Origin of the sequence: Advenella kashmirensis WT001 (assembly GCF_000219915.2) — a bacterium.
GTDB classification, from domain to species: domain Bacteria; phylum Pseudomonadota; class Gammaproteobacteria; order Burkholderiales; family Burkholderiaceae_B; genus Advenella; species Advenella kashmirensis.
In genome coordinates this window covers 1,325,277-1,382,947 of record NC_017964.1, presented here as the reverse complement: position 1 = coordinate 1,382,947, position 57,671 = coordinate 1,325,277, and the positions used below count along the sequence as shown (strand labels likewise).

54 protein-coding genes and 8 pseudogenes (2 of these 62 cut by a window edge) are annotated in these 57,671 nt (G+C 55.4%); 22 read left to right on the top strand and 40 right to left on the bottom strand.

The features are described 5' to 3' along the window. Positions 1-4,838 (top strand): annotated as a pseudogene (gene uvrA, locus TKWG_RS06520) (excinuclease ABC subunit UvrA) (it extends 858 nt beyond the left edge of the window). A gap of 156 nt (positions 4,839-4,994) precedes the next feature. Here the strand turns inward: uvrA and TKWG_RS26945 are convergent. After that, positions 4,995-5,683 (bottom strand): annotated as a pseudogene (locus TKWG_RS26945) (DUF2239 family protein). Positions 5,684-5,807: 124 nt separating this feature from the next. Then, positions 5,808-6,608, bottom strand: coding sequence for a tRNA threonylcarbamoyladenosine dehydratase (locus TKWG_RS06505; RefSeq protein ID WP_014750090.1), 801 nt, complete (start codon positions 6,606-6,608; stop codon positions 5,808-5,810). Positions 6,609-6,825: 217 nt separating this feature from the next. Between TKWG_RS06505 and TKWG_RS06500 the strand changes: the two are divergent. The 11 genes and pseudogenes from TKWG_RS06500 to TKWG_RS21245 all read left to right on the top strand — a co-directional run bounded on the left by TKWG_RS06500 (position 6,826) and on the right by TKWG_RS21245 (position 17,777). Continuing rightward, positions 6,826-7,391, top strand: a pseudogene (locus tag TKWG_RS06500) (gamma-glutamylcyclotransferase). A 93-nt stretch (positions 7,392-7,484) separates the two neighbouring features. Then, a pseudogene (gene pdxH, locus TKWG_RS06495) lies at positions 7,485-8,119 on the top strand (pyridoxamine 5'-phosphate oxidase). A 36-nt stretch (positions 8,120-8,155) separates the two neighbouring features. After that, positions 8,156-8,677, top strand: coding sequence for a flavin reductase family protein (locus tag TKWG_RS06490; RefSeq protein WP_014750086.1), 522 nt, complete (start codon positions 8,156-8,158; stop codon positions 8,675-8,677). Beyond that, positions 8,677-9,789 carry an NAD(P)/FAD-dependent oxidoreductase gene (locus TKWG_RS06485; protein ID WP_014750085.1) on the top strand — a complete coding sequence of 371 codons (1,113 nt, stop codon included), beginning with the start codon at positions 8,677-8,679 and terminating at the stop codon, positions 9,787-9,789. Before TKWG_RS06490 ends, TKWG_RS06485 begins: the two co-directional genes overlap by 1 nt. 32 nt (positions 9,790-9,821) lie before the next feature. Beyond that, a complete protein-coding gene (purU, locus tag TKWG_RS06480) occupies positions 9,822-10,673 on the top strand; it encodes a formyltetrahydrofolate deformylase (protein WP_014750084.1) in 852 nt (283 codons plus the stop codon). A gap of 592 nt (positions 10,674-11,265) precedes the next feature. Next, positions 11,266-11,631: a DUF4180 domain-containing protein gene (locus tag TKWG_RS06475; RefSeq protein ID WP_014750083.1), complete on the top strand. Its 366-nt coding sequence runs from the start codon at positions 11,266-11,268 to the stop codon at positions 11,629-11,631. Positions 11,632-12,789: 1,158 nt separating this feature from the next. Further along, on the top strand, positions 12,790-13,317 hold the full coding sequence (locus tag TKWG_RS06470) for a fimbrial protein (RefSeq protein WP_014750082.1): 528 nt from the start codon (positions 12,790-12,792) through the stop codon (positions 13,315-13,317). A 46-nt stretch (positions 13,318-13,363) separates the two neighbouring features. Continuing rightward, positions 13,364-14,083, top strand: coding sequence for a fimbrial biogenesis chaperone (locus TKWG_RS06465; protein ID WP_014750081.1), 720 nt, complete (start codon positions 13,364-13,366; stop codon positions 14,081-14,083). Positions 14,084-14,098: 15 nt separating this feature from the next. Next, positions 14,099-14,617 (top strand): FimD/PapC N-terminal domain-containing protein, encoded by a 519-nt coding sequence (locus TKWG_RS21250; protein ID WP_014750080.1) that lies wholly within the window; start codon positions 14,099-14,101, stop codon positions 14,615-14,617. Next, positions 14,608-16,629, top strand: a complete 2,022-nt coding sequence (locus TKWG_RS06460) for a fimbria/pilus outer membrane usher protein (protein WP_014750079.1) — start codon at positions 14,608-14,610, stop codon at positions 16,627-16,629. The genes TKWG_RS21250 and TKWG_RS06460 overlap by 10 nt, the downstream gene beginning before the upstream one ends. Beyond that, on the top strand, positions 16,620-17,777 hold the full coding sequence (locus TKWG_RS21245) for a fimbrial protein (protein WP_014750078.1): 1,158 nt from the start codon (positions 16,620-16,622) through the stop codon (positions 17,775-17,777). Before TKWG_RS06460 ends, TKWG_RS21245 begins: the two co-directional genes overlap by 10 nt. Positions 17,778-18,237: 460 nt before the next feature. Here the strand turns inward: TKWG_RS21245 and TKWG_RS06450 are convergent. Then, a pseudogene (locus TKWG_RS06450) lies at positions 18,238-19,130 on the bottom strand (LysR substrate-binding domain-containing protein). Between the two features lie 178 nt (positions 19,131-19,308). Between TKWG_RS06450 and TKWG_RS06445 the strand changes: the two are divergent. Then, positions 19,309-20,499, top strand: a pseudogene (locus TKWG_RS06445) (acyl-CoA dehydrogenase). A gap of 143 nt (positions 20,500-20,642) precedes the next feature. Here the strand turns inward: TKWG_RS06445 and TKWG_RS06440 are convergent. From TKWG_RS06440 to TKWG_RS06405, 8 genes and pseudogenes are all read right to left on the bottom strand, one after another. Beyond that, positions 20,643-21,232, bottom strand: a pseudogene (locus tag TKWG_RS06440) (HupE/UreJ family protein). A 114-nt stretch (positions 21,233-21,346) separates the two neighbouring features. Continuing rightward, a complete protein-coding gene (gene ureG, locus TKWG_RS06435) occupies positions 21,347-22,093 on the bottom strand; it encodes an urease accessory protein UreG (RefSeq protein WP_014750076.1) in 747 nt (248 codons plus the stop codon). After that, on the bottom strand, positions 22,077-22,889 hold the full coding sequence (locus TKWG_RS06430) for an urease accessory protein UreD (RefSeq protein ID WP_171815132.1): 813 nt from the start codon (positions 22,887-22,889) through the stop codon (positions 22,077-22,079). The genes ureG and TKWG_RS06430 overlap by 17 nt, the downstream gene beginning before the upstream one ends. 124 nt (positions 22,890-23,013) lie before the next feature. Further along, the gene (locus TKWG_RS06425; protein ID WP_014750074.1) at positions 23,014-23,685 is read right to left on the bottom strand and encodes an urease accessory protein UreF; all 672 of its coding nucleotides are present in this window, start codon (positions 23,683-23,685) and stop codon (positions 23,014-23,016) included. Positions 23,686-23,698: 13 nt separating this feature from the next. Beyond that, a complete protein-coding gene (locus TKWG_RS06420) occupies positions 23,699-25,408 on the bottom strand; it encodes an urease subunit alpha (protein ID WP_014750073.1) in 1,710 nt (569 codons plus the stop codon). After that, positions 25,386-25,877, bottom strand: a complete 492-nt coding sequence (locus TKWG_RS06415; RefSeq protein ID WP_322786605.1) for an urease subunit beta — start codon at positions 25,875-25,877, stop codon at positions 25,386-25,388. The genes TKWG_RS06420 and TKWG_RS06415 overlap by 23 nt, the downstream gene beginning before the upstream one ends. A 63-nt stretch (positions 25,878-25,940) precedes the next feature. Continuing rightward, a complete protein-coding gene (gene ureA, locus TKWG_RS06410) occupies positions 25,941-26,243 on the bottom strand; it encodes an urease subunit gamma (protein WP_014750071.1) in 303 nt (100 codons plus the stop codon). Between the two features lie 358 nt (positions 26,244-26,601). Further along, on the bottom strand, positions 26,602-27,060 hold the full coding sequence (locus TKWG_RS06405; protein WP_014750070.1) for a MaoC family dehydratase: 459 nt from the start codon (positions 27,058-27,060) through the stop codon (positions 26,602-26,604). 185 nt (positions 27,061-27,245) lie between these two features. Between TKWG_RS06405 and TKWG_RS06400 the strand changes: the two genes are divergently transcribed. Further along, positions 27,246-28,046: an alpha/beta fold hydrolase gene (locus TKWG_RS06400; protein WP_014750069.1), complete on the top strand. Its 801-nt coding sequence runs from the start codon at positions 27,246-27,248 to the stop codon at positions 28,044-28,046. Between the two features lie 159 nt (positions 28,047-28,205). Here TKWG_RS06400 and TKWG_RS06395 read toward each other — a convergent pair whose 3' ends face one another. Then, positions 28,206-29,057, bottom strand: a complete 852-nt coding sequence (locus TKWG_RS06395; RefSeq protein WP_014750068.1) for an SDR family oxidoreductase — start codon at positions 29,055-29,057, stop codon at positions 28,206-28,208. A 714-nt stretch (positions 29,058-29,771) separates the two neighbouring features. Here TKWG_RS06395 and TKWG_RS06390 point away from each other — a divergent pair. Beyond that, on the top strand, positions 29,772-30,296 hold the full coding sequence (locus TKWG_RS06390) for a DUF4142 domain-containing protein (protein ID WP_014750067.1): 525 nt from the start codon (positions 29,772-29,774) through the stop codon (positions 30,294-30,296). Between the two features lie 157 nt (positions 30,297-30,453). On the opposite strand, the gene TKWG_RS06385 is transcribed toward TKWG_RS06390, so the two are convergent. Then, complete coding sequence (locus tag TKWG_RS06385; RefSeq protein ID WP_014750066.1) at positions 30,454-31,101, bottom strand: hypothetical protein; 648 nt, start codon at positions 31,099-31,101, stop codon at positions 30,454-30,456. Positions 31,102-31,392: 291 nt separating this feature from the next. Here TKWG_RS06385 and TKWG_RS06375 point away from each other — a divergent pair, with 291 nt between their 5' ends. Next, the gene (locus TKWG_RS06375) at positions 31,393-32,124 is read left to right on the top strand and encodes a PIG-L deacetylase family protein (RefSeq protein WP_014750064.1); all 732 of its coding nucleotides are present in this window, start codon (positions 31,393-31,395) and stop codon (positions 32,122-32,124) included. Then, the gene (locus TKWG_RS06370) at positions 32,121-32,834 is read left to right on the top strand and encodes a glycosyltransferase family 2 protein (RefSeq protein WP_014750063.1); all 714 of its coding nucleotides are present in this window, start codon (positions 32,121-32,123) and stop codon (positions 32,832-32,834) included. Before TKWG_RS06375 ends, TKWG_RS06370 begins: the two co-directional genes overlap by 4 nt. Before the next feature lie 225 nt (positions 32,835-33,059). Here TKWG_RS06370 and TKWG_RS06365 read toward each other — a convergent pair whose 3' ends face one another. The 15 genes and pseudogenes from TKWG_RS06365 to TKWG_RS06310 all read right to left on the bottom strand — a co-directional run bounded on the left by TKWG_RS06365 (position 33,060) and on the right by TKWG_RS06310 (position 45,079). Then, positions 33,060-34,475: a UDP-glucose dehydrogenase family protein gene (locus TKWG_RS06365; RefSeq protein ID WP_014750062.1), complete on the bottom strand. Its 1,416-nt coding sequence runs from the start codon at positions 34,473-34,475 to the stop codon at positions 33,060-33,062. A 10-nt stretch (positions 34,476-34,485) separates the two neighbouring features. After that, complete coding sequence (locus tag TKWG_RS06360) at positions 34,486-35,427, bottom strand: GDP-mannose 4,6-dehydratase (protein ID WP_014750061.1); 942 nt, start codon at positions 35,425-35,427, stop codon at positions 34,486-34,488. A gap of 67 nt (positions 35,428-35,494) precedes the next feature. After that, positions 35,495-36,214, bottom strand: a complete 720-nt coding sequence (locus TKWG_RS06355) for a glycosyltransferase family 4 protein (RefSeq protein WP_322786604.1) — start codon at positions 36,212-36,214, stop codon at positions 35,495-35,497. A 241-nt stretch (positions 36,215-36,455) separates the two neighbouring features. Next, on the bottom strand, positions 36,456-37,109 hold the full coding sequence (locus tag TKWG_RS22955; RefSeq protein ID WP_085946356.1) for a glycosyltransferase family 9 protein: 654 nt from the start codon (positions 37,107-37,109) through the stop codon (positions 36,456-36,458). Next, entirely contained in the window at positions 37,109-37,522 is a 414-nt protein-coding gene (locus TKWG_RS22950; RefSeq protein WP_085946355.1) for a glycosyltransferase family 9 protein, read from the bottom strand. The genes TKWG_RS22955 and TKWG_RS22950 overlap by 1 nt, the downstream gene beginning before the upstream one ends. Continuing rightward, positions 37,519-38,118, bottom strand: coding sequence for a glycosyltransferase family 2 protein (locus tag TKWG_RS26940; RefSeq protein WP_014750060.1), 600 nt, complete (start codon positions 38,116-38,118; stop codon positions 37,519-37,521). Before TKWG_RS26940 ends, TKWG_RS22950 begins: the two co-directional genes overlap by 4 nt. A 14-nt stretch (positions 38,119-38,132) precedes the next feature. Further along, complete coding sequence (locus TKWG_RS26935) at positions 38,133-38,504, bottom strand: glycosyltransferase family 2 protein (protein ID WP_014750059.1); 372 nt, start codon at positions 38,502-38,504, stop codon at positions 38,133-38,135. Continuing rightward, positions 38,501-40,232, bottom strand: a pseudogene (locus tag TKWG_RS06340) (carbamoyltransferase family protein). The gene TKWG_RS26935 and the pseudogene TKWG_RS06340 overlap by 4 nt, the downstream one beginning before the upstream one ends. A 20-nt stretch (positions 40,233-40,252) precedes the next feature. Further along, on the bottom strand, positions 40,253-40,876 hold the full coding sequence (locus TKWG_RS24655) for a glycosyltransferase family 9 protein (RefSeq protein ID WP_238534390.1): 624 nt from the start codon (positions 40,874-40,876) through the stop codon (positions 40,253-40,255). Then, positions 40,846-41,355, bottom strand: a complete 510-nt coding sequence (locus TKWG_RS24650) for a glycosyltransferase family 9 protein (RefSeq protein ID WP_014750056.1) — start codon at positions 41,353-41,355, stop codon at positions 40,846-40,848. The genes TKWG_RS24655 and TKWG_RS24650 overlap by 31 nt, the downstream gene beginning before the upstream one ends. Continuing rightward, entirely contained in the window at positions 41,352-41,939 is a 588-nt protein-coding gene (locus TKWG_RS06330) for a D-glycero-alpha-D-manno-heptose-1,7-bisphosphate 7-phosphatase (protein WP_014750055.1), read from the bottom strand. Before TKWG_RS06330 ends, TKWG_RS24650 begins: the two co-directional genes overlap by 4 nt. Continuing rightward, positions 41,930-42,664 carry an SDR family oxidoreductase gene (locus TKWG_RS06325; RefSeq protein WP_014750054.1) on the bottom strand — a complete coding sequence of 245 codons (735 nt, stop codon included), beginning with the start codon at positions 42,662-42,664 and terminating at the stop codon, positions 41,930-41,932. The genes TKWG_RS06330 and TKWG_RS06325 overlap by 10 nt, the downstream gene beginning before the upstream one ends. A gap of 30 nt (positions 42,665-42,694) precedes the next feature. Beyond that, complete coding sequence (locus TKWG_RS06320) at positions 42,695-43,978, bottom strand: glycosyltransferase (RefSeq protein ID WP_014750053.1); 1,284 nt, start codon at positions 43,976-43,978, stop codon at positions 42,695-42,697. 430 nt (positions 43,979-44,408) lie between these two features. After that, positions 44,409-44,741: a hypothetical protein gene (locus TKWG_RS06315; protein ID WP_171815131.1), complete on the bottom strand. Its 333-nt coding sequence runs from the start codon at positions 44,739-44,741 to the stop codon at positions 44,409-44,411. Positions 44,742-44,839: 98 nt separating this feature from the next. After that, the gene (locus TKWG_RS06310) at positions 44,840-45,079 is read right to left on the bottom strand and encodes a hypothetical protein (RefSeq protein WP_014750051.1); all 240 of its coding nucleotides are present in this window, start codon (positions 45,077-45,079) and stop codon (positions 44,840-44,842) included. A gap of 195 nt (positions 45,080-45,274) precedes the next feature. On the opposite strand from TKWG_RS06310, the gene TKWG_RS06305 reads away from it, so the two are divergent. Then, complete coding sequence (locus TKWG_RS06305) at positions 45,275-45,481, top strand: hypothetical protein (RefSeq protein ID WP_014750050.1); 207 nt, start codon at positions 45,275-45,277, stop codon at positions 45,479-45,481. A gap of 10 nt (positions 45,482-45,491) precedes the next feature. On the opposite strand, the gene TKWG_RS06300 is transcribed toward TKWG_RS06305, so the two are convergent. From TKWG_RS06300 to TKWG_RS06290, 3 genes are read right to left on the bottom strand one after another with little or no spacing between them, the layout of a single operon-like run. Continuing rightward, positions 45,492-46,205, bottom strand: coding sequence for a ferritin-like domain-containing protein (locus tag TKWG_RS06300; RefSeq protein ID WP_014750049.1), 714 nt, complete (start codon positions 46,203-46,205; stop codon positions 45,492-45,494). After that, the gene (locus tag TKWG_RS06295) at positions 46,192-47,388 is read right to left on the bottom strand and encodes a hypothetical protein (RefSeq protein WP_014750048.1); all 1,197 of its coding nucleotides are present in this window, start codon (positions 47,386-47,388) and stop codon (positions 46,192-46,194) included. Before TKWG_RS06295 ends, TKWG_RS06300 begins: the two co-directional genes overlap by 14 nt. Positions 47,389-47,422: 34 nt before the next feature. Then, positions 47,423-48,001 carry a DUF4142 domain-containing protein gene (locus TKWG_RS06290; protein ID WP_014750047.1) on the bottom strand — a complete coding sequence of 193 codons (579 nt, stop codon included), beginning with the start codon at positions 47,999-48,001 and terminating at the stop codon, positions 47,423-47,425. 47 nt (positions 48,002-48,048) lie between these two features. Between TKWG_RS06290 and TKWG_RS23565 the strand changes: the two genes are divergently transcribed. Then, positions 48,049-48,231: a hypothetical protein gene (locus TKWG_RS23565; RefSeq protein WP_171815130.1), complete on the top strand. Its 183-nt coding sequence runs from the start codon at positions 48,049-48,051 to the stop codon at positions 48,229-48,231. A 361-nt stretch (positions 48,232-48,592) separates the two neighbouring features. On the opposite strand, the gene TKWG_RS21240 is transcribed toward TKWG_RS23565, so the two are convergent. From TKWG_RS21240 to TKWG_RS06270, 3 genes are all read right to left on the bottom strand, one after another. Continuing rightward, positions 48,593-49,243, bottom strand: a complete 651-nt coding sequence (locus TKWG_RS21240; RefSeq protein ID WP_148274488.1) for a DMT family transporter — start codon at positions 49,241-49,243, stop codon at positions 48,593-48,595. Positions 49,244-49,548: 305 nt separating this feature from the next. After that, the gene (locus TKWG_RS06275; protein WP_014750043.1) at positions 49,549-50,106 is read right to left on the bottom strand and encodes a hypothetical protein; all 558 of its coding nucleotides are present in this window, start codon (positions 50,104-50,106) and stop codon (positions 49,549-49,551) included. A 220-nt stretch (positions 50,107-50,326) separates the two neighbouring features. Next, positions 50,327-50,581 carry a hypothetical protein gene (locus tag TKWG_RS06270; protein ID WP_014750042.1) on the bottom strand — a complete coding sequence of 85 codons (255 nt, stop codon included), beginning with the start codon at positions 50,579-50,581 and terminating at the stop codon, positions 50,327-50,329. Between the two features lie 310 nt (positions 50,582-50,891). Between TKWG_RS06270 and TKWG_RS06265 the strand changes: the two genes are divergently transcribed. Both TKWG_RS06265 and TKWG_RS06260 read left to right on the top strand, forming a co-directional pair. Beyond that, positions 50,892-51,110 (top strand): hypothetical protein, encoded by a 219-nt coding sequence (locus TKWG_RS06265; RefSeq protein WP_014750041.1) that lies wholly within the window; start codon positions 50,892-50,894, stop codon positions 51,108-51,110. A 235-nt stretch (positions 51,111-51,345) separates the two neighbouring features. Then, a complete protein-coding gene (locus tag TKWG_RS06260; RefSeq protein ID WP_014750040.1) occupies positions 51,346-52,152 on the top strand; it encodes an aspartate dehydrogenase in 807 nt (268 codons plus the stop codon). Positions 52,153-52,395: 243 nt separating this feature from the next. Here TKWG_RS06260 and TKWG_RS06255 read toward each other — a convergent pair whose 3' ends face one another. The 6 genes from TKWG_RS06255 to TKWG_RS06240 form a co-directional block, all read right to left on the bottom strand. After that, entirely contained in the window at positions 52,396-53,412 is a 1,017-nt protein-coding gene (locus TKWG_RS06255) for a Bug family tripartite tricarboxylate transporter substrate binding protein (protein WP_014750039.1), read from the bottom strand. 99 nt (positions 53,413-53,511) lie between these two features. Next, complete coding sequence (locus tag TKWG_RS06250) at positions 53,512-54,894, bottom strand: acyl-CoA carboxylase subunit beta (protein ID WP_014750038.1); 1,383 nt, start codon at positions 54,892-54,894, stop codon at positions 53,512-53,514. 49 nt (positions 54,895-54,943) lie between these two features. Next, positions 54,944-55,072 carry a hypothetical protein gene (locus TKWG_RS25855; protein WP_014750037.1) on the bottom strand — a complete coding sequence of 43 codons (129 nt, stop codon included), beginning with the start codon at positions 55,070-55,072 and terminating at the stop codon, positions 54,944-54,946. A gap of 73 nt (positions 55,073-55,145) precedes the next feature. Continuing rightward, on the bottom strand, positions 55,146-56,288 hold the full coding sequence (locus TKWG_RS06245) for a CaiB/BaiF CoA transferase family protein (protein ID WP_238534322.1): 1,143 nt from the start codon (positions 56,286-56,288) through the stop codon (positions 55,146-55,148). Then, a complete protein-coding gene (locus TKWG_RS24645; RefSeq protein WP_014750035.1) occupies positions 56,243-56,446 on the bottom strand; it encodes a hypothetical protein in 204 nt (67 codons plus the stop codon). The genes TKWG_RS06245 and TKWG_RS24645 overlap by 46 nt, the downstream gene beginning before the upstream one ends. Next, entirely contained in the window at positions 56,436-56,648 is a 213-nt protein-coding gene (locus tag TKWG_RS06240; RefSeq protein WP_014750034.1) for an acetyl-CoA carboxylase biotin carboxyl carrier protein subunit, read from the bottom strand. The genes TKWG_RS24645 and TKWG_RS06240 overlap by 11 nt, the downstream gene beginning before the upstream one ends. 202 nt (positions 56,649-56,850) lie before the next feature. Here TKWG_RS06240 and TKWG_RS06235 point away from each other — a divergent pair, with 202 nt between their 5' ends. After that, positions 56,851-57,671, top strand: the 5' portion of a protein-coding gene (locus tag TKWG_RS06235; RefSeq protein ID WP_014750033.1) for an acetyl-CoA carboxylase biotin carboxylase subunit. 490 nt of this gene lie beyond the right edge of the window; the window shows 821 of its 1,311 coding nt (coding positions 1-821); the start codon lies at positions 56,851-56,853; its stop codon lies beyond the right edge, outside the window.

The following is a 57,671-nucleotide window of genomic DNA, read 5'->3' as shown; positions in this document are numbered from 1 at the left end:
TGCGAAACCTGCCGGGGCTTTGGTCGCGCCATGGGCATCGACTTCGGCCTGGTCATCCCGGACGAAACCAAAACACTGCAGGACGGCGCCATCAAGCCCTGGCAGACGCCCAGCTATAGTGAATGCCAGACGGAAATGATGCAATACGCCAAAAAGGCCGGCATCCGCACCGATACGCCATGGAAACAGCTCAATGACGCTGAACAGCACTGGGTGCTGTATGGCGACCCCGAGTGGAAAGGCGGCCCATCGGCCTGGAAGCATCAGTGGTATGGCGTACAGCGTTTTTTTGACTGGCTTGAGACCAAGTCGTACAAGATGCATGTGCGCGTTTTGCTGTCCAAATACCGCAGCTACACCCCCTGCCCGGCCTGCCATGGTTCGCGCCTCAAACCCGACGCCACGCTGTGGCGGCTTGGCGATGCGCCGGTCGGCGACAACATCATGGGCACTTATACCCGTTTCATGCCAGTGCATGCGAAGTGGTCTGTCCCGGCACTTAACGCGCTGGACGGCCTTGGCATTCATGACCTGATGCGCCTGCCTATCACACAGGTGCGGGAATTTTTTGCCACGCTGGCGCTCTCCGTATTCATGGATAGCGCCATGGATCTGGTACTCCAGGAAATCCGCAGCCGGCTGGACTTTCTGTGCAACGTAGGCCTGGGTTACCTCAGCCTGGACCGGCAAAGTCGCACCCTGTCTGGCGGCGAGGTCCAACGCATCAACCTGACCACCGCACTGGGCACTTCCCTGGTCAACACGCTATTTGTTCTGGATGAGCCGTCCATTGGCCTGCATCCGCGCGACATGCACCGGATTGTCCAGGTGTTGCATCGTTTGCGCGATGCCGGCAATACGCTGGTGGTGGTCGAACATGATCCGCAGGTCATGGTTGCGGCCGACCGTATTCTGGATATCGGCCCCGGGCCGGGCGAACGGGGCGGTCAGATTGTCTTTGACGGCACCCCGCAGCGCCTGCGCGAAGGCAGCTCGCTTACCGGTCGCTACTTAAGCGGTCAGTTGCGCGTCGAAGCGCCACGCCCAATGCCGGTGCAACCCAATACCCCCAAGCTGATCATCGAAGGCGTCAGCGCCAATAACCTGCAGGACGTTGACGCTGCCTTTCCGCTGGGCCGCCTGGTGTGCCTGACCGGCGTCTCGGGTTCAGGCAAATCCACCCTGGTTCAGGATGTGCTCTACCCGGCGCTGCTCAAGCATTTCGGTCGCCCGACTGAAGCACCCGGCCCCTTTACCCGTCTGCTTGGCGCCGAACAAATCGCCGGCGTCGTGATGGTCGATCAAAGTCCTATCGGTAAAACCGCCAGATCGAATCCGGCCAGCTACGTCGGTGCCTTCGATGCCATTCGCAAGTTGTTCTCACAAGCGCCGGCGGCGCGCGAGCGTGGCTATACCCCGGGCACTTTCAGCTTCAACAGCGGCGATGGACGCTGCCCCACGTGTGGCGGCACCGGCTTCGAGCATGTGGAAATGCAGTTCCTGTCCGATGTGTACATTCGCTGTCCCGATTGCGACGGCAAGCGTTTCCGCCCTGAGATTCTGGAAATCCGTGTTGAACACCTGGGCAACAGCGCCTCTATTGATGAGGTGCTGGATATGACCGTCAATGAAGCACTGACGTTTTTCAAAGGTCTGCGCGACGTACAAACAAGCCTTTCACCGCTCATTGACGTGGGACTGGAGTACCTCAAGCTCGGCCAGCCCGTACCCACCCTGTCGGGCGGCGAGGCGCAGCGCCTGAAACTTGCCGGACATCTGGCCGAAGCAGCGCGCAGCGGCATTTCCTCGGCAAAGGTCGCCAAAAAAGGCAGCCTGTTCCTGTTTGACGAACCCACCACCGGCCTGCATTTCGATGATGTCGCCCGGCTCATGGGCGCATTCCGCAAGCTGCTGGGCGCCGGCCACTCACTGCTGGTCATTGAACACAATCTGGATGTAATCCGCGCGGCCGACTGGCTGATTGATCTCGGCCCTGAAGGCGGCGTGGGCGGTGGTCGGGTTATCGCCGAAGGCACGCCCGACACCGTCATGGACATTGCCCACTCGCACACCGGTGTGGCTTTGCGCGAATACGAATCCAATATCATCGCCAGCGCGCCGCTTACACTGCAGGAGCCCGAGGTGGCTTATGCAGGCAGCACGGCGCTGGCTGTTACGCGGCGCGAAACGCCCTCGCAGATCGACATCCTGAACGCCAAGGAACATAACCTCAAAGGCGTCAACGTTCATATTCCGCATAATACCTTTACGGTCATCACCGGCGTGTCGGGGTCAGGAAAATCCACGCTGGCTTTCGATATCCTCTTCAATGAAGGGCAGCGCCGCTACCTGGAATCGCTCAACGCATATGCGCGCGCGGTAGTTCAGCCGGCCGGCAAGCCGGATGTTGACGCCATTTACGGCATCCCGCCCACAGTGGCAATCGAGCAGCGTACCAGTCGCGGTGGCCGAAAATCCACGGTCGGCACCATGACCGAAGCCCACCATTTTCTGCGGCTGCTTTACGTCAAACTCGGAACGCAATATTGCCCCGACTGCCAGGTGCCGGTGAACCGCAATCGCAGGAACAGATTTTTGCCCGTATCATGAGCGCGTGCAAAGGCCGGCATATTGGCGTTCTGGCGCCGCTGGTTACGGCTCGCAAGGGTTACTACACTGATCTGGCCAAATGGGCTGAAGGCAAAGGCTATACCCATCTGCGTGTAGACGGTGACTTTGTCCCGGTCAAACCTTGGCCGCGACTGGACCGCTACAAGGAACACACCATCGAATTGCCGGTGGCCGATCTGGTCATTACTCCGGCAGCAGAATCCAGCCTGAAGCAGGCCCTGCACAGCGCACTGGAAACCGGCCACGGCACCATGAGCATCATTCTGGATCTGGATCCGGCAAACCCGTTGCACGCCAGTGAACTGGAGCAGCAGCACTTTTCCACCAAGCGCGCCTGCCCAAGCTGCGGAACCAGTTTCCCCGAACCCGATCCCCGCCTGTTTTCCTATAACTCCAAGCATGGCTGGTGCCATTCCTGCTTCGGCACTGGCGTCAAGCTCAGCGGGTTCGATGAAGAACAAAGCGGCGAAGAAGACGCCTGGAAAAATCTGTCCGGCGACGAAGAACATGAACTTGCCGCCTGCCCTGCCTGCCACGGCCAGCGCCTGAATCGCAATGCGCTGGCCGTGCGCTGGAAAGACCGCAGCATCGCCGATCTGGCGGCGCTGCCGGTCAGCGAGGCGCATACTTTCTTTGCCGGCCTGATTCTGAAAGGTCGCGACGCCGAGATTGCCCGCGATATCCTGAGTGAAATAAAAAGTCGTCTGTCCTTCATGGAAGAGGTGGGGCTGGGTTATCTGGGCCTGGATCGATCAGCGCCCACGCTCTCCGGCGGTGAAGCGCAGCGCATCCGCCTGGCAGCCCAGCTGGGTTCGAACCTTCAGGGCGTCTGCTACATTCTGGACGAGCCGACAATCGGCCTGCATCCACGCGATAACCGAATTCTGCTCAATGCGCTGTCACGCCTGGAAGGCAATGGCAATACACTGGTGGTGGTGGAGCATGACGACGACACCATTCGCCGCGCCGAACATATTATCGATATGGGACCCGGTGCAGGCGTGCGTGGCGGCACCGTGGTCGCCCAGGGCACCTACGACGATATTGTCAATAACCCGCACTCGCTTACTGGTCGCTACCTGGCGCACCCCATGGCTCACCCGTTAAGGCCCGGCCAGCCCACCGATGCCGATACTGATTATATTGAGATCCATCGCGCCCATTTGCATAATCTGCGGCACGTGAATGTTCGCATACCCAAGGGCCGCCTCAGCGTGATTACCGGGGTCTCCGGCTCCGGCAAATCCTCGCTGGCGCGCGACGTCCTGCTGGATAATCTTAAGGGTGTGATCGGCACCAAAACACCGGCGCCATGGCGTGGTTGTGACGATATCACTGGCTGGGAAAGCCTGGACCGCGTACTTGAGGTGGACCAGACGCCTATCGGCAAAACGCCGCGTTCGTGCCCGGCAACCTATATCGGCTTCTGGGATGATGTACGACGTCAGTTTGCGGAAACGCGCGATGCGAAGATTCGCGGCTGGAGCACTTCCCGTTTCTCGTTCAATACGGGCGATGGCCGCTGCCCGATTTGCGAGGGCCAGGGCATGCGCACCATTGAAATGAGCTTTTTGCCCGACATCAAAGTTCCATGCGAAGCATGTAATGGCAACCGCTTCAATCCGGATACGCTGGCCATCCGCCTGCGAGAAAAAAATGTGGGCGAAGTGCTGAAAATGGAAGTGGACGACGCTATCCCCTATTTCGCTGCGCACCCTCGAGTCAAGCGTGCGCTGCAACTATTGCAGGATGTCGGTTTGGGATACCTCACGCTGGGGCAGCCTTCCCCTACACTGTCCGGCGGTGAAGCCCAGCGGATCAAACTGGTATCAGAACTGGTCAAGGCACGGCTTGATGAAGGCGTCATCAAAACCGGCAGGGCCTCTAGCCGGCCACATACCCTGTACGTGCTGGATGAGCCCACCGTCGGGCTATCCATGGCCGATGTCGAGAAGTTGATCGTGGTGCTGCACCGGCTGGTTGCAGCGGGCAATACGGTTGTGGTCATTGAACACAATCTGGACATCATGGCCGAGGCCGACTGGATTGTCGATATGGGACCGGAAGGCGGCAACGGCGGCGGACAGGTTGTCGCCGTCGGATCGGTGCAGGACATTATTGCGAAAAAATCCGTCTCCCATACCGGCCTTGTCCTTGACGAGTTCCTGGCACGCACGTCTGAAGTAACGCCGGCCCTGGCATCGTGATTGAGGTGTAAATCGGGCGCCGCCTGCACCGCAAACTGCCACGCGCAGAAACTGCGGTGCCGCCGCGCAATTGCCACTTGCGGCAAAGATCCCAAGGGCAATGCGTGCGCTCGGGTACCGAAAGAGGGGCAGCGCAATTGACTATCGTGGCCGCCCTCAGGCGTCAGTGGCCAGCTTCAGCGCATGCGTGCGCACATCGTTCGGCCAGCCAGCGATATGTGTTTTCAGTGCCTCAGCGTCATCGGCAAATAGCGCCCGGGTAGCTTCTTCGTAGCCAGGTAGATCACCGCCCAGCGCCAGCATGAAATGATAGGCCCGTTCCTGGGCTTTGCGCCGGCTATCGCGGTCCGTGTTGCTGAGCCGGGCCGACTCCACCAGCTTACGCAACGCGACTGATGCTCCCCCTGGCTGGGCGGCCAGCCATTCCCAATGTCTGGGCAGCAACGTCACCTCCCGGGAGATCACTCCCAGCTTCGGTCGGCCGCGCCGTCGCACAGTCCGATCCTCGCTCTCCTGCGGTGCCTGCGTCAACACGGTACGATGCGATGACGAATTGGTGGCGTCCGTCATATCCGGGCTAGTCGCCCTGCTGCCCCGCTATCCGTTCGCAATGTTGTTGCCTGTGGGTCAAGGCCGTCCTGTTGATCGTTTGGCGCTACTGCATCCAGTAACCGCAGGTCAATGTCGGTTGAACGGCCGGTGACATCGTCGAATATCAACACCGCGCTGGTTGAGGTTGTTTTCAGGGCGGCCTGGTATGCTGCCGCGACCTGGGGCAACGTACCGGAAGCGAGCTTGCGATATCCATGAAATACGGTGTAGGTTTGTTCCGGGTTTTCAGTCATTGTTGGAACTCCTTTAATTGGCTTGATAAGTACAATTCAAATATTACCCGGGTATAAAAATAATTGTAATATTACCCGGGTAATTAATTGTAAAAATGTCTTTTCTCGGCCAATGCTTGCGGGATCAGGCCAGGATTCTGCGAATCGCCTCGCCAGCCGCTGCCATACCCATTGCGGCGGTTACCGTTACCGCAGAGCCATAGCCTGCGCAGGACAACCCTTGGGGGCCGCCACCCTCTTCCGGCGCCGTCCATGATTGGGGCAAAATGGCCGGCTGATCGAACCAGAGCGCAAAAACGCGCATGGTAGGCGCCTTGCGCAAAGCTTTGCCGTGGCGGTCAGCGCCCTTGGCAAACCCATGATGCTTGCGCAACTGCTGCCGGATACGGCCCAGCAACGCGTCATTGCGCGCCGTGGACAAATCACCCGCGGTCAGCGTGAGCGCGTCCAGCTTGCCCCCCGCACCACCACACATGATAAATGGGATCTGCTCACGCTGGCTGGCCAGCACCATGGCGATTTTGGCCGCCACCTGATCGGTGGCATCTACCAGAACGCTTACGGGTCGCGCCTGCAGCAGCATGTCCACATTATCGGGCCCCAGAAAATCGTCCACCAGATTCACGCGGCAATCGGGATTGATGCCGGCAATGCGATCGGCCATGGCCGCAATCTTGGCCTGGCCCAGCGTAGCCGACAGTGCATGAATTTGCCGGTTCACATTGGACTCGGCAATGTGGTCCAGATCGATCAGCGTCAGTTCGCCCACGCCGGAACGCGCCAGGGCCTCTGCTGTCCATGAGCCCACGCCGCCAATTCCCGCAACCATGACATGGGCCTGCTCCAGACGCGCTGTTGCGCCGTCACCATACAGGCGCTGTAAACCGCTGAAACGTCTTTGCTTATCGTTAATAGTTGTATCCATTCCAATCGAATCTGACCTATACTAAACTTGTTACAGAGATTTAACCGCCGGCGTCCGGCTGGTCTGGCTTCATCTGCGCTCCGGACTCCTGTAATATTTTAATGCACATTCAAAGAAGTTCATTTCCGTGGCTGAACTAATCAGGAATCCCTTACAAAAAGCACTCGACCATATCCGTCAGTTCCGTCTGTGGACCGACGAAGAAGTCGAACACTCCATGCAACAGAACCTGGCCGGTACCGATCCGGACAATGTATGGGTTTTTGGTTACGGTTCCCTCATCTGGCGTCCTGAATTCGAATTCCAGGAATGCCGTCTAGCCACCCTTCATGGTTACCATCGTGCGCTGTGCCTGTGGTCCAGCGTCAACCGCGGAACGCCGGAACGCCCTGGCTGGTATTCGGCCTGGACGAAGGCGGAAAATGCGAAGGCAAAGTCTTCAAACTGCGCCCCGATGCGCTGGAACAGGAGTTTCGCGCCTTGTGGAAACGCGAAATGGTCTCGGGCGCCTATATTCCGACCTGGACCCACTGCGAAACTGAACAAGGGACGGTGCGCGCCCTGGCTTTTATCATGGATCGGGAAAATCACGCTTACGCCAAGGACCTGACCTTCGAGGAAACCCTGCAGATCATCCTGAACGCCACAGGCCAGAACGGCCCCTGCCCTGAGTATGTAATTGAAACCGCGCATGCCCTGTCGGACGCCAACATCCAGGATCACGCGCTGTTCAAACTGGCAGATACGCTCAAGAAAACATACCCGGTAAAGCCAGCCACCTGACTGGACCAATCTGCTGCCGACGACCGGGATTTGCCGGGGAAATCCGCCCAAGTGCAGTACACTATTCCTTTAGGTATTTTCCCTGAAGAAGTAATTATGACGCTCGCAGATTTACGCCAGAACTACGAACAGAACGTGCTTCTGGAATCCCAGGTCGATCCCGACCCGATCAAACAATTCAAACACTGGTTCAACGACGCTGTCGCCGGCGGCATCAAGGAACCCAATGCCATGGTGCTGTCCACCGTCGACGCGCGCCACAGACCTTCCTCCCGTACGGTGCTGCTCAAGGACCTCACGGCCGAAGGCTTCACCTTTTTTACCAATTACGAATCGGGCAAGGGCCGCGATATTGCCGGCAATCCGGCGGTCAGCCTGCTGTTCGTCTGGCTGGGACTGGAACGCCAGGTGCATATCAACGGATCGCACGGCAACTGCCCGAAGCCGAATCGACCGACTACTTTGTCAGCCGTCCGCTAGGCTCTCGCATTGGCGCCTGGGCATCCAAGCAAAGCCAGATTATTACCCGCGAAGAACTGGAAGAACGCGCAGAGGATTTCAGGGAGAAATTTGGCGACACCGTCCCGAAACCGCCTCATTGGGGAGGCTATGTCGTGGTTCCGGAAATGATCGAGTTCTGGCAGGGTCGCCCATCGCGGCTGCATGACCGGCTGCGTTATACGCGCAGTGAAGACGCCAGCTGGTCCATGGTTCGCCTGTCTCCCTGACATGATCACAAAGCCAAGAAATAAGGTATCGACATAATGAGCGCACAGGCTCCGGATTTTGACTCACGCGATTTCAAGTCTGCGCTGGGCCGCTTTGCGACCGGCGTCACCATCGTGACGGCCACGCATCCGCAAAACGGCCATCCTATCGGATTGACCGTCAGCTCGTTCAATTCAGTCTCGCTAAACCCGCCACTTGTGCTCTGGAGCCTGATCAAATCCTCTTCCAACCGGGAAGCCTTTGAGCAGATCACGCGCTACAACATCCACATATTGAACGCCGAGCAACTGACGCTGGCCCGCCAGTTTTCCGCCGGCAGTCCGCAAGAACGTTTCCGCGACATACTCTGGAGGCCTGGCACCACAGATGAACAGGTTCCCAAGCTGGATGATCGCTACTGCTCGGCCTGGTTCGAATGCTACAACCGCAATCACTACCACGAAGGGGATCATATGATCCTGATCGGCGAGGTAGAGCGGTGCCACCATACCGATTCGCTGCCCCTGGTCTATCATGCGGGCAGTTTTGATCTGACCCCTACCTTAACAGAAACATAATGAGTATTGATATTGAATGCATCGTCATCGGCGCCGGTGTCGTCGGGCTTGCCATAGCCCGCGAACTGGCCTGTTCGGGAACTGAAGTGCTGGTGCTGGAAGCTGAAGAAGCCATTGGCATGGGCACCAGCTCACGCAACTCCGAAGTGATTCATGCCGGGTTATATTATCCTGAAGGCAGCCTGAAGGCGCGGCTTTGTGTCGAAGGCAAAAAACAGCTTTACACCTATTGTGATGCGCGCCATATCCCATACAAGCGCCTGGGCAAGCTGCTGGTCGCGACGTCCGACAGCCAGATTCCATATCTGGAAAAAATCGCCGCCCAGGGCAAGGCCAACGGCGTAGAAGATCTGCAGTGGCTGACTGCCGAGCAGACGCGCACGCTGGAACCCGAGCTCGATTGTGCCGCCGCTGTATTGTCTCCATCAACCGGCATTATCGATAGTCACGCCTATATGCTGGCCCTGCAGGGCGATGCCGAAAACGCCGGCGCCCAGGTCATACTGCGCACGCCCATGCTGCATGCGAATATTGATGCCGACGGCGCCTTCACCTGCCATTTCGGCGGGGACGAAGCCATGACCTTACGCTGCCGCACACTCATTAATGCATCCGGCCTGCATGCCCCTACACTGGCGCGTAACATTGGCGGACTTGACCCGGCACATATTCCGGGCGAGTATTACTGCAAGGGCAGCTATTTCACGCTGAACCGCCGCGCACCGTTCTCTCATCTTATCTATCCCATGCCCAATAGCGCAGGCCTTGGCGTGCATCTGACCCTGGATATGGGCGGCCAGGCAAAATTCGGCCCCGATACCGAGTGGATTGAGGACGAAAACTATCTGGTTAACCCGGATCACGCCGCCGCTTTTGATCAAGCCATTCGCAGTTGGTGGCCGGGCCTGCCCGACAATGCCCTGGAGCCGGGCTATGCCGGCATTCGCCCCAAAATCGTGCCAGCCTCATCTGCGGCGGGCGATTTTGTGATTTCCGGCCCGGGCAATCATGGCGTACCGGGTCTGGTCAATCTGTTCGGCATTGAATCTCCCGGCCTGACAGCAGCCCTGGCGATTGCCACGGCAACCGCCCAGGCCCTGGCGTCCCGCTGACCCTCTAACCCGCTACCGACGCGCGAACGAATATGCAAAACGATTACATCCTCACCGTTTCCTGCCCAGACCGTACTGGCATAGTGCATGCCATTTCCGGCCTGCTACTTGAAATGGACGGCAACATTATTGACTCACAGCAATACGGGGACGAAGAAACCCAGCGTTTTTTCCTGCGCGTACATTTCAGCGTAGACAGTGCCATCAACCATGACGACATCCGCCTGAAATTTATTCCCCTGGGAGAAAAATTCAATATGACCTGGAAGCTGCATGACGCCCGCAAGAAAGCGCGCGTGCTGATCATGGTCAGCAAGCAGGGCCATTGTTTGAATGACCTGCTGTTTCGCGCCAACAGCGGCTCGCTGCCGATTGAAATTGTTGCCGTCGTCTCGAATCACCGCGACTATGAAAGGCTGGCCACCGGCTACGGCATTCCCTTCCATTACCTGCCTGTAACGCCGGACACCAAAGCGGAACAGGAAAAGCAGGTACTGGCGCTGGTAGAAAACCACAAGGCCGATGTTGTGGTACTGGCCCGATATATGCAGATCCTGTCGGATCAGTTCTGTCGTGCACTGGAAGGTCGGGCAATCAATATCCACCATAGTTTTCTGCCCAGCTTCAAAGGCGCCAGGCCGTACCATCAGGCCCATACGCGCGGCGTAAAAATCATCGGCGCCACGGCACACTATGTCACCGCCGATCTGGACGAAGGCCCTATTATTGCCCAGGATATCGAGCAGGTAGACCACACCATGTCGGCCAATGAGCTTACCCGGGTCGGCAGCGATATTGAATCTCTGGTCTTGTCGCGCGCCGTCAAATATCACGTTGAACATCGCATCCTGCTCAATAACCACCGCACGGTGATTTTCCGCTAGGATCGGGCCTGGCGGCTATATTGTGAGATCCCGATGCTTGCTGGATTGCACTTCGGAAAACACGATATTGACAAAAAAAGTGCTGTTGAGTAAATTAAAACCTGAAACCGGTGGGGGTGAGCCCACCGGTCCCTGATCAGTAAGCTGGCATGCTGTACACCAGCAGCATCAGCACTATACCGATCAGGATAAGTTGTAATACGATTCTGTTCATCGTATCCTCCTTATCAGGCAGGGCCCGGCTTTGGTCGGGCCCTTTTACCGTCAGCACTGCCCTTCAGTGCAGCAGCGTTATTCTGCTTTTTTCTTTGATCGCCACCGCGTGCTCTTGATCGAATATATCATTGCGTTATCTCCACATTCGTAAACCGAGAGACAACTGGATGAGGCGCCGATTGGGCGCGTAGATGTCGCGGCCATGGGCAGCGAGTGCGACAAGAACCATTGCCTCCAAGCCTTTCCATCCGCTGGTTTGACTGCTTGGACAAACTGCTATAGCCTGAAAGTGGCCATTTGGCGGGAATTCGTTCAACAGGAACCTGAACAGTCGCAGGTCATTTGACATACCGAAATTTACGAAGGGTAGATCGCCATGAGAATAGAACGCTTAGGTAATCTTAATGTGTACTTTGCTGCCGCTGAGGGACCTGCATTATCGAGCGAACAGGATGCGCTGGACCTCATAGGCGAAACCTACGGCCAGGAGATCGACGTCATCGTTGTGCCGGCTGCTCGCTTTACCCCTTTGTTCTTCCAACTCAGCAATCAACAAGCGGGGCACTTCTTTCAGAAGATGCAAAATTATCTTGCACGCCTGGTGATCCTCGGTGACATTTCAGCCTACAGTGCCAGCAGTAAGGCGCTACGGGATTTCGTGAGCGAAACCAACCGCATAGGTCACCATCTGTTCGCAGCCACCGAATCCGAGATGCAAGTCCGGCTTTGTGGAAAAGCTTGAACTGACGTCCGCCTTTTGCAGGCAAACGCTTAGCAGCAGACATTCCACTTTTCGCCCTGGCTCCTGGCGTAACGTTGCTGTAAAAATTTCGGAGGCGGGAACACTTTATCGGGGATTGCACTTTCCAGCACTTCGCCCGGCAAGATGACTAGACAGCAATTTTTCGCATTTTCCTGTGTTTGCTACCTCGTGGTGCTGATCGAAAATCACCATTGGGTTAATGTCACCTTCGCAAACCCAGCGACGATCTTGCTATGTTGCTCAACACGAGCCTTCGGAAAGTACGACATTGACAAAAGAAATACACTTAAGTAAATTAAAACCTGAAACCGGTGGGGAGGAATCCCACCGGTCCCTGATCAGTAAGCTGACGTGCTGTACACCAGCAGCATCAGCACTATACCGATCAGGATAAGTTGTAATACGATTCTATTCATCGTATCCTCCTTATCAGGCAGGGCCCGGCTTCGGTCGGGCCCTTTTACTGTCTGCGCTGCCCATCAACACAGCAGCGTTATTCTGCTTTTTTCTTTGGTCGCTGCTACCGGGGTTTGATCCGGAATGTCACTGCGTCATTACCGAAAACTACGCTGATTAATACCGCTGATTAATACCGCTGGTTAATACCGCTGGTTATTGGCCACTGACTATTGACTGCGCCAGCACGCACCTTGCGTGCGCACGAACAGCGGGAAATGAAATCCTTTTTTAAATTATATTATTTTGTATACAGGATACATTTCTCTAGCAATGTTGTTTTTTTGAAAACGGCAAAAAGAAGATAAAAAGCCATTGGAACATTCTAATCAAAAGGTTCGGCAATTTTTAAAAAGTTCTCGATCTATCAATCTCCCTACCATCACCCTTTACCTTGCCTCCCACGTACCGAATCCGAACAACCCCTGTATTTAGAAAAAAAAAAATTTCCTTATAAACACAAATAGATAAATGCAAAATTCGTAAATATTCTCTGAAATTCAACTCGGCATCTCGTGCCTTAACATACGTACCCATGTGCTTACATGATGCAGATTAACTTTTCACTCGTTTGCTTTTTTTAACATTTAGTCGTATTTACATACTTTTATGCATTCTCTAAATTAGCGATGTTTCACCGCAAAACCAACTTTGGCTCAACACACTTATATTGGAGTTGTCATGAAATTTCAGAAATTATTCCTCGCTGTCGCAGCAATCGTCGGATGCTCATCGGTTTTCGCATTTGACGGCACCATCAATATAACCGGCAAAGTGACTGATCAGACCTGCCAGGTCAAAACCGGGACTGAACAACTCAGCGTGCGCTTACCCGAAGTAGGTACGGCATCTCTGAACGCAGCCAACCAAACAGCGGGCGCCACACTCTTTACAATCAAACTGCAAAACTGCAATCCAGGAAATGGCAATGTACTGGCCTACTTTGAACCCGGCAACACCATTGTAGGCAGCCGACTCATAAATACCAGCACCAATAATGCAGCAGGCAACGTGGAAGTCCAGCTGCTCAATAACAATCACCAGCCGATTGATCTTTCCCAAAACAGCGCCAGCGCTCAATCCTCAACGTCAGCACCTGTGAACGGTACGGAGGTAAGCCTGGATTATTATGCGCAGTACTTTGCCACTGCTGCCGCAACTGCCGGTGAAGTAACCTCCACTGTCAACTACACCATCGTTTACAACTGATTGCTGTAGACGATTTGTTTTCTCTATTGATAAAGGGTAAGGCAACATGACGCTGGCAGGTATCCGCGTTTTTTTTCTCATGGTCCCGCTGCTTTGGATGGCTCAGAGCAATGCATCTGTGGTTATTACCGGCACGCGGGTCATTTATCCTCTGTCATCAACAAGCGTCACTGTCAGGCTGCTCAATGACGGTTCGCAACCGTCATTGGTGCAGGCCTGGGCCGATGACGGAGCCGGCAATACAACGCCTAACGAAAGCAAAGCACCCTTTTTAGTCACACCCCCGGTATTTCGCATGGAACCGCAAGCCGGACAAACATTGCGTCTTGCTCTGACGGATGCCGGGCTGCCGAAAGACCGGGAATCGGTCTTCTGGCTCAATGTGCTGGACATTCCACCCAAACCCTCCGAAAACACCGGTAATTATCTGCAAATGGCGGTGCGGACGCGCATCAAAATATTTGCCCGCCCCGAAGACCTGGGCCAGACCGTGAGCGAAGCGGCAGGCAAATTGAAGTGGACAACCAGTTCCCGCGGGGAACTGGTTATTCACAATCCTGGCCCATACTACTTTTCATTGAATGGCATAAGTACGAGCCCAAAAACGGCAACAACACCAACGCAGATCTCTGCCATGGTTCCCCCATTTTCCAGCACGAACCTGCGCATTCGCGTCAGCCTCCTGGCCGATGCAATGCTGGATATTACCTACATCAATGATTACGGCGGCACTACCCGCACCACTATTTCTGGAAGAAAAAGATAAATCCGTTGCGACATCATGCGCCGCTATTTACCCACGCCCTTTACATACACCGTCCTCATCAGTGTGCTCTTTTCATTTGTCGAACGCCCTGCAGCCAGCCAGCAGAAGGTTGAATTTGACGCGGTATTTCTGCGGGGCACTGCTCGGCACGAGCTCGACATCTCCCGGTTTACGCATCGAAATTCGGTACCTCCCGGCGAGTACGAATCGGATATTTATGTCAACAATATATGGAAGGGCAAAACGCGCCTGCGTTTTCGCGAACAGACGCCGAACGGCAAAACCGCCCTGTGCATGAACGACGCAGTACTGCGTATACTTGATCTTGACACCACCCGCCTGTCGTACAGCAAGATAGGGGACGCTGATCAGCACTGTATGTCTGCCGCCGCAGCGATCCCGCAGGCCACGATCAATTATCGCCTTGACGATTTTCGACTGGATGTGAACATTGCCCAGATCTATGTCAGGCAGCGACCACGTGGTTATATCAGCCTGATAACTGGCAGACCGGGGTTCCAACCGTGTTTCTGAATTACGATTACAATTTTTATCAAACCACGACGTGGGGCTGGGGTAAAACAAGTTCTCGGTTTCTTAATCTGAATGGTGGCGTCAATCTGGGCAACTGGCATTATCGCCACCAGGGTTCCCTCAATTGGGGCAGGATAAATTCATATAATGACGATGGCGGCAGCCGATATCGCGCCTATGCAAATTATCTGCAACGAGATATCCCGTTTCTGAAGAGCCAGATCATGGTGGGTGATTTCACCACAAACGGCGCTCTTTTCGACAACCTATCATTACGTGGCGTACAACTGTTCTCCGATGACCGGATGCTGCCTGAATCCACAAAAGGGTACGCCCCTGCAGTGCGCGGCATCGCACAAACCAATGCGCTCGTCACCATCAGGCAGAATACGAATCTCATATACGAGACCACCGTCCCTCCCGGTCCTTTTGAAATCACCGATCTTTATCCGTCCAGTTATGGCGGTGATCTGCACGTGACCGTCACCGAAGCGGACGGATCTGCACAAACTTTCACGGTGCCATTCAACACATTGTCGCGATTGCTGAGACCTGGAAATCTGCAATATCAAATCGCAGCCGGCCGACTCAAATTCGGGCAGACAACATTGAAAAACAGGGTGTTGCAGGCATCTATGCAATATGGCGTGACCAACTGGTTAACCGTGAACGCCGGTTTCAATGCAAGCGAGCGTTTTCGCTCCGTGCTACTTGGCGGCGCATTCAACACATCACTGGGCGCGTTTGGTCTGGATATGATTTCCTCCAGGAGCACACCACACTTTGGCGAAAACCGGTCGGGCATCACCTGGCGCGCCACCTATAGCAATTTTGTGGCTTCCACAAAAAGCAATATTGCATTGACGGCTACCCGTTACGCCTCAGATGGATACTATTCAATCCTGAATACCGCTTTACAGGATAACCAGGATATATTGACAGGCGGTACCTGGTTTCTGACGGATCGGCTAAAAAACCAGCTGCAACTCGCGGTGAATCAGCCGTTTTCAGGCCGTTGGGGCAGCGCCTACCTTACCGCCTATATCAGCGATTACTGGAATCGTCGCGGGCGGGACACGACCGTGCAGGCCGGCTATAGCAACAGCTACAGGAACATTTCCTACACCCTGTCTTTCAGTCGTTCACGTGATGTCTACACTGCCAAAAGCAGCAACAATGTCTTTCTCAGCTTTTCTATTCCCATTGGCAAGACAGGTAGTCATACGCTCACAACACAGGCAGGAAGTCGAACCAGTAACGGCGCTTACGTCTCGTCAATGCTGGCGGGTTCTATGGGCAACAACAACGCCTATTCCTATGCACTGTCCGCCAGCCATGACTCAGACACCACCAGCGGCAATATCAGCGGCAGCTATCGGTCATCTTATGGGCTGTTAAGCGCCAATGCCGGAATCGGCAAGGGCTACCGCCAGGTTGGTGTTTCCGCCTCGGGGGCAGCGATTATTCATCCCAAAGGTATTTCCTTCTCAGAGCAGGTCGGTCACACGTTTGCCATTATTTCAGCGCCGGGCGCAGAAGGCGCGAGTGTCGCGTCCGGCGCAAACGCCCGGCTCGATGCCGACGGGCTCGCAGTGGTTCCCTATCTCAATCCATATCAACTCAACTCCGTAGGCATTGACCCGCAAGGCGCTCGCAGGAATGTGGATTTCGATGCAACCAGCTATCAGGTCATACCGCGCGCGAACAACGCCATGCTGGTCGAACTAAAAACAAGAACCGGTGCCGGCGTGCTATTTCAGATCACACTGGCCGATGACGCGTTCCCGCCGCTGGGCACGGATGTGCTCGATGAACAAGGCAATACGTTGGGGTTTGTAGCCCAGCAGGGGTATGTATTTGTGCGTGGTCCAAAACCGACAGGGTTACTGCTGTTGCGCTGGGGCGCTGGCGCCAGAGCCCGCTGCAAGGCGCCCTACACGCTGGAACAGGCAGTCCTCTCCGGCAAGCAGTCAAGCGACCAATTGGTAAAGGTGAAGATCCAATGTCAGTGAATCTATATCCGTTAATCGCAAAACAATATGTGCCGTCTTTGATACGCACCATGATGAAAATAGGTATCTTTGCCAGTCTCATACTGTGGTCTGCGTACAGTCGCGCAGATTTCGCTCCCATCAACCTGGGCACCTATACGCTATCGGAGTCGGTCAATCAGCAAGCCATCGACCAGCCCATCGTATTTATGCTGGGTACCAATCCGATTGAAGTCACCCAGCTAAACGTTCTAAGTTGGCAGGTTCCCTGGTGGCCTCGTGCGGAAGCCTGGTCGGATGCACCCCAGATACCCGGACGCACAGCCACTGTTCACGGCCAGCCGCATAGCATATTTCAAATTCCCGGACTACCCTCCATAGGCTATGTATTGGACGTCAAGGATCCCGCGTCCTCCATCTGGCTACCCATTAATAGTGAGCTTGTGCCACCCTCTATACAAGCCGGCCGTAAAACCACTTATCAGATTCCTGCGGGCGCCGCAGGAATTTGCTGCACGATGAGCCTGAGTATACGCATCACCTTTATCAAAATCGACCACAGTCCGATTCGCACCTTCAGTGCCCAAACGTTTTTGATAGACAAGCTGGTCAGCTTCCATATAGTACACAACCAGACCAGATTGGTGCTGCGCGGTCCCGCCCATGCCAACCTCAACTTCAGCATAAGCACGATCGCGTCCAGCTGCCGATTGACCAGCACAGCAACCCAGAGCATCAAGCTGCCGGACGTCCCTATGGTTAAGTTCAAGCAAATTGGCAGCACCCATGAGGGGGGCAATGAAGCCCGGTTTTCGCTGCATTGCGATCCCGGCTCTACCGTATTTGCCACCCTCACAGACGCCAACAGCACCTCGAACACAAGCGACACGCTCACCAATACTGGCTCAGCAAAAGGGGTGGGTGTGCAGTTGTTGCAAACGTCGCGCTCTTTCAGCGCCAGCAACTGCAGCAACGGCTCGCCCTGCCGCTTCGGCCCGGATTCACGCGTCAAAAACAACACCAATCAGTGGCAGGCTGGTCCCGACAATACATACAATACAATGGCGACCGACACGACGATTTCATTCCGAGCACGGTATATCCGGACCGGCGCGGTCCAACCGGGCACCGTCCGCGCTATTTCCACCATTACCTTCTCGTATCAATAAGCGATCTGAGCTGCGAACGTAATGGCTGAGGTTCACTGCCAACTGAGACCCACTCGCTTCGAACGCATCGAATGCGGCCGGCGATGCTGTGTACTTCGCGTAAGCCATAACCTCACCAACCGACCCTCGGAAAGTACGACATTGACAAAAGAAATACAGTTGAGTAAATTAAAACCTGAAACCGGCGAGCCGTATACTCGCCGGTCCCTGATCAGTAAGCTGGCATGCTGTACACCAGCAGCATCAGCACTATACCGATCAGGATAAGTTGTAATACGATTCTATTCATCGTATCCTCCTTATCAGGCAGGGCCCGGCTTCGGTCGGGCCCTTTTACCGTCCGCACTGCCCTTCAGCGCAGCAGCGTTATTCTGCTTTTTTCTTTGGTTGCTGCTACCGGAGTTTGATCCGGAATGTCACTGCGTCATGACTGCAATCGCGCGTGAAGCCTGCGTCAGGTTTAGCGTATTGTCTGCGCCTTCAGCCAGGATTCAAACAGGGTCAGCGCCTCGGGGTAGGTCTCGGCTTTTGGATAACCAAAGTAATAAGCGGTTTCCACCGGTAGCGTCGCCGTTACCGGCATAACATAACGACCGCTTTTAATGTGTTCTCGGGCAACAAAAGCCGGCACCAGCGCCACACCCAGCCCGGCATCTACGGCCGCCAGCAGCATGGTAAACAGCTCATAACGGGGCCCGCCCAGCACCAGGGGCGTAAATGGCACGGCGTTATGTTCATACCAACTGGGCCAGGCATCGGGCCGCGTCATCATGTGCAAATGCGTCAGTTGCGCCAATGCACCCGCCCCTTTTGCCTTTGCGCGGGCCAGCAATTGCGAAGAGCACACCGGCACCAATTCCTGTTCACGAAACAGCATGACGCTTTGGGTGTTTGGCCAGGGGTGTGCCGCGTGATAGATGGCGCCATCCACCGGCACATCGGTAAACTGGAACGGATGGGTGCGCACCGACAGGCTGATCTGCACGTCCGGCCAATGGCGCTGGAAATCGGCCAGCCGGGGAATCAGCCAGGTGGTGGCCAGGGTGGGCAGCGTTGCAATATGCAGACTGCGTCCCAGGCCCGAGCGGCTCATCAGCACAAACGTATCCTTTTGCAGTTGCTCCAGATGGTGGCGAATGCGCGCAGCGTATTCCGCGCCTGTGTCGTGAGCGATATGCGCCGGCGCACGCGGTTAAACAGCGTGACGCCCAATCGGGCTTCAAGCCCTTCAACCTGCCGAAATACCGCACTGTGGGTTAGCGACAATTCTTCGGCAGCCCTGGAAAACGAGCCCAGACGAGCGCAGGCCTCGAACGCCTGTAATGCGCCCAGGCTGGGAATACCTTTACGCATAGCACTCTCCCGTATGAAACAATCTGAATACAGCGCACGACATTGTGCATTTTTATCAATTGAATATTGATAATTTAACACATACAATGCAATCATCAAGATGACGCTGACGGTCTGGCGATCAAATCAGCCCTTACCATCCGAAACCATATTTCATCAATACAGACAGGAGCCATACATGTCCTCTAACCCCTCATTTCACTGGGACGATCCCCTGTTGCTCAATGCACAGTTGACCGACGAAGAACGCATGATCCGCGATGCCGCTGCGGCATACTGCCAGGACAAATTGGCGCCCCGTGTGTTGGAAGCATTTCGCCACGAGAAAACCGATCCTGCCATTTTCAGCGAAATGGGTGAACTGGGCCTGCTGGGTCCTACCATTCCCGAACAATACGGCGGCGGTGGTCTGAACTACGTCGCCTACGGGCTGATCGCGCGCGAAGTGGAGCGCATTGACTCGGGCTACCGTTCCATGATGAGTGTTCAGTCTTCGCTGGTCATGGTGCCGATCAATGAATTTGGCAGCGAAGAACAAAAATCCAAGTATCTGCCAAAACTGGCCTCTGGCCAATGGATCGGATGTTTCGGCCTGACCGAACCCAATCATGGCTCTGACCCGGATGGCATGGAAACCCGTGCAAAAAAATCGACAGCGGCTACAGCCTGAGTGGCAACAAAATGTGGATTACCAACTCTCCGATCGCTGATGTATTTGTCGTATGGGCACGTTGTGTCGGCGGCGATTTTGATGGAAAAATCCGTGGCTTCATTCTGGAAAAAGGCATGAAAGGCCTGTCTGCACCAGCCATCCACGGCAAGGTCGGCCTGCGTGCCTCTATCACAGGGGAAATCGTGATGGACGACGTGCAAGTATCTGATGAACAGATGCTGCCGGGCGTCAGCGGTTTGCGCGGTCCTTTCACCTGCCTGAACTCTGCCCGTTACGGCATCGCCTGGGCGCTCTGGCGCCGCCGAAGCCTGCTGGCACACAGCCCGTCAATACACAATGGATCGTAAGCAGTTTGGTCGCCCGCTGGCGCAGAACCAACTGATTCAGAAAAAACTGGCCGACATGCAGACCGAAATTACACTTGGCCTGCAGGGCTGCCTGCGCCTGGGTCGCATGAAAGATGAAGGCACTGCCGCCGTTGAGATTACATCCATCATGAAACGCAATTCCTGCGGCAAATCGCTGGATATTGCCCGTATGGCGCGCGACATGCTGGGCGGCAATGGTATTTCAGACGAATTTGGCGTCGCCCGTCATCTGGTGAATCTGGAAGTGGTCAATACCTACGAAGGCACGCATGATGTACACGCCCTGATTCTGGGCCGTGCACAAACCGGCCTGCAGGCGTTCTACTAAGCAGCAAAAAAGGATGCTGTAGTCACACAGCATCCTCAAGAAACATCAGGCCAGACAAAAGCCAGCATCCACTACCGCATGCTGCTTTTTTATTCCTGTTTATTCGCCACTGCCTTGTCAAATCTGGCTGGCCACCTGACTACTTATGCTCCGGCCAGCAGGAAAACACCATAAGCAGAAATGGCAGCACCTAACACGCGTGAGAACCATGCGCTATGATGTTTGAGTTGCATTCCTCCCAAGAGCCCTGCCAAATGCAATCCAAATGTTGCCAGCATAAAACCGGCGACAAACGGTATGGCAGCATTGCTCGCGGGCATTTCCATACCGTGCGCCAGCCCGTGAAACAGGCAAATGCGCCGACAATCACAAATCCCACCATTTCATTGATGGACTTTCTGGTTGCCACCAGTAGTCCCAGTATCAATAGCGACGCCATGATCATGGGTTCAACCAGCGGTAGCTGTACGCCCATGATGCCTAACATTGCTCCTGCAAACAGCATGATCAGAAACACCACCGGGGCGAGCATGGCGCGACGCAAGCTCTGGTGAGTCAGGGCGCTCCAGAGACCGACAGCCAGCATCGCAAGCAAATGATCCAGACCCGTCAGTGGGTGCAGGAGACCGGCTGCAAACATGCTGTGTTGCGCCTGGTCAATGTGACCGGGATGCGCAAAAACGGCAGTGGCAGTCAGGCCCAGCAGCGTGCCGATCGTGATCGCAACGTTCATGGGTTTCAACAAAGTACGCATATAAAACTCCTAGACTAGTAATAATTCCTATCGCTTTCCAGCATGCTGGCGCGGCCAATCAAGTGGCATCAAATAACTTCCCTTGCAACCTGTTTAACGATGCACATGCGGATGCGCTTCATCTCCATGTCGATGGGTATAGCCGCCGTCTTCTGTTGCATGAAAATGGGGCGCCATCGGACCCGGGTCTGTGGGTACATGCGTGCCGCTGACGTGCGCCTCATGCAAATGCCGAACCCAGTCGCAAAGTGCCTTTTCAGTGTCGGGATATTTTTTGGAGTGAGCAAGGACAGGTGCACCCGCTCGTGCCGCCCGGGCGTCCTTGAGCATTTGCTCGACGTCCACATCTACATGCTCTCCAAGGTCTACCTTATTGACGATAAGCAGATCCGCACGGCCGATTCCCGGCCCGCCCTTGCGCGCCACGTCGCCGCCACCGGCTACATCGATCACGAAAATCTGCGCATCCACCAGCGATGGTGAAAAAGTGGCGGTCAGGTTATCGCCACCACTTTCGATAAGCACAATATCCAGCGGTGCAAAATCTTTCTCCAGATCTTCGACGGCAAGCAAATTCATCGTAACGTCGTCGCGGATGGCGGTATGCGGGCATGCACCGGTTTCTACCGCCCGAATGCGCTCGACCGGCAGCACGCCTTCGGCTCTCAGGAAGCGGGCATCCTCATCCGTGTATATGTCGTTTGTGATTACGCCGATCTGGAACTCATGACGCAGGCTTCGGCACAGCGTGGCAACAACCGAACTTTTGCCGGTGCCCACCGGTCCTGCAACGCCCAGTCGCAATGCACGCGTACGCGTATTTTCAGTTTGTGTATTCATAATTGTTTCCTTGTTCAATAGTTTCAGAAGATGGAATAATCTGGTCGGGCTTATGCCGGTCGCCACCGGCCTCCCGATCATCTCGGGCGGGCTCAGTGGCCGCAACGGACCACCGCCCTCCCAGCAGATTGATACCGTGTTCCAGGTGTTTGCGCAAAGTCCAGGTTTCCGCCGCCAGCGCACTGATCATGACGGCGGGGCCCTCTAGGGGCAATAACGCAGCATCGGCTGCAAATAAATGGGTTTGGGGCTGGATTGCACACCATTGCGGGTCCACAACAAGCACGGTGCCCATACACTTGTGCTGGCCGAGGACCGCGCAACTGCGCCACCCCACCGCGGCCGGCCCGATTTGCTGTTGCTGGCAGAACAATGGCTCGCCATCCCGTTTAACGCGCACGTTCTGAAGAAGATTGCCAGGTTGCTCCTTGTGTCGCCCGAACTGCAGTTCGTCGCGCATGAACAGGCGCGCGCTGGCGGCCAGTTCAATATTGATTGTGTGCACATGGTGGCATCCACGTGCAGCAATAATCGGCTCGCCCATCCAGACAAACGTGGCGTCGTCTTCAACGGCGATATTGATCCTCATGCTGGACCGCCCGCCGCGTGCGCCAGGCAGTAACAGCATCGATGAAATCTCATTGAGCAATAAAGTACTACCTGCTCCCACGCGAACATTCAGTTCGAAATCATCGCCGCCCAGGGGGCCTGCCGCGCCCGAGACGAGCGACACCCGCGCCACGGAACCCGCACGCAACACCTGCGGTTCCGGCTCTTTGGACTGCGTAGGACGCAATATCAGCGGCGCCTGAGACCGCAGCGTATGCACTCTGCTGACAGGACGGCCGGAATGATCATGGTCTTGACGGGTGGCAAGCGTTGCCCGGGCCCTCATGACACCAGGCTGATGGATTGGATGATCAAGAGGCAAAGAGACGTACCCCCCAATTTCTATGGTGTTCAGCAGCCAGATCGAGCAAAGGCGTGCCCAGGGCCGGCAAATCGTCGGGCGGCGTGTCTGCGTGCTCGGCCGCCTGCTGCGCCAGCGTATCAAGCAAATCTGTCAGACGCGCCAGCGCCGCCTGCACGGCGAACGGATCGACACTGAGCACCTTGACGGCAGCTGCCGCCGGTCCTGCCACCGATTCATGCAGGACAATCAGCGCCGCTTCCTTGGGCGCCAGCCCGAATGCCGCGGCCGCCATACCGTATACGACGGGCTGATGCATATCGCGTCGCGATTGTGCAGGCACGTCGACGGATCGAATACTGGTAACGGCACGCAATAGCTGACGCCCCAGCGCCCTGGAAACAGCGCGTGTCGCTTTGGACGGCGTGCGAACATCCAGTTGCCTGTCCAGTTCGCAAAGCAATGCATGCTGCCCCATCTGGGCAGCCCGGCATGCGGCGGCGGCGAATGATGCAGCCACCAGACCGGCAGTCGCAGCGCGCCCTTCAAGAAAACCCTCCAGACCGGCTACGTCCGTCAGTCCATGGATATGCACCGTTGGCTCAAGGCCACCGGAATGGGCATATCCGCCAGCAGGGAGACGTCCGTCTGCCAGCAATAACAGCGCGGCACTATGCGCCATTCCGTACCTCGCTTCAGAATAGAAAATATCGTTGAGCCATGGGAACCTCATCTGCGGGCTCGTGATCGATCAGTTCACCGTCGACCTTGACGGCGTAGCTATCGGGATCCACCTCTATATGCGGCAATGCCGAGTTTTCAGGCAGATCGGCCTTCGTGCGAGCCCGGCAGTTTTCGATAGCGACCAGAGGGCGCTTGATATTTAAGCGGCCAGCAAGCCCGTCATCAATCGCCACCTGCGACACAAAGGCCACGCTGGTAGCGGCGGCTGCCGGCGAATACACATTAAAGCCGATGCGCTCAAGCACCGGTTGCGGCGTGGGAATGGATGCATTGGGATCGCCAAGCGCTGCGGTCGCGGCCATGCCGCCCTTGAATACAATCGTAGGACGTATACCGAAAAGCGCAGGCTGCCAAAGCACCAGATCGGCCATTTTTCCGACTTCGATAGATCCGACGTGCTTTTCCAGTCCGTGGGCGATGGCAGGGCAAATGGTATATTTGGCCACATACCGGCGCGCCCGGTGATTGTCTGCCAGCGTATCGCCTGGCAACGAGCCCCGAAGCTGCTTCATTCGGTGTGCCGTCTGCCAGGTACGGATGACGACCTCACCGATACGGCCCATGGCCTGCGCATCAGAAGACATGATCGAAAGCGCGCCAATATCGTGCAGCACATCTTCGGCGGCAATGGTGCCCGCCCGTACACGGCTTTCCGCAAAGGCAAGATCGTTAGGGACCCGCGGATTCAAATGGTGCGCCACCATGACCATATCCAGATGCTCGTCCACCGTATTGCGGGTAAAAGGACGGGTCGGGTTGGTCGAGGCAGGCAACACATTGGGTTCCCCGGCAATGCGGATAATATCGGGCGCATGCCCGCCGCCGGCACCTTCGGTGTGGAACGAATGGAACGAGCGGCCGGCAACGGCTTTGAGCATATCTTCGACAAAGCCGGCCTCGTTAAGGGTATCGGAGTGAATCGCAACCTGTACACCGGAGGCATCTGCGACCTGAAGCGCTGCATCGATTACCGCCGGCGTGGCGCCCCAGTCTTCATGGACTTTGAAGCCGCCCACACCCGCACGCAATTGCTCCCACAAGGATTCGTGAGATACCGTATTACCGCGCCCCAGAAAGAGTACATTCACGGGCCAAGGCTCAAACCCTTCGAGCATGCGCTCCATCCACCACGCCCCTGGCGTAGCCAGGGTTGCCTTGGAACCTTCTGTCGGCCCCGAACCGCCCCCTGTCACTGTCGTAGTGCCAGAGGCCAATGCGATTTGCAGCATCTGCGGGCCAACAAAGTGAACGTGGGTGTCAACTGCACCCGCCGTCATAATGAGCCCATTGCCCGACATGATTTCGGTAGACGGTCCGATCACCAGATCAGGATGTACACCGTCCATTGTGTCAGGGTTGCCGGCTTTGCCCAAGGCCACGATACGGCCGTCTCGCACCCCCACATCAGCTTTGATGATGCCCCAGTGATCGAGAATAATCGCACCGGTAATCACCAGATCGGGGGTACCTTCGGCCCGTGTGGCACACGATTGCCCCATCGACTCGCGCACCGATTTGCCGCCGCCGAAAACCGCTTCGTTACCGCCTGCACACAGGTCTTTTTCGACTTCGATCAACAGATTGGTATCGGCCAGCCGGATGCGATCACCCGTGGTCGGACCATATGAAGCCACATATTCAGATCGAGAAATCTTTGCCATCCAGACTGCCTCCGCACAAACCTCGTAAACCACGCACAACGCGCCTACCTTGTATATCTATCAATTCCACCTCAACCACGGCACCAGGTTCAAAACGCACCGAACCACCTGAAAGTACGTTCAGCCGTTTGCCCCAGGCACTGGCGCGGTCAAACTCCAGGGCCGCGTTAACTTCAGCGAAATGAAAATGCGAACCAACCTGAATTGGACGATCGGCACCATTGACTACCTTGAGCGTTATGACCGGCATCCCTACATTAATTTCCACGTCCTGCGTGCAATACAGGATTTCTCCGGGCACCAGCGGGACAGATTCATCAAATTCATCTTCAGATTCCCGTCGGGGCGCTGTCGCTCTCCGGTACCCGCCCGACGGGGCGAACTGGGACTGCTGACACCCGAAGAATGGGTAGCCCCTCGCCCGCCGGTTCAGCGTCGGGATACTCGCGCCCAGGGTCATCTGAGGCATGCACCGGTTCCCCCGCATCCGCTGGAACGGGATCCGGGTTTTCAAAGGGATTGGGTTTGTCTTTCATGAGATCGGCCCTGTAACGGTCACCAGCTTCGTTCCATCTGGAAATGTCGCTTCCACCTGAACCTGGCCCAGCATTTCGGGAACGCCTTCCATAACATCGTCACGCGTGAGCACATGGCGTCCGGCTTCCATCAGATCTGCAACCGTTTCCCCGTCACGGGCGCCTTCAAGCAAAAAGGCCGTGATATAGGCTGTAGCCTCGGGTAAATTCAGCTTCAGGCCGCGCTGCTTGCGCTCAAGCGCCAGCTTGCCGGCGGTGTATACCATCAACCGTTCCTGTTCATACATACTTAAAAACATGATAGATAGCCCTTCTTTATATGCATTTCACATGAAATAAAAAATCAAAACCAAAGCCGTTTGATATGCACCGGATATTACTTGCGTAGTGCCCGATTACCTGCAAAATACTCTAGCATGGGTCCCCCCACCAGTCAACGTTGATGGGCTTTCCGACAGGAACATAAACAAGCCCTGTAGATCTGGCCAATACGCTCTTGTTCCAGGCAACGACAATCCGGCAAAAGTGCAAACCCGGCAAGGTTCAATTCAAACTGGAAAAGCGCCTCCGAACAGAGGCGCTTTTCCGGTAAATAGCTAAAAAAACGGAATGTGTAACGGCAAACCTATTTGTGTCTGCCATTGATTTGTTGAAAGCTTATTCTTGGTCTTTTTCCATACTCTCGGAAATATCAAAAAGACTGGTGGCATCCAGTTCCAGCACGGTTTCATTTTTCTGATTGGTCACTTCCCAGCTCCAGAGCAGAATACCAAGCCCTTCGCGGGTATTGGATACCCTTTTTGCCTTGACCACGCCTTTCCAGAACAGATCATCGCCGGGTCGCACAGGCTTGAGCCACTTTACGCTGTCCAGGCCAGGCGAGGCAAACGACTCGGAGCCTTCCAGCGCAGCCTCTACGGCCATTTTCATGGCGATCCCACAGGTGTGCCAGCCGCTAGCGATCAGGCCTTTCCAGGGACCGGCCTTGGCCCGCTCCGGATTAACGTGAAACCACTGTGGGTCATAGGCTTCGGCGAAGCGAATGATTTCTTCTTCGGTCAAATGCCGGGGCCCCTGTTCAAAGACCATACCCGGCTGGAATTCCGCGAATTTCATTTAACTAACCTTATTGTGAACGGCACAAAAGCAGCGAAAGCTGTATGCCCCTCTATAAATGCAGCGTCTGACTTGATAAACTGACGTTGGTGCGACTAACTGGTGCACGACCAGACCACTGCCCGCAACCGGCTATTTTACTTAAACTTCGTACCTGCAACCGTAAACTCACACTTATTCTGAAAATGGCTGACACACAACTGACGAACGTTTCATATGACGAAAAAACCATATCCATTGAATATCAGTTGATTCAGCCTGACAGGCTTGAGCGGCCGCTGCTGGTCTTCTTGCATGAGGGCCTGGGTTCAGTTGCCATGTGGAAAGACTGGCCCGCAAACCTGTGCCGGCTGCTCGATTGCCGCGGCCTGGTCTTTTCGCGCCATGGCTACGGCAAATCTACGCCGCGTCCGGCCCAGGAGCAATGGTCAGCAGACTTCATGCACATCCAGGCACAGCAGTTTCTACCCGCATTTTTCAGCGCACTGGGGATAGATACGCGCGCAGACCCGCCTGTTCTGATCGGCCATAGCGACGGCGCTTCGATCGCTTTGCTGTACGCGGCCGCTTTTCCCGACCGCATTCGTGCTACTGCGGTGCTGGCCCCGCATCTGTTTGTCGAAGAGGCCACCATAAGAAATATCGAACTGGCCCGCCAAACCTATCTGAACAGCGATCTTCCCGAAAAACTGCAACGCTATCATGACGATGTGGATTCAGCCTTCTGGGGATGGAACAATGTCTGGCTCTTACCGGAATTCCGGGAATGGAATATTGAAGACGAGGTCGCACTCATCCGGTGCCCCATTCTGGCGATCCAGGGACGAGAAGATGAATATGGATCACTGGCCCAGATCGAGCATATTGCCGAGCTGGCCGCCGACGTTAAGCTGTATGTGATCGACGATTGCCGCCACTCCCCGCATCGCGACAAGCCGCAGGAAACCACCGATGCCATTGTCGCCTTTGTGCGCAAACTATTGTAATGCGCGCAGGCTTTCGGCGCCTTGCTACGCGCGTCTGCCCGCCACGTTTTCCTGCCTGGCTAGCATGCTCGTGCGTGGGGCGGCCCTTGTCCCCATGACAGATGTAATAACACGCTCGCACCGGCTCAAGGCCACTGCAAAAGTCATCTGCGATTCCATTTATCCATTCAGCACCGTACCGCCATTGACATGAATCGTCTGACCCGTCACATAAGAAGAGTCCGGGCTGGCCAAATAGACGTAGGCCGGCGCCAGCTCAAACGGCTGCCCCGGGCGACCCATAGGGGTGTCCTTGCCAAACTTGGCTACCTTGTCGGCCGAGAATGAAGCCGGAATGAGCGGCGTCCAGATGGGCCCGGGCGCGACAGAATTCACACGGATCTGCCGGTCAACGATTTTTGTCGAAAGTGAGCGTGTAAAAGACGTAATCGCGCCTTTGGTTGCCGAATAGTCAATCAGATCCGGATTGCCCTTGAAGGCGGTAATGGAAGACGTGTTGATAATGGATGCGCCTTCGCGCATGACCTTGAGCGCCTCCAGCGTGATAGTCACAATACTGAAAAAATTGGTCTGAAAGGTACGCAGCAGCTGCTCATGACTGATGTCTTCCGGTTCGGCGGCTGTATGCTGCTCACCCGCATTATTGACCAGAATATCCAATTTCCCAAAATGTTCAAATGTGTCGTTAACGCATTTTTTTGCAAATGCCACGTCACCGATATCACCCTTGATCAACAGCACTTCCGAGCCATACGCTTGCGCGCACTGCTGCGTTTCCCTGGCGTCATGATCTTCTTCAAGATAAACGATAGCGATCCGGGCACCTTCCTTGGCAAAGGCGATCGTTGTCGCACGCCCTATTCCGCTATCGCCTCCGGTAATAAGCGCGACTTTATCCTGCAGCTTACCGGCTGACTTGTAATGCGGATCGTCATAAACGGGGGCCGGATGCATTTTTGATTCGCGGCCGGGCTGCACGTGCTGTTCCTGTGCTGGCATGGTCTGTGTCATATTTCTTCCTTGAGGTTGAGAGTCCTATATCAAAATACATTCAGGCTTCTTTCGCACCTGCATACGCATGAAGATGTACCGTATACACGCAGCATCAGTCCATAATTTTTAACGCTCGCCTGCGTATCAGACCGATTGATACGAGCCTGATCTTTTGTGCTTCGCGCCAAAAGACATTTTCATTATCTGCCCTGCCATCAGCCTGACGCAAACATCCCGCGTCCTAGTTTGTAAAGACACGTAAGGGCGCAATACAACACGCTTACCAAGCTCGTCAAATGCCCCCCTAATTGCGTGGTACTGGTCTTTAGTCGCTGCAAATTCGGAGCTAACGTGACGGGCCTTGTTTTATTTCAGGCGCATAGTCTTGTTAAGCATATGTAACATCCAGTGTTTTTCCCTTTATTTGGTTGCTAGTATGAATCCTGTCATGTCTGCTAGGCTGCCTGCGGATGCAGAGTCAACGCGACCGGTGATAAGGTCGCTGCGAAGCCGACCCATATCGGCCATGATCCTGATCACCGGCTGCGAGTATCCGAAGTAATCGGCATACACGCCTGCACTGCCGGACGACAGTCAAAACACGAAGGCAGCAGCGTGCAACGCAGGTAGATCTATGAGCCAGGCGTTCAAATGCATGAATGCAAACGCTCATGAACGAACAACAGATGGCGCTCGGAATCGTCCGGGCGCTGACCCGATGCTGGAGGCTATATGTTTCATTTATCCTGCAAAACAATCATATTGTTATCAGCGTTATTAACCGTTCCCAATGCAGCTAGCGCGCAGCCTGCTGCCAATACGAACCCGCCGACAAACAATCCGCCGGCGACAACTGCGCTAGCGGCAAGCGATAAGTCGTTTCTTAACGACGCAGCCCAAGCCGGCATGGCCGAAATCGAAGGCGCCATGCTTGCCCAGCACAAAGCGGCAACCAGCGAAGTCAAGCATTTTGCCGCCCAGATGATCACTGAACATACCAAGGTTAATGATGAGCTCAAAGCGCTGGCGGTAACCAAAGACGTGGAGTTACCCACTGAGCCTTCCTTGCTGCAAAAAGGCGAACTCAAGGCGCTCAGTTTACTGGAGGACAAATTTGATGAGAACTATGTAGACCGGCTGGGCGTTGCGGCACATGAAAGCACCATTGCGCTATTCCAGGATACCGCCGTCATGAGTCAAGACAAGGACATCAAGCATTTGCCGAAAGAACATTGCCTTCGCTGCAGGCGCATCTGAAGACGTCGAGCCAAGCGCTCAATCCGACCGCCAGCAAAGCCAGGCTGCAACCCTGACGGCGCGATCCGACCCGGATACCTTCGTATTTTGCGCGATGGACGCGTTCCCGAAAGAACAGCACGCCCATGCGAATTGGTCCTGACGCTTCAGTTGCCGGTTACTTGTTCAGCGTCTGGAATTTTTTGATTTCACGCTCGACTTCTGACAGCACCTGCATGAGATAGTTGCACTGTTTGCACAGTTCTTGCGTTTCGCTATTTTTGGACGAGTTCAGGATCAGATCTATCTGCTGATAGATAATCTCGACAAAGGTAATCAGATTGACCAGGATGGGCGTCGCCTCTTTGCGCAGGTAAAGCAGGGAATCAAGATTCTTGATGATCAAGTCAAAGTTGACGTAATCGAATTTGATTTTATTGAACTCAATTTCGCGGCAAATTAACTTGCAAAGTCGCGCCTGATCGTCGGCGTCGCCTTTGTCGGGATCGTCAAAAGAAGACTGAAGCCTTGCATTGTATTTTTTTACGTTATTGAAGCTGCACACCGCCTCTGTATAGTGGTCCATGGTGACTTCACATAAGCTCAGAAACAGTATTCGTTTTTTTTCTTCAGTCTGCTTTTCCCGGTTGCTTTCCCGCTTCCAGTTACTGTTGGCGATATACAGGGAAACGATGGCAGCGGTAAAGGTTCCGACCGCAATAAGCAGACTGGTCTTACTGGATAAATCTATGTCTGTGAACACAAAGAAAGACAGGATCAAAAGCAGCACCAGGACGCATCCGATCAATTTCAAGGGACGGCTCATATATTTGACATCTCCATGTCTGTGCCCTCGCGTCGATTGCAAACCTTTGCCATCGGTCGCAACAGTCGGGAAGATCAAATTTACAGGGATGCGTTGTCACGCATCAAACATGCGGCAGGTCCGGACCATGATTTCACGAAATCGGACGTTGCAGAATTTTTTTTGCAAACACATGTATCGGCAGTCACAATTGTTATTGATCCACCGCCGGCCACAGCATGCAACCAGGCCTTCGCCGCCAGTCAATCGACATGGCCATAACTTGCCTTTTCACTCTAAGGAATTAACGCTATGCTTTCGTATCGTTCATTTACTTTTGATAAGGATTTTTTTCAGGCGGCACAGCAAGCGCCGGTCGTGGTCGTCTCCCCACATTATGACGATGCCATATTCAGCTGTGGCGAATTGCTGTCTATGTTGTCCACCAGCACGGTCCTGACCGTGTGCACCGGCGTACCGGAAAACGGGGCCGTCTCCACAGACTGGGACCGCCGCTGCGGGTTCTCCAATGCGCGACAGGCGATGCAGACAAGAAGCCTTGAAAACGAAGCGGCCCTGTCAGTCCTGGATGCGAGCGGCATCGATCTTGGTTTTCTGGACAGCCAGTATATCGACGACAGTCGCCTGGATTCAGAACTGCTTGCGGACACGATAGCCTTGAATATTGAACAAATCAAACCGTCCTCGGTTATCTTCCCCCTGGGATTGTTTCACAAAGATCACATCCACATATCCGATACCTTCGTGACCATCTGCAGTCGTTTTCCCGCTATCAATTGGTTGGTATATGAAGACATTCCCTATCGCAACCAGGCAGGACGGGTTGCCGAACGTCTTGCACAGCTGATAGAGCGTGGCGTTCCGATAGAACCGTTTGGCACGGAACTGGCCGGCGACTACAAAACGCGTGCGGTGCACGCCTACCAGAGTCAATTTCGCGGCCTGGGTCATCGGGGCGCTGCACCCGTTATGCATCTGAATGAAAAATTCTGGCGCTTGCATTGCAGTCTGGAGTTAGCATGACAGCCCTCGCCTGCGCAGTAAACGACAACGCAGTAAACGACAAAATAAGCATTGTGTTGCTTACGCACAGCCGGGTTGGAGAACTTTGTCGCACGCTCGGGCATCTGCTTGACCTGCCCGAAAAGCCGCCAATCATCGTTGTGGACAATTGCAGTATTGACAATACTGCCGAGCGCGTTCAGGCGGCATTTCCGACGGTGAAACTGATCTGTACAGAACGCAATCTTGGCGCGGCTGGCCGCAACCTGGGTGTTGATTTTGTCCAAACACCCTATGTCGCCTTTTGCGATGACGACACCTGGTGGGCGCCCGGCGCACTGGATACCGCCGTTGAGCTGCTTGACCGACATGCCCGGCTCTCGGTATTAAATGCCCGTATTGTCGTTGGCCCCCAGCAAATGCCGGACCCCACCTGTGCAGCCATGGCGAGCAGTCCGCTGGCGTACCATGACGACATCGGCCCCTTGTTGGCCGGCTTTATGGCCGCGCCATCGTCATGCGTACAGAAGCATTCAGAAAAGCCGGCGGCTACTGGGAAGAATTTTTCATTGGTGGCGAAGAAACGCTGCTGGCCATGGATATTCTGGATGCAGGCGGACATATCGCCTATGCACCAGCATTGGTGGTGCATCACTGGCCATCCCGTCTGCGCCATACACACCAGCGCCAGCGGCTTACGGCGCGCAACGCCATCTGGACATGCTGGTTAAGGTTACCCTGGTCTCTGGCATGGCAGCGTACCCGCTTTTTGCTGCAACAACTACCGGATCGCCGTTTACGTCGCCACGCCCTGGCCGATGCACTATCGGGCGTCCTCAAAATAGTGCCGAAGCGGCGCGTCCTGAGTAAGGAAACCTGTCAACTACTCAGGCAGGTATGGCAACATGACAAGCCATAAGTTTGCGGCGCGCCGTTTATACAGCCGGAGTTGCTGCTTATACCGCCGGACTCTCCGCTTGCGGGAGCATACCGCGATACCCCCTATCGGCAGACATCCTGGGCCGATTCACTACTGGCTCGCCCGACACCGACATGATCTGATCCAGCCGGTAATGGTGTAGACCGTGTTGCTGCAGCACCTTTGTCTTGTAAATGCTGCGTGCATCAAAAACCATATGTCCCCGCATCGTCGTAGCAAGCCGATCCAGATCGGGTGATTTGAATTCATCCCACTCAGTCATGACGATCAGCGCATCCGCCTGCTCGCACACGGCCATGGCCGATTGCCCGAAGCCGACTGATACGTTGCCCAGTGCGGCTTGTGCGGCCGGCCTGGCGACCGGATCATAGGCGTTGACGTTTGCGCCTTCCTGCACCAGATCGCGAATCAGCGCAACGCTGGGCGATGCGCGTACGTCGTCGGTGTCCGGCTTGAACGACAGGCCCCATATGGCCAGACGCCGCCCCCGCAGTCCGCCCCCGAAATAGTCGCAGATCGCTTTTAGGAGACGCTGGCGCTGACCTACATTGACCCGTTCTATGCTGCGCAGCATATGAGCAGGTTCTCCGGCTCGCTGTGCCAGATCGATGAGCGCGCTCAGGTCTTTCGGCAGGCAGGAGCCTCCGTATCCAACGCCAGGCTGCAAATAGCTGGCACCGATACGCGGATCCGCCCGCAGTACCCTGCAGGTAGAAGCGATATCGGCACCAAGCGTACCGGCCAGGCTGGATAATTCATTAATCATGGATATCCTTGCTGCCAGCATGCAGTTGCATGCATACTTGGCAAATTCTGCGCTGCGTCTGTCCATCAGCATGGTACGTTGCCCGTCGGTGTCAAATGGCGTATATAGCTGCTCCAGTACAGCAGACGAGTACGCGTCATTGGCGCCAATGACGATCCGGTCCGGACATCGAAAATCGTGTACGGCTCTGCCTTCGGCGAGAAACTCCGGATTGCAGGCGACCCTGATACCATCGTTGGCGTCCGCTTGCCGGACTGACGCGTTCAGTATTTCCTCGATTCGATCACCTGTGCCCACGGGCGCTGTGGATTTGACGACGATCACGCAATGGGAGGGAATAGCGTCTCCCAGCGCCCTGGCGCACGCCAGCAGATTGCTCAAATCGGCGCTGCCGTCAGCGTTGGACGGCGTGCCCACTGCCAGGAATACGACGTCTGCATTTGCCACAGCACTTGCCATGGAGGTTTCAAATTTCAACAGTCCCTTTGCCAATTGCGCGCCCAGTATCTGCCCCAATTGCGGCTCATAAAAAGGCAGGCGGCCGGCGGCAAGTGCAGCCACCTTCTTTGTATCATGGTCTACGCAAGTCACAATATTACCGACTTCGGCAAGACAACATCCCGTGACCAGACCCACATAACCAGAACCAATAATAACCACATTCATAATCGTACCTCTAGTTCGTCAAGCGTGTTCTCGGATATCGAACAACATCGGGTAACGGCCAGGTGCCTGTACCCTTCAGGGTGTGCTCAAAATGTGCGAAGGTTCGCGCCAGGCCTTCGTCAATACTCACACTGGGCGCCCAGCCAAGGTGATGGTGAGCCAGCGTGATGTCGGGACAACGCACAGTCGGATCATCTGCCGGCAATGGCTTAAATTCGACCTTTACCTGCTGCCGGGCAAGCCTGCTTACATGCTGCGCGATCTGCATAATGGAAACCTCATGCGTATTGCCCAGGTTGACGGGACCGCGGAACGTGTCAACGCTGTTCATCAGCAGCATCAGCCCCTCTATCATGTCGTCGACATAGCATAGCGAACGGGTCTGACTGCCATCGCCATAGACGGTGAGTGCCTGGTTCTGCAGTGCCTGACAAATGAAAGTAGAGACAACGCGGCCGTCATCCGGCGCCATCCCAGGACCATAAGTATTGAAGATCCGCGCGATCTTGCCGGTGACGCCACGCATTCGCGAAAAATCGGACATCAACGTTTCAGCGCAACGCTTGCCTTCGTCGTAACAGGAACGAATACCGACCGGATTCACATTGCCGTGATAGCGTTCATGCTGCGGATGTACTTCGGGATCACCGTAAACTTCGCTGGTCGAGGCCTGCAATATCCGCGCATCGTGAGCAGCAGCCAGTTCCAGCAAATTAAAGACGCCCTGAACGCAGGTGCGCAGCGTGTGGATGGGGTCGGCCTGATAGCGACGCGGCGAGGCAGCGCAGGCAAGGTTATAGATTTGCGTCGGCCTCAGGCTGGGTGGCAAAGGGTCGATAATGTCATGCTGTATGACGGTAAAATCCGGATGATCCTGCAGCGACGCCAGATTGGTGGCTGAACCGGTCAGAAAATTATCCACGCAAATGACCTGATGACCCTGTGTCAGCAATTTTCGGCACAAATGGTACCCAGAAAACCCGCCCCGCCCGCGACCAGGACAACCTGATCTTCAGCATTTATTTCAGACATGATTGGCCTCCCACCAGTTCATAAAGCAGCCGCTGCCAGTCGTCCACGTAACGGTCTATACCGAAGCGTTCCTGCGCAGTTCGCCTTGCGGCCTGCCCCCATTGCCGCGCCAGTTCTGGATCTTTCAGCAACTTGTTGCATACATCAAGCAGCGCTGAAGGTCGATGATCCACATAACCATTGATGCCATTCTGAATAACATAGGGCAGCTCGGTTGCCGCAATGCCCACTACCGGCATACCCGCCATCATGGCCTCCACCAGAGAGAGCCCGAGGCTGGCATAGCGGATCGGCGTAAAAAAGAATCGGTACCGACAGATATATTCAGGCACCTGCATGTTGTCAACTTCGCCACAGCCGCCCTTGATGTTTTCCGAGCCCATGCCGATCAGGTCCAGCGGCATGGATGCCCGGGCCCAGGCATAGATATCCGCGCCGAGACGGCGTCCGCGGCTGGCCAGGTTATTAATGACCACAATCCCCCGTTCCAGCTCGCCGCTATAGAGAACATTCGCCATTTCCGGCACCCCATGCTCAATAACGGTTACCGGCATGGTGCCGGCATCCCACATCAGCGCGTTATATCGGGTGACATGTACCAGCACACCTTGATCATGGCCAAAGAAATGTCGGGTATCCGTAGGATGCGGCTCTGGCGGATTGTGCTCTATATAGACAGACGGAAGACGCTGCTGGGCCGGCGTCAACAATTGCCGGCTATCTGTTTCGTATGCTTGCCTGGATTGGTATATGACGATATCGAATGGTTCGCGACAGATCTGCCTGCCGGAACCATGCGGATATTATCACCCCATGGCAGTTTGGTCCCCAGTTCACAATAGCCTGGACGGTTGTCTGCCAGCACAGGAATAACGAAGTCATGAGGTAAATGACTTAACGAATACAGATAGTTGCCATGAACGTGCCAGGTCAGAATCCGCAGTCTTCTCATTGCCTTGCGTCCCCCTGCAGATGCCGTCGCGCTTCGTTCAGCACCCGCTCAACGCCAACACCCAAGGCACAGGGGTGCCCGATAGGACATGCATTGTATGCGCAGGGCCGGCAAGCCATGGGCTTATGCAATACAGTATGACGAGCGGCATCCAGCGGCGCCCAGCGGGCCACATCGCTGCCCGAGGCGATGACCACGCTGGGCAGGCGTACGCTTGCAGCCAGATGCGACACCCCCGTGTCGTTGCAAATCAATAATTTCCCGCGTTGCAAAAGGCTGGCCAACGCGCCCAGCGTCGTGGCTCCGCATAGGTCATGCAGCGCATGCCCGGAACGCGCACGCAGCGTATGCGCCATATCGGCCTCACCCTGGCTGCCCGTAACGGCAATCTGCCAGCCATCCTCGGCCAGCCTCCTGGCTACCCTGGCAAACCGCTCAATCGGCCAGCGACGCGACGCCAGGCGTGCACCGGGATGAATAAACACGGTCTTTTCCGGCTGCAGACCCCGGCGCGCGGCAAGTGAATCTGCCTCATGCCGGTCAACAGCGCTGATCGGAAACTCAAGCCTATCGTCACCGACCTCCACTCCGATATACCGGAGCAGGGCCAGATATCGATGCACTTCATGCAGGTGATCCGGCCACGGCATCAGTCGGCCTGGTTCAGCCTGCCGCGGTTCAGGAACAAACCCGCCCCACTGCAGGGGCCCAGTGTGCGCACCAGTGTGTTGGCGCGCCTGCCACTACCATGCATTTGCAGCACCAGATCAAAGCGACGGCGCCGCATGGCGGCATAAAAGCCGGGCAAATCTGACTCGCGCACTGGTTGTTCAGGGAATGCGGGATCTCCCGGAAAGGCAATGAACTCATCGAAAAAACCGGGAAACCGCTGCATTACCGGCAGTGCGGCTGGCAACCCGATCAGGCTTATGTGTGCCCCAGGCAGGCGCCGGCGCAATCCCCGTATTGCCGGGATTGCGCATAACATATCGCCCAAATTGAGGGCCCGGAAGACCGCTACCTTCTCCATCGGTGTGCCCCAGTTGATGGCCCCTGTACTCATGGAAACCCCGCTCCGTAACGAGCAATACCGACAACACGCCAGAATATGGCCAATGGCGGTATGACAATTGAAGTAAGCATTAGCTCAAGCGCGTTGCGCGCTGTCATTGCGCTATGGGTCATCCTTTTCAGAAAAAACCGCAAGGTCAATAACGACCAGAGAATCAGCGAAACCAATGCGAGGTCGTGATTGCCGGCCAGCGCACTCAAGACGGTCAGGGCCAGCAAAAAGGATACGACAAGGTAAAACCAGGGCGGGCCGGTGCGAATCCGCTCCCGGTAAAGCACCGGATGTTTGCGATATAGCAGGACGTCATAAACCATTTTTCTCTGCATGCCGATACCCGCTGCAAAGGCCATGTGCCTTAGGGGATGCACCACCACAGCGGTGGGCGTCTTAACGATCGAATACCCCGCTTCGATTAAATTGAAATGCAGATCGGAGTCCTCGCGCCACGCCATCTCAAAGCGCTCGTCAAACCCGCCCACGCGCAACAGGGCCGCGCGGCGTATAAAGCAGTTTGCCGTGACAAATTCCGCATTGGCCAGCCCTGCAGCATCGCGTTCCAGGTCCGACGGATTGCTGGGCAACGGCATGATCAGCCGCCCGCTTACCGCGTCGGCGCTGCGTTGAGCGCTTGCAGGCCGGCGGCAAGCCAGCCCGGATCGGGTACAGTGTCATCGTCGGTAAACGCAATGGCCGCCGCCCGTGACCAACGCCAGCCGTGATTACGCGCCGCGGCTGGTCCCTGGGTATCGATCACCTCCAGATAGTGGATCATGGGTCCGTCCGGCATCGCGGCCCTGATCGCGTCGACAACCCGGGCAGCCTGCACCGTCGGACCGTCATCACAAACAATGATTTCGTAATCGGCGGGAAACAGGGTCTGGCGCACCAGGGCGTGCAGGCAACGGGACAACAGGTCCGGTCTGCAATACGTGGGCACGACAACACTGATCTGTGGTGGCCTGACTGTACTCATGATGTCTTCTCTACCAAATAACTGCCAATAAACAAGGCATCCAGCGGCGAAGTCCAGAACGATTCAAGTGCATCGCGCGGACTGCACACTACCGGTTCGCCGCGTGTATTGAACGAAGTATTGACCAGCACCGGCACGCCGGTGTGTCCCTCAAATTCTGTCAATAACTCATGCAGCAAGCGGTTTTGCGCAGCGCTCACTGTCTGCACCCGTGCCGTGCCATCGGTATGGCGCACCGCGGGGATCAACTGCGCCTTGTCTGGCAGCACATCGAATACAAACAACATGAATGGCGCTTCGATGCGCGCTTTGCCGCGGCTGTCAAACCATTCGTGAGCCCTTTCGGCAAGCACCACCGGCGCCACCGGTCGAAAATCCTCGCGATCCTTGAGCTCGTTCAACCGTGCCTGCATTGTGCTGTGGCGCGGCGAGGCCAGGATAGATCGGGCACCAAGCGCCTGGGGCCAAACTCCATCGGGCCTTGGAACCACGCGATCACCTTCTCGTCGGCCAGCCATTCTGCTGCTGTTCTGGCCACATTCCGCAATTTCCGGTGTTTTACACCCGATCGGCTCAGAAACTGGCCGATTTCCTGATCGTCGTATTCGGGACCCAAATAAGCATGGTCCATGACCCAGCGCTTACTCCTGCTCTCAGACGCCTGCATATCCGCCAGAAGCGCGGCACCCAGTGAGATACCGGCGTCACCCGCGGCCGGCTGGACCCAGACATTGTCAAAAGGGCCATGCGCAGCCAAATGCGCGTTCAGCACACAATTGAGGGCAACCCCTCCTGCCATGCACAGGTTACTGGCGCCGGTCTGTTGATGAAGCCATTGGGTCATCTGCAAGACGGTTTCTTCCAGCACTTTCTGCAGCGAGTGGGCAATATCCATGTGCCGGGATAAAAACTCGTCGCCACGCACCCTGGCGGGGCCGAATTTTCTATCCAGCTGATATGGCTGCAATCGATAGCCGCCCTGTCCGTCGTATTGGAGAATCTCACGAAACTCGTCTACATAAGTTGGCTTTCCATAAGATGCAAGCGCCATCACTTTGTATTCGTCGCTCGAGTGCAAAAAACCCAGGTACCGCGTGACCTCTTCGTAAAGCAGGCCCAGCGAATGCGGCAAATTGATTTGCTTGAGCCGGCTATAGCGACCTGTACGTAATGGCCATAGCTGGTAGTGGTGCGTTCGCCGCGGCCATCCATGGTGAGCACGGCAGTCTCGTCAAAGGGCGAAGACATAAAGGCGCTGGCCTCATGGCACAAGTGATGTTCCATGAATTGCCATCGCTCCAGCACATGTTTCAGGGTATCCGAAGCGAAACGCCCCTGCAGATGCAGCGGCACGCCATCGATCAGTTGTCGCGGCGCATTCAGGATGTAGGAAAGAAACAGGCCGTCCCAGGGCGAGCCGGGGCCGTCCCACTGCCCGGAGGGCTCAAGCGGCAACGTGATGCGGCCTTCTGGTGCAATCTCCTGCGCAATCAGTGAAGGATCGAATCCGTAAACGATATGGTCAACAGCAGCCAGTTCGCAGCCAGCGGTCGCCAGGCAATAATTAATCGCGTTGTAAGGCAATTGCCATGTTGAAAACGGAACCGGGCGCTTGCTGTGCTTGATTCTCGTAAAACGTTCTTCTTCAACCGCCGCCAGCACTTTGCCGTCGCGCACAATTGAAGCAGAACAATCGTGAAATGTCGCATTAATGCCTAGGGTTAACATTCGATCTCCTTATTCAACGCTCAGACGACAGCCCGCATTTGCGGACGCGGTCTGGTGTCAGCCAGCAAACCGGTGACTGCCTCGCATACCGTCTCGGGCGCGACCAGGCGCAGACAATTGTGATGCGCTTGCGGACACACACTGCGATAGCAGTACTTGCATGGGACATCATGAAACAGAACCCGATGGGGCACCATCCAGGGCGTATGTTGCGGATTGGTCAGGGCATACAGATCCACTACCGGGGTTCCCACCGCTGCAGCAATATGCACGGGCCCGGTATTATTGGACAGCAGCAAAGAGGCGTCTTCCAGCAGACAGGCGAACTCGCCCAGCGTCAAGGTACCGGCCAGATCAAAACAAGGCACACGATCCGCACATTGTTGGGCGATCTGCTGTGTCATGGCCTGCTCGGCCTCATTGCCGGTCAGAATCACCTGGCCGGCCCGATTGCCCAGTTGCCGTAACGCCTCTACGTAATGCTCTGGCGGATAACGCCGCGAAGCGGCAGTCGCTCCGCAATGCGCCACAATCCAGTCACCATCCGGGTCAATGTTGCGCAGCATAAGCTTTGCCCGCAAGCTGACACGGTCAGCGCTGCGTGTCACGAACACTAAGCGGGGATCGGGAGAAACAGCCTGCACCTGCGCAACCAAATCCAGTTGGCGTTGCACTTCATGCCGCGTAACCAACTCGGGCTCGGTCTCAGGCACCCAGTCTGACAGTAACCAATAGGGTTTTCACGACAATACGCCAGTGTCATCGGTATGCCTGCCAACCGGCATAGCAGCGCTGCAGGCAAAGGACTTTGGCTGTACACGGTAAAAATAACGGCAGCATCGAAATGCCCGGCACGCAACGCCTGCAGCGTTTGCTCGTCCGCCATGGGACAATTATCAGCGTTCTTGAGCCACGGCGCGTTATACGTGATGGTGCTATCGACAAAAGGCATATGAGGCGCCAGCGCCACACCGGCCGGCGATGCCAGCAGCGTGATGCTGCGACCGGGAACGGCAGTTTTCAGCGCTCGCATCGCCGGGGTCGTCATGAGCACATCGCCCATATTGTCCAGTCGGATGCACAGTATTTTCCGTGCATGTTTCCAGTGCTGTCTCTCGGTCATGAATATAACTCCGTCAGATGAACGCGCTGCCCGAGCACAAACCGGCTTGCCTCTTCCAGATCCGCGACGCGATAGTCAGGCGTACGGCCCTGGTCCAGATCCCATTCGGTTTCGTTGCCGTTGTCGATCAGGATGGTCTGGCATCCAGCACGGTTACCCGCTTCGATGTCGTTAAGAATATCGCCGATCAACCAGGAGCGTGCCAGATCAATGCCATGTTGTTTCGCCGCGTGCAGCAGCAAGCCGGGCGCCGGCTTGCGACATTCGCATTCGCAGGCGTACTGGGGCACGGTACCCTCTGGATGATGCGGACAAAAATATAATCCGTCGAGCGTGGCGCCCACCTGTGTGAACATCTGGGACAAGTGCTGCTGCATATCGGCCAGGTCATCCAGGCAGAACCTACCCAGGGCAATGCCGGGCTGGTTGGTAATCACGTATAGCGGCACACCTAATAGGGCCAGCCGCGCCAAACCTGCAGCCGCGCCCGGCGCAAATATCATATTGGCAGGGTCCACGTTATAAGGGACATCCTGCAGCACCGTGCCGTCCTTATCCAGGAAAATTGCAGGTCTCAGGGCCATGATGTCTCCTTCATCGGCAGCACCATGATTTCAGGAATCACCGTTTCGGGCGGTTGCGTCAGCACAAATTTGATTGCTCTCGCAACGTTTTTCGGATCCTGCAGCAATTGCACATCAAGATCGGGAAAGCGCTCCAGCAGGAACGGCGTACGCATGCCCCCGGCAATGACTGCGGATACTTTGATGCCCTCCTCCCGCAGCTCTGCATGCAGTGCATGGGTCAGCCCCAACAGGCCCCATTTGCTGGCATGGTACGCACTGGCATTCGGCCATGCGCGGCGGGCTGCCGTAGACGCGATATTGATGACATGCCCGCCAGCACACAAATGACTCAGTCCGTGTTTGGCAACCAGGAACGGACCGGTCAGATTGGTAGCGATAACCCGGTGCCAATCTGCCGTCTCCATTTGTCTGATCCCTACCGTGACATCGATGCCGGCATTGTTAACGATGGCATCCAGATGTCCGAACCGATTCACGATACTATCGAGCACCTTGCTGATTGCCCGCTCATCATTCACATCCATGGCGTAGGCCTGCGCCGTGTGCCCGCAGAAAATAATCTCATCCGCCACCTTTTGCGCCGCTGCCTTATTGATATCCGCGACAGCCACCTGGGCGCCCTCGCGGGCCAGTGTCTCGCAGATCGCAGCGCCAAGTCCGCGACCGCCACCCGTGACCAGCACCACACGGCCTGAAAGGTGTTCGTAGTCGTCAACGTCCATAATCAATCCTGTAAAAATTGGTGTATTGGGTTAGTGAATAGCAGGCGCGTCCAAGGATCGTGCATAACCGTAAGGCATTGCGGCTTGGCTGCCCAGTTCTTGAAATATGCCGGATAATTGCATGCTTACCTGCTGCCAGGTGAACATACGTTGCGCCCGCCGGGCCCCCGCCCGGCCCATTGTTTGCGCCAGCTCAGGGGCCTGTGCCAGAATGGCCAGTTTCTCTGCTGTCGCGTCAGGGTTCCGGGGCGGGACCAGAAAGCCGGTCTTGCCGTCAACAATGGTGTATTTGATGCCACCCGTATTTGACCCTATCACCGGGCGCTCACATGCCATTGCTTCCAGGGGTGTAATACCGAAGGGCTCGTACCAGGGCGTCGTCACGAAGACGTCACTGGCGCCGTAGTAGCGGCTTAGCTCATGACGCGCCCGGCTACCCGCAAAATTCACCCAGCGATCTACCTGCATTTCAACTGCAATGGCGCTGAGTCGTTCGTATTCATCGATGTCGGCCAGATTCACGTCCGACAGATTGCCGCCCACAACACACAATCGGGCGTCAATTTTGTGCACGTCACGCAAGCGGGATAAGGCACGAATCACCGTGTCTATTCCTTTGCGTGGCACCATGCGTCCCAGCTGGAGGATGTAATACGCCGATGGGTCCCAGCCCAGAACCTGGCGCGCCTTTTGTTTGTCCATGGGCGCCAGTTCATCCGGATCGTAGCCACAAGGCACCATTTTGATATGCCGTGGATCGGCTTCATACAGATCTATCAGGTCCTGCCGGTCCTGAGGGCACTCCGCAATAATACAATCGGCATGACGCACGATTTCCTCTTCGATTGCGAAACGATGGTCAGAGAAATGATCGTTTTGCGACTGATGCATGCGCCGGACTTTGCCCAGGGCATGAAAGGTAACCGCCAGGGGGGTGCCCGACATCCTGGCCAGCGGCAGTGCTGCCATGGCCGACATGAAAAAGTTGGCATGAATCACGTCATAGTCAATCCCGTGATCACGCACGTAGTTCTGCATATACTGTCCGAAGGCCTTCATATGTGGCAACAGGCTTTCCTTGGGCAAGGCTATTGCAGGACCGGCGGGAACGTGGATGATCCGCACGTTGTCATACCAGTCCAATTGGGCGGGCAGACCGGGATTGTCCAGCCGGGTATAAATATCTACACGATGACCAAGATGCGCCAGCCCGCGCGCAACATGGGCCACATACAGATTCTGTCCACCGCTGTCGACGCCGCCCAGTGCAGCCAATGGAGATGCATGTTCACTGACAACCGCTATTGTTTGCATGTCGCTTTGCTCCTGTTAATGCAGAACCGATCTGCCTGACCGATCCACTTATGACTTTTCTCGGACCGATCCATTTGACAACCATCTCCCGCAGGATGGCGATAGTTATTCGTTGACAAGCTTCGTTGTTACGGTTCAGTATTTGCGCACAGCAATCTAAATGCAAACGTTATAACGCTTTTCTTGTTAACAATTACAAGTAGTCTGTTGTCTTGTTCCTTCAACTCTATGACAACTGTAATTAAGTGACTAGCTGCGGGCTTTAACAGGCGACGATCACGGTGCTATGTCGTTTTTAAAAAATGTGGTGCCATATATTGAGAGGCTCTACCAAATGTAAACAGAAGGCTATTTTTCAAAATGGCGGCGCATCAGAAAAAATCGGCAGCATCAGCAAAGGGAGTGGATCGGCGATTTACCGGTACGCTTGTCAGCCGCCGTTTTTTTGCTCTCCAAAGCGCTCGGGGCAAACAGGGACCTCGCAGGCGTTTGTCAAAAGCAGGGCTTGCTTTTTGGGATTGGCAATCCATATAATCGCTTTGGGCAACAAGAGTGGGGCACAACCACCGCCTATCGGCGCCCACGACCCGATAGGCAGAGATATTCCAGTAAAGAATAATTCCTCAACTGCTTTGATAAGGAGAAAAAAATGCATAAGTTTCACCTTTTGAAAGAAGACGGGCTCTGGAAATTTACGAAAGAAGGCGAAAGCGGCGATTATTTTCATGCGACGTCGCGTCGTCTGGTGCTCAATTTTGGACACTGTTATATGCTTGCTCTGGAGGGGTCGATGACTATCCACAATGAAGACGGGTCCATCAGGTTCATCCTCTCCTACCCCATGCCCAAGAATACCCGGTATTACTCATCGGACACAGGATCTGCAATCGAGGAATCCTGGGATGACGCCCCGGATGGTTCGTAGGCGCAAGCCACCCCGGCCACAATGACAGCGAGATTACCGATAACGGCGACGGCTGCGCAAATGACGGCCGGTCCCACGGCAAGTGGCGGGATGCGTTCCTCGGCCCAACCTCCAGACTGCGGCAACACAATTGCAAATTTTTTTTTACCACGCAGTAGAAGACCTGTGGCAAACATTGGATGCGCTTAAGCATTATATGTAGACAGTTACCGGAACGTTCAACACAAATATTAATTTTCTCCGGCGCGTGTTTCAGCGCCCAGGACAAATTTTGATACGAATCGCCGAACATGCTTTTGTCATTTTGTTATAGCCTGTTATTCCTGCTGCACAATAAAACCGGCACATGCCTACCACCAAGGAGACGCCAGATGTGGCATTGCATCGACGACGCTGTTCCGCCCAGACCAGGCACCTATTCGATCAGGTTGTTTACCGGCGCAGAGCGCGAAGCATACTGGACAGGCAAGGTCTGGGTCCGCGCCAGAAAGAGCCGCAGAAAAGCTGTCACCCCCATGATCAGGGGCGACCTGCATCTACTAAGGTTCTGGCACGACGGCCCGGCCATGAATGATTAACCGGCTCATACTAGACGTACGTCACTGCCTTGAGCCACTTCTCTATGATTTGCACGTGCTCTTTCTCAGTTTCCGCAGCTTGCCGGAAATTCTCGGTGACCGCGTCCATATCCGCTTTATCGGCCGCTTCAATCAAGTGCTCCCAACAGGTGCTGTCGGTCAATTCCAGCGATAGCATCGCCTCCAGGCACTGCGGCAGCGTTGTACGCGGATCGGTGATAACCTGCAAAAAGCCCTGGGCCGCCACGCCACTGACATTGGCTGCCGGCGTGATCGCAGTGGGATCGGCGCCCAGGTACTCCATGATGTTCTTGAGCATAAGAAAATGCTCTGTTTCCTCCTGACAAATGTGACCAATATCAGCAGTCAGTTCCGGCTTACCCGCGAATTCTGTCGCCAGTACCTTGTCCATCAGGGCCTCATACAGACGTACGCCGCTTCTTTCAAAAGCGAGCCGCTGGCCAAGCTTATCGGCAAATATTTGTGCCTCCAGGCCCCTTTCGCTCAGCGCTTTTCCCAGCGCACTGTCCTGATTCAGCAACGGTGCAGGCGAGCCGACGACGTCGGCGTGGGCAATGTATTGCATGCGAACGGTCTTAATATTTTCCGAACCTTGCACCGGTGTCGCCGCCACGGATTCGGCAAAAGCCAGTTGGGTCTGTATGAGCGACGGGTTTAGCGTACTGCCACTACGGTTTGTACCTGGTGTGTCATGTTTCTGCATAAGAAATCTCCTGTTTGGTAACATGGCGATTCAGCTCAGTGCCTGGCGTCCATTGATAGCCCGCAGACGCCGCATTGCTTGGCGACCCTGCTGCATTCAACGTTGCCCTGGCATCCCGCGTCGCTGCGCTCTCTTCGGACCTGGAGACATAGCCGGTGCCTTTGGAACTCAAGCACTTTTCATCAGCCAGTACGGGGCGGATAAACGCACGTTGCGATGCAAACGGAAGCGGTGCGGGCATGACCGTTCCCAGCACTTCGGCCGGATCGCGCCGTTCATATTTTTTGAACAGTTCCGCAACAAACGTCAGATGGCCCAGCTCATAGTCCAGGAAGCGTTCCCATAATGCGCGGATTCGCGGATTGGTTTCGCTCATACTGCAACTGTAATAGGTATAGACTTCGGTAGCCTCGTGGATCAGAATTTTTTCCAGCAGCGATTCCTGGGGATCCTGCAGCGAACCATACTGGGTAACATGCTGTTCTTCGATCGATGCAATTTCTGCGTAAAGCTGGCGAGCCACCGGATCTGCAAAGGTCGGCCCGATATTCATGTAGTAATCATGGGTCTGGTATTCTGCAGCCGTGATCAGTGTGGCATGCAATTTCGTCGCCAACTGGGCATCTTCGCGATCATAGGAGTCCCTTACATCGTCCTCGGGAGCGCGATGCTCATCCACGGTGTCGCGTCCGGGCACAATGTCCGTATATCCCTGGATAATATTATTGGCATCCTTGCCCTCGAGCCTGTCGAGCATCGCACTGTAACGGTATAGATGATCAAAGTCCTCCAGCAGGCCAAACCGGTATGTCTGTGCCTGGTAAGGATCCGGCTCCTGCTGGGCGACGGCAGCAGTCACTTCGATGGCCACCTGCTCATAGGCAATAGTAGTCTCCAAAGGGGAATGGTCCGCGGAAATCAGCCAGTTGATCATCGTAGCCTGATGCTGCTCCACCCGTCTTAGCTGCGCAAGTGGAACCCTGAGATCACGATTCATGCGGGCAGCGATATGCTTGAGTCGCAGCGCATCCAGTTCGAGTCCATTCAATAAAATGATACGGACCCTTGTAAAGGCATCGTCATCCAGTTTGCTGATGGGCTTGCCGGCCATCTCCTGCCAGTTGAAGCGCTGCTTATCCAGAGGCACACCTGCGTGCCCCCAGATGTTGGTTTCAATCGTCATTGCATTCTCCGAATTAATTTTGAACAGCCAAGCTCTACTTTTCTGTATTGGTTGCCGTTTGTAGTGCCCTGGCCATCTGCAAATGGGACTCCAGGGACGGCAGTTTGGCTTTGGCGAAGGACTTGACGTCTACATCTTCACCTTTCTCCGCCGCTTCCCTGAACAGCTCTATTGTGCTTTCGTGCGCCGCTACCGCCAGTCTGTCAACGTAGTTCTTGTCAAAAGTATCATCCAGAATTTCCAGCGCCTGCAGTTCCGCTTTTTGCGCTATTGAAGGTTCGGTCGATACAGTGACACCCTTGTTCGTTGCCAGTGCCTTGAGTTCATCATTGACCTTGGTATGATCAGCGATCATTTTTTCAGCAAAATCCTTGACCTGACTGGACCGTGCCTTTTTCTGCGCCAGTTTCGCGCCGGCAATCTCGGCCAGCCCGGCTTCGGCGGCATTATTAAGGAAGGACTCGTCGCTGCCGGGCAGCTCGTTTTCATGCGGCCGTGTCGCTGTCTCCGGCTTCATATCCGTAGCCGGGTTGGTCGACTGCGCCGATCCCGTCACCGGCACCACACATAATGCAGAAATAAACAGTATTTTTTTCAATTGGACGGATAACATAGGTATCTCCTGAAAGAATAAGCACCCGCAAGCGGCGGGTGCTGTTCATGGGCTTGCTACGGCTGGCCGTGTCTGCTCCAGAAGTGATCGACTTCGCGTTGCGCATCTTCACGGCTTTTGCCGTAGGTCTCCTGCAGCAGGCCACAAAGCTTTTGGGCATCGCCGTTGATCTGGGCGATGTCGTCATCGGTCAGGTTGCCCACGTTTGCTTGATGGCGCCCTTGATTTGAGCCCACTTACCCTGAGCAATGTCTTTGTTCATGCATACCTCCGTTCTGTATCATCAAATAACGGACGATTCATACTAACAAGGAAAGCTGGCAGCAAGAACGCCGCGTTACAACTGTTTAACAAGCCTATATGGATGAAAGATCTGTTATATATTCATGATCGGTACTGCATGAGAGCAAGCTGGGACGTACTGCGCGACGTTATCGGCCAATTGCTCAAATTTACCAAGGTTGATTATTTGCGCAGTTACGTGTACTTACGAGCGCAATAAGCGGTGGAGCGTAGCATGGCCTTCACATGCCATTCCAATCGTTTTGGGCTGACTGGACGGGCTACCTGAGGAACAATGTCAAATGTGATTTATTCGACGGTGATAAGGACCACGGCGGCGGCTGCACTCATCAGTCCGACCAGTTGTATGGGTACGAGCCGTTCCCTAAGCAGCCATACGGCCAGCACCGTTGGAATCACCGGATATAAAGAAGATAGCACAACCGAAATCGACAACATAGAATAGCGGGTAGATAGCGCATACAATGCTAATGAACCCGAAGCAGCCGCGCCAATCCACAAGGCGCTCCAGAGATACCCGGCAGGGATATGCAGTCGCCGACCAACAGTCCTGCCGTAGGCAACAACAAGCATAATGGACACCGTCCGATTGGCTACCAGCGGCCACACGCCGGACTCTGCAGACACATGACCCATTGCCGTATATTGCAGGGCTACACCCAACCCGGCGACCAGGCAGTCAGACAGCCCGTCCATCCCTTTGTCATCGCCGGGTCGCCCGGCTCCGGACACCATCCAGATAGACGGGAGCGCCAGCACTACGCCAGAGAGCGCGAGTACGCCAGGTCGCTCCCCGAGCAGGAATATGCTGACCAAAACCGGAATGGCAGCGCCCAACACCGCGACCACAGGAACGACCTGGCTGATTTTGCTTTCCCCATGCCCGTGTAGAGAAACATGATAGCCATGCCGCTTCCCAGGCCAGACAGGGCACCCCATCCGAGGTCACCGGCCCGCAGGGTTTCCGGCGCAAGCGGCACGAATGCCAAAGCCGCAGCAAGTCCGGTCAATTGCACGTGGTATGCAAAGGCAATGCCGCTAATCTGCCTCGATATCTTGCCGCCTGCAAAATCGACAATACCGTACAGAAGCGCGGAGCTCAGTGCAAAGATTGTTCCCAACGAGATAATGCTGTCCTTTACTGGATGTCCCGCCAGCCCATGGGACGCAGCACCGCAGGTCAACAATGGCCGCCTGCTGCGCCAGCGCGACCCTCGCCATACTGCATGTGCCCAGGTCTGCTATCACTTGACTGACGAACGCCTGGCGCGTACGCCACGATACAGCTCTTCGGCATACGGAATAACGGCGAGCAGTAAAACGCAGATCAACAGCGCAATCACATATGACAACGGTACGGGCGGAGTCTTCCAGCCCAGGGAGAACCGCGCATTTTCAGGACCGAAGCCAAAAAGCGCCAGAAACTGGTCCCAGTGCAACGCGCTGACGCATATGATAGCGATCATGGGAATGATTTCCAGAAAGCTGTGAATATGCTGCTCGACGGGCGTGACCTTGCGTTCGGCGACTGCATAACTGACATCCCACAGTGCCGTGGCTTCATGAACAAAAAAAACGATGATCAAGAAGGCAATAATGCCCGCATTGATTTCCAGAAAAAGTGCGGCCAGCAGTCCAAGACCAATTTCCGCAAACTGCAGTAAATGAAGCGCAGACTCCTTGACGCCGGCAGTCTTCTCGATATGGCTGGCGCGATGGCAAAGCCAGTCGGCAAACCCGGCAATAAGCCATAGCGGGACGATAAAATACATCAGGATTAACACCAACGGATCGTGCAACATCGCTTCTCCTTGTTGTTTGCCTGTCGGGCGGCTCCAAGGCGCGTGATGAACAATCCGCTTTGGCCGGAACGACGGTTTTTTTGTCCATAGCCGGCAGGTCAGCGCCCTCGCCGCCTGCTCCGGGTATTGTCACCGAACATAAACGTGCAAGCAGGCATGAAGCCTGCACGGACAGGCAGCCTACCCAGCGCACCAGCACACTCGAACCGCTACGCGGGATCTACTTCTTATAGAAATGGCGTCCGACGCACACGCCAACCAGACCGGCAATAAGCAACGCGCATCCGGGGCTGCGTCTGGTGCAATCTTCGATCGAATCGACCAGCGAATTGAACGCATACGTTGCATTGCCGGCTGCCTGGCCCGCCCGGCGCTTGATTTCCTCTTTGGGATCGTCAACCAACTGCTCGGTTGCCGCCTGCGCTTTGTCGGCAGCGGCAGCTGCCTTTTGCTGAATGGTTTCATCGGTATTCATAGCATCACCTCATATAAGATAAGTGAAACAAGGCACACACCAGAATGGCAATCAATCGTGGCCTTAATACTATCTTTAGCATAATTTCAATTGTGTTTGGACCGGCATTAACCAACTTTTACCCAATTTTTCCCTCGGTTTCCGGCTGCCGCCCGTCTATTGTCTAATCTCACAGGCATTCACTGACGTTAGTAGCCGCGCATTCATCCGGTATGCTGCGCATGCCAAATATGGCATGATGTGGGAAACGCTGCTGGTGCAGTGATGCCCTTGCTGCAGGATGTTTTTTTCGAATAACCGGGAGACGAAGATGGAATTGGTGCAGTCGGTAAGTCTTTTTTATGGCGACGATCACGATATTGCCTCGGTGCGATTTCATTACAGCAATGGCCAGACACGACAGCTGGATAATGTCGAGGCGGTCAAATTCATGGAGTTGGTGGAAACTGAGAGCAAACGGACAGATATGGATTTTACGGACCCAGACAGTGTGCGCCAGCATGTCGCCAACGCCTATTTTCACCAATAGCTTCCAATATACAGGCCAGTGAACCGGCATCGCCATTGCACCATCCAGGCGATGCAGTAGCGAGAATGCCGACAACAAACCGGCGGTCGCATTGCCATTGTCGCGTCTGCGAACGATCAGAACATCTCACGAACTCGCAACATAAAGGCAAGGCACTATCGTCGCCTGCCTGCGCCGCCGATGAAGTAACCTCTACGGGCACCAGGCTGCCCCCTTTTCAACAGGAATATTACAGATGCAAGACTTACGTATTGGAATAGCAGGCTTTGGTGCAATCGGCCGGTCTATCGCAACCCAACTGACTAACGGCGTTGCAGGCGTACAGCTTGCGGCAGTGGGTGTCAGGGACCCGGCCGCGCCGCCGACATTCGACTGGAAAGACACGCCTGTGCCACAGTTTGTCCTGCTGGATCAGATGGAGGCCTGCTGCGATATTGTGATTGAATGTGCGCCGGCGCAATTGTTGCCGCACATTGCCATTCCGTTTCTGGAAAAGGGAAAAAAGGTGATCTGCCTGAGCAGCGGCGCACTGCTGGCACACCCCGAGCTGGTGGAACTGGCCAAAGCCCATGACGGGCAAATTCTCATTGCATCAGGCGCCATTGTCGGGCTGGACGCCATTCTGGGCGCAGCCGAAGGCACGATTGAATCGGTCAGGATGACTTCGCGCAAGCCGCTAAGGGGCTTTGCGGGTGCGCCATTTTTGCAAGCGCAGAATATCGATGTGATGACGTTCACGGAACCTACCATGCTTTTTTCCGGAACGGCCCGCGAGGCCGCAGCCGGCTTTCCGGCCAATCTGAATGTGGCAGCCAGCGTCGCACTGGCCGGTGTCGGTCCCGACAAAACTTTCCTGGAGGTGTGGGCGGACCCTTTTCTGGAGCGCAATACGCATCGCATCGAGGTCGTTTCCGATGCGGCGCTGCTGTCGGTGGAAATCCAGAATATTCCCTCTGACAACCCCAAAACGGGGCGTATTACCGCGCAAAGCGTTGTTGCCTTGCTGCGCAAATTGCGTGCACCGTTGAGCGTTGGCACCTGACTTTATTCCGGTCAACCGACAATTACCGACTACCAGCCGGTGCGCCGCAGGATGCCTGCTCACTGGCTCGTTCGACAAATGACAGATGGCGCTTCTTTCTGTCTGCTGTGTTGCAAACGCGCGCTTGCAAGCCACACCACTGTCGCCCGCTTATGATGGAAACACCGAACCTGATGGCAATTGACATGGTTGCACGTGTAACCGGCCAATGATCTCCTGCGACAGGGCGGCAAGGTTAGCGCGCTATTTTTTTACCAGTCCCAGATCCGTCAGCACAGTGCGGATCTGCTTGTATTCGCGAGCCCGATATTGACGCGTGTCTTCTGGGCCAAGATAGTGTTCCCGCCAATGGTTCTTGGCCAGGAATGCCTTCCATTCTTCAGTGGCGGCGATGGTGGCCAGCATATCCACCCACACATCAAGCTGCTCCTTGGGCATATCCTTGGGGCCCAATACTCCTTGTGCAGAACTTGGCACGACGTCAATGCCTTCTTCTACCCAGGTCGGTACATTTTCAAAAGGCGAACTCAGGCGATCAGGCGCACCGATGGCCAGAACCCGTATTGCGCCGCTTTTGAGCAGCCCGATAAGATTGGGCGTGGTGGCGGCGACAACATCAAGATGGCCACCCTGCAATGCAGTCATGGACTCGGACGAGGATTTGTAGGGCACCACGGTCATTTTGCTGATGTCGACACCCGCCTTTTTCAAGGGGCTCGCGATGCCGACATGAATATGGTTGCCAATGGAGGTCGCCACACCGACATTTAAGGTTCCAGGAGATGCCTTGAACTTGGCAATCAGATCGTGGATATTTTTATATGGAGAGTCAGCCCGAACCGCGACCGCAACATATTCGTCGAACAGCGTCGCGATCTCTGTGTAGTCACTCAACTTGTGCTGGATTTTGCCCAGTATTTCCTGGTTCATGAGCGAACTGACCGAGGTCATCACGTAATTGCCGTCACCCTTGTGTTTATCCAGGGCGTTAAGGGCGATGGCCATATTGCCGCCTGGATTGTTCACTACGACAAGATTGGGATACAAATTTTTCGTTTGCAATAAATGCGAAATCATCCGGGCTGCAGTGTCAAGCGCCCCGCCCGGGCCTGCCGGCACAATGAACTCACCTTTGCCAGGCTGCCACTTGCTGGTGTCCGTCTGTTGTGCATGACCGGCGCCGGCCGTCATCAATGCAGAGACAAAAAATAGGCAGATGCCTGTTTTGCCGAACCGTCTGGTCCGAATATTAAGACTCATGCTGATCTCCTCAGATGGTAGATTGAGCGAGACTGACGCTCGCTTCTTTTGTAAAAATAATGAACGCACGTTCTGCTGCCTGCGCTTGGTGAACCAAATCTATGCTTTTTTACCTCGCCTTACGGCAAGCATCTGCCATGCCTGCTCAACCCAGTCACAAAGCATGGAGCGTGTCTCACGCGGGTCGATGATGTCCAGTATGCCGAAAGCCTCGGCGGTGCGAAAAGGTGAACCCAGGTGATGGTATTGCGCCTCAAGCCGCTCGCGCGTGGCGATCGGATCGTCTGCCGTATCAATCTCGCGCCGATGTGCCGCATATACGCCGCCCTCGATGGGAATTGACCCCCACCGGGCAGACGGCCACGCGACCCGGTGGTTGAGTGCCGGAAAATGCTTTGGTGCATGCATGCCGCCGGCCATACCGAAGCAGCGCCGCATGATCACCGAGAACCAGGGAATGTCTGCCTTTTCAATGGTGCTCAGCACCCGCACGGCCGACAGCAGGGTTCCCTGCAGTTCAGCCTCTGGACCGGTTGCATTGCCTGGCTGGTCAACGAAGTTGATGACGGGCAAGCCAAATGTGTCGCACAGTTTGACATGCCTTTCGGTTTTATAGGCCGCCGCCACCGTCATGGCGCCGCCCGCTATTTTCGGATCGCTGCAAAGAATACCCACTGGGTAGCCATCAATGCGCGCCAGTGCCGTAATGACTGATCCACCCTGCCAGCGACCGATTTCAAAGATAGAATCACGATCACAGATTGCAGCCAGAATTTTGCGAGGATCAAAAATTTTGCGCCGGTCCTTCGGAATTGCATCTGCCAGCCAGTCTTCAACCCGGTCCGGCGAATCATCGGATGCGGTGCGCTGCGCCAGCTGATCGCTGTTTGGCGGCAGATAGCTCAGGAAGCGCTTCACCTGGGCGAAGGCGTCGGCTTCGTCGACTGCTTCGTTATGAACAAGAGCGCTGCGGCGATGCACTTTATAGCCGCCAAGATCGTTCTTGTCGATCTCAATGCCATAGGCTTGTTTCACAACCGGAGGACCCGCGGCAAATACCTGCGCCTGATCACGCACCATAACGGAGAAATGGGATAACAGCACCTTCATGGCGCCAAGCCCGGCACATGAACCCAGAGCAATGCCCACGACCGGCACCTGGTCCAGCAGTTTTATGGCCGGCCAGGTCGGATAACCCGGAATCTTGGTACCGTGCATCTGTGCAAGCAACTTCACACTGCCGCCAGCACTATCGACCATTCTGATCAGTGGCGCCCCCACGGTTATTGCCAATCGCTCAGCGTAGATCCACTTATCGGCAATCGTGGACTCGGAAGATCCAGCGCGCAAGGTATAGTCATCACCCGAGACCACGACTGTTCTGCTCTCAATTTTACCGGTGCCGATAATTGCATTAACGGGCGACATATCGATGAAGCGACCATTTTCGTCATAACGCCCCTTGCCTGCCAGTCTGCCCATTTCACGAAACTGCCGGGATCGAGCAACGCGTCCATGCGCTCCCGCGCATTCAGCCGCCCGCGTTCCTTGTGCCTGAGCAAGGCTTGCTCGCCCCCATGGCCTGGGCCATTTTGCGACGTTTGTTTAGCTCTTCGTATTCCTCTTTCCACTGCTGGCCATGATATTCGAATGTTTGCATAGTCTCTTCTATATTGGTTTGTAATAACAGCAGGCCAGGCGCGACACGCCATGTCCAAAGCTGTAAAGTCAGGTCAATGCCCTGTCGCGATCACTCCGTCGCGCAGCAGGTCTTCTATGGTCTGGTCGTCGATACCCAGCTCGTCGCGCAATACACTGACCGTGTCCGCACCCAGATCGGGCCCGGTAAAGCGGATGCTGCCCGGCGTGGCAGACAGGCGCGGCACGATGCCCACCTGGGCCACAGACGCCAGTTGCGGGTGCGGCACATCGGCAATCATCCCGCGTGCCTGATAATGCGGATCGTCGAAGATGTCGGCTATCGTATAGACTCTGGATACAGGCACTTCCACGGCAATGATCATCTGTTCCAGTTCGACGGCATCATACTGCCGCGTCCATGCGCTGATAATCGCATCCAGGTCCGTCATATTGGGTTTTTGTCCCCGTGCACGAATCGAGCAAAAGCGCGTATCGTCCAGCAGGTCAAGCCGATCCATCAGCTTGAGCAAACGTTCGAAAGTAGCGTTGCTGTTGGCTGCAATCAGCAAATAATTATTGTCGCGTGTGGGATAAAGGCTGTTGGGCGCCATGGAAGGCAGGTTCGCGCCGACCCGCATCGGAATTTTTTTGAGCTTCTGATACGCGGGAACCAGCGGCTCCAGTTGTGTGAAGGCGGTTTCATACAGCGCAACATCCACGACCTGGCCCTGCCCGGTCCGATCGCGGCTGCGCAAAGCACCCATTGCGCCAAAAGCCGCATACACCGAGGTCAGATAGTCGGTTGTCGCCAATGCGACGCGCGCCGGCGGCCGATCCGGGTCTCCGGTCATATGTCTGACGCCGCCCACGGCCTCGCAGATCGCGCCGTAACCCGGCCTTTGGGCATAGGGCCCGTCCTGACCATATCCGCTGATGCGCACAAAGATGATGCCCGGATGTTGCGCCGATACCTGTTCATAACCCAGCCCCAGTCTTTCCAGGACGCCTGGCCGATTATTTTCCAGCACAATATCGGCCCCCGCCATCAGCGCCAGCGCCAGCTTGCGGCCCTGCTCGGATTTCAGATCGATCACGACCGAGCGCTTGTTGCGCAGGATGGACGCGGCATACAGGGAAATATCACCCACATGACTGCCCATCTGGCGAACCGGATCCCCCTGGGGAGGCTCTATTTTGATGACATCGGCGCCAAAATCAGCCAGCAGCGCCCGCAAGCGGGTCCGGCAATGGTGCTGCAGATCTCGATCACCTTGACGCCCGCCAGCGGCTGGGCCTCGGCTGCGGCCATGGATTGCGGATTAATCGAGGGTGGATTCAACATATTCTCCTGTTGCAAATAAGGGTTCAGATCGGCCACTGATTCAGGCATCATTCATACGTGCGACCACCATGCCCTCTTCGACGGCACTGCCTTCCTGAACCAGAACGGTGGCCTGGCCACCGGCAGGCGCCTCTACCGGGATTTCCATTTTCATGGATTCCACAATCAGCAAGGTCTGGCCCTCCTGAACCGTATCGCCATCGTTAACAACGATTTTCCATACCGTGCCGGTCACTTCTGACAGAACATCCATTATTTTTGTCCTATAAATAAATTAACAAACAGATTGTTAACAATAATATAATATACAAACTGGAATTACACAATCAATCATTACTCGAGAGCTAACTTAATGGCGTTGCCGAGTGCGAGAGGGGATAAGAGGATGTTCAAGAAAATACTGGTGGCTAACCGGGGCGCAGTCGTCAGCAAGAATTATTCGTGCCGCAAGGCAAATGAACATAGACTGCGCCGTGGTCTATTCAGAGGCAGATGCCGACCTGCCCTATGTACGCCAGGCACAAGAGAAGATCTGTATTGGCGCTCCCGCGGCTGCCGACAGCTATCTGAATATCGACAAAATACTCGCTGCAGCGCAATCGGTCGGCGTCGACGCCATCCATCCAGGTTATGGCTTTCTGTCGGAAAATGCCAAGTTCGCTGAACGCGTGCAACGCGCCGGGTTGGTGTTCATTGGTCCGGCGCCCCAATGGATCGACTCCATGGGGCATAAAACCCGGGCACGGGAATTGATGGCACGCCATGGGATGCCGATGTGTCGCAGCAGCGGCATCCTCCACGGCACGACCCAACAGCAGTGCAGCCAGGCCGCAAGCGCGGGCTTTCCATTGCTGATCAAGCCGGCGGCAGGCGGTGGCGGCATTGGCATGATCGCGGTGCATGAAGCATCGGCACTGCCGGCCGCACTCGAACAGGCCACGAGTCTGGCACAAAGAAGCTTCGCCAACAGCCAGCTGTATGCCGAGCGCCTCTTTGCGCAGCCGCGCCATATCGAATTCCAGATCATGGCAGACAACTTTGGCAACGCCATGCATCTTTTCGAGCGCGATTGTTCCATCCAGCGCCGCCACCAGAAAGTCATTGAAGAAGCGGGTGCCCCAGCCATTGACAGAACCACGCTCGTATCGATGGCAGACACCGCAGTTCGCATCATGGAAAACGTGAAATATAACAATATTGGAACGGTGGAAACCTTATACGATCAGCAGACCGGTTTCAGTTTTCTGGAAATGAATACGCGACTGCAGGTCGAACA

Bases quoted from the DNA above. Each gene is read 5' to 3' on its own strand.
- TKWG_RS06395 (WP_014750068.1), bottom strand. From the start codon at position 29,057: ATGACACAGACCATGCCAGCACAGGAACAGCACGTGCAGCCCGGCCGC.
- TKWG_RS06385 (WP_014750066.1), bottom strand. From the start codon at position 31,101: ATGAGCCGTCCCTTGAAATTGATCGGATGCGTCCTGGTGCTGCTTTTG.
- TKWG_RS06265 (WP_014750041.1), top strand. From the start codon at position 50,892: ATGGAATTGGTGCAGTCGGTAAGTCTTTTTTATGGCGACGATCACGAT.
- TKWG_RS06470 (WP_014750082.1), top strand. From the start codon at position 12,790: ATGAAATTTCAGAAATTATTCCTCGCTGTCGCAGCAATCGTCGGATGC.
- TKWG_RS25855 (WP_014750037.1), bottom strand. From the start codon at position 55,072: ATGCAAACATTCGAATATCATGGCCAGCAGTGGAAAGAGGAATACGAA.
- TKWG_RS06485 (WP_014750085.1), top strand. From the start codon at position 8,677: ATGAGTATTGATATTGAATGCATCGTCATCGGCGCCGGTGTCGTCGGG.
- TKWG_RS06375 (WP_014750064.1), top strand. From the start codon at position 31,393: ATGCTTTCGTATCGTTCATTTACTTTTGATAAGGATTTTTTTCAGGCG.
- TKWG_RS06255 (WP_014750039.1), bottom strand. From the start codon at position 53,412: ATGAGTCTTAATATTCGGACCAGACGGTTCGGCAAAACAGGCATCTGC.
- TKWG_RS06390 (WP_014750067.1), top strand. From the start codon at position 29,772: ATGTTTCATTTATCCTGCAAAACAATCATATTGTTATCAGCGTTATTA.
- TKWG_RS23565 (WP_171815130.1), top strand. From the start codon at position 48,049: ATGGGCTTGCTACGGCTGGCCGTGTCTGCTCCAGAAGTGATCGACTTC.
- TKWG_RS06505 (WP_014750090.1), bottom strand. From the start codon at position 6,608: ATGGATACAACTATTAACGATAAGCAAAGACGTTTCAGCGGTTTACAG.
- TKWG_RS06250 (WP_014750038.1), bottom strand. From the start codon at position 54,894: ATGGGCAGACTGGCAGGCAAGGGGCGTTATGACGAAAATGGTCGCTTC.
- TKWG_RS06400 (WP_014750069.1), top strand. From the start codon at position 27,246: ATGGCTGACACACAACTGACGAACGTTTCATATGACGAAAAAACCATA.
- TKWG_RS06425 (WP_014750074.1), bottom strand. From the start codon at position 23,685: ATGGCGCATAGTGCCGCGCTGTTATTGCTGGCAGACGGACGTCTCCCT.
- TKWG_RS26940 (WP_014750060.1), bottom strand. From the start codon at position 38,118: ATGCCGTTGCCCAGCAATCCGTCGGACCTGGAACGCGATGCTGCAGGG.
- TKWG_RS06290 (WP_014750047.1), bottom strand. From the start codon at position 48,001: ATGTTATCCGTCCAATTGAAAAAAATACTGTTTATTTCTGCATTATGT.
- TKWG_RS06365 (WP_014750062.1), bottom strand. From the start codon at position 34,475: ATGAATGTGGTTATTATTGGTTCTGGTTATGTGGGTCTGGTCACGGGA.
- TKWG_RS06295 (WP_014750048.1), bottom strand. From the start codon at position 47,388: ATGACGATTGAAACCAACATCTGGGGGCACGCAGGTGTGCCTCTGGAT.
- TKWG_RS24645 (WP_014750035.1), bottom strand. From the start codon at position 56,446: ATGATGCCTGAATCAGTGGCCGATCTGAACCCTTATTTGCAACAGGAG.
- TKWG_RS06370 (WP_014750063.1), top strand. From the start codon at position 32,121: ATGACAGCCCTCGCCTGCGCAGTAAACGACAACGCAGTAAACGACAAA.
- TKWG_RS06260 (WP_014750040.1), top strand. From the start codon at position 51,346: ATGCAAGACTTACGTATTGGAATAGCAGGCTTTGGTGCAATCGGCCGG.
- TKWG_RS06240 (WP_014750034.1), bottom strand. From the start codon at position 56,648: ATGGATGTTCTGTCAGAAGTGACCGGCACGGTATGGAAAATCGTTGTT.
- ureA (WP_014750071.1), bottom strand. From the start codon at position 26,243: ATGTTTTTAAGTATGTATGAACAGGAACGGTTGATGGTATACACCGCC.
- TKWG_RS06330 (WP_014750055.1), bottom strand. From the start codon at position 41,939: ATGGCCCTGAGACCTGCAATTTTCCTGGATAAGGACGGCACGGTGCTG.
- TKWG_RS06475 (WP_014750083.1), top strand. From the start codon at position 11,266: ATGAGAATAGAACGCTTAGGTAATCTTAATGTGTACTTTGCTGCCGCT.
- TKWG_RS06420 (WP_014750073.1), bottom strand. From the start codon at position 25,408: ATGGCAAAGATTTCTCGATCTGAATATGTGGCTTCATATGGTCCGACC.
- TKWG_RS24650 (WP_014750056.1), bottom strand. From the start codon at position 41,355: ATGACCGAGAGACAGCACTGGAAACATGCACGGAAAATACTGTGCATC.
- TKWG_RS21250 (WP_014750080.1), top strand. From the start codon at position 14,099: ATGCGCCGCTATTTACCCACGCCCTTTACATACACCGTCCTCATCAGT.
- TKWG_RS06300 (WP_014750049.1), bottom strand. From the start codon at position 46,205: ATGCAGAAACATGACACACCAGGTACAAACCGTAGTGGCAGTACGCTA.
- TKWG_RS06270 (WP_014750042.1), bottom strand. From the start codon at position 50,581: ATGAATACCGATGAAACCATTCAGCAAAAGGCAGCTGCCGCTGCCGAC.
- TKWG_RS22955 (WP_085946356.1), bottom strand. From the start codon at position 37,109: ATGCCGTGGCCGGATCACCTGCATGAAGTGCATCGATATCTGGCCCTG.
- TKWG_RS26935 (WP_014750059.1), bottom strand. From the start codon at position 38,504: ATGAGTACAGTCAGGCCACCACAGATCAGTGTTGTCGTGCCCACGTAT.
- TKWG_RS21245 (WP_014750078.1), top strand. From the start codon at position 16,620: ATGTCAGTGAATCTATATCCGTTAATCGCAAAACAATATGTGCCGTCT.
- TKWG_RS06320 (WP_014750053.1), bottom strand. From the start codon at position 43,978: ATGCAAACAATAGCGGTTGTCAGTGAACATGCATCTCCATTGGCTGCA.
- TKWG_RS06305 (WP_014750050.1), top strand. From the start codon at position 45,275: ATGTGGCATTGCATCGACGACGCTGTTCCGCCCAGACCAGGCACCTAT.
- TKWG_RS22950 (WP_085946355.1), bottom strand. From the start codon at position 37,522: ATGAGTACAGGGGCCATCAACTGGGGCACACCGATGGAGAAGGTAGCG.
- TKWG_RS06490 (WP_014750086.1), top strand. From the start codon at position 8,156: ATGAGCGCACAGGCTCCGGATTTTGACTCACGCGATTTCAAGTCTGCG.
- ureG (WP_014750076.1), bottom strand. From the start codon at position 22,093: ATGAATACACAAACTGAAAATACGCGTACGCGTGCATTGCGACTGGGC.
- TKWG_RS06465 (WP_014750081.1), top strand. From the start codon at position 13,364: ATGACGCTGGCAGGTATCCGCGTTTTTTTTCTCATGGTCCCGCTGCTT.
- TKWG_RS06405 (WP_014750070.1), bottom strand. From the start codon at position 27,060: ATGAAATTCGCGGAATTCCAGCCGGGTATGGTCTTTGAACAGGGGCCC.
- TKWG_RS06325 (WP_014750054.1), bottom strand. From the start codon at position 42,664: ATGGACGTTGACGACTACGAACACCTTTCAGGCCGTGTGGTGCTGGTC.
- TKWG_RS06275 (WP_014750043.1), bottom strand. From the start codon at position 50,106: ATGTTGCACGATCCGTTGGTGTTAATCCTGATGTATTTTATCGTCCCG.
- TKWG_RS06310 (WP_014750051.1), bottom strand. From the start codon at position 45,079: ATGTTTGCCACAGGTCTTCTACTGCGTGGTAAAAAAAAATTTGCAATT.
- TKWG_RS21240 (WP_148274488.1), bottom strand. From the start codon at position 49,243: ATGGGGTGCCCTGTCTGGCCTGGGAAGCGGCATGGCTATCATGTTTCT.
- TKWG_RS06415 (WP_322786605.1), bottom strand. From the start codon at position 25,877: ATGCCTCAGATGACCCTGGGCGCGAGTATCCCGACGCTGAACCGGCGG.
- purU (WP_014750084.1), top strand. From the start codon at position 9,822: ATGCAAAACGATTACATCCTCACCGTTTCCTGCCCAGACCGTACTGGC.